At 67.3% G+C, this 55,895-nt stretch carries 55 protein-coding genes and 1 tRNA gene; 33 read left to right on the forward strand and 23 right to left on the reverse strand.

From position 1 onward, the window contains the following. Positions 1-65 precede the first annotated feature (65 nt). Positions 66-1,202, forward strand: a complete 1,137-nt coding sequence (locus ABQF13_RS22515) for a ferredoxin reductase (RefSeq protein ID WP_448395018.1) — start codon at positions 66-68, stop codon at positions 1,200-1,202. Between the two features lie 68 nt (positions 1,203-1,270). Next, positions 1,271-2,503: a fatty acid desaturase family protein gene (locus ABQF13_RS22520; protein WP_448395019.1), complete on the forward strand. Its 1,233-nt coding sequence runs from the start codon at positions 1,271-1,273 to the stop codon at positions 2,501-2,503. A 103-nt stretch (positions 2,504-2,606) separates the two neighbouring features. On the opposite strand, the gene ABQF13_RS22525 is transcribed toward ABQF13_RS22520, so the two are convergent. The 3 genes from ABQF13_RS22525 to aroA all read right to left on the reverse strand — a co-directional run bounded on the left by ABQF13_RS22525 (position 2,607) and on the right by aroA (position 5,607). Then, on the reverse strand, positions 2,607-3,260 hold the full coding sequence (locus tag ABQF13_RS22525) for a class I SAM-dependent methyltransferase (RefSeq protein WP_448395020.1): 654 nt from the start codon (positions 3,258-3,260) through the stop codon (positions 2,607-2,609). Positions 3,261-3,355: 95 nt separating this feature from the next. Further along, the gene (gene rsgA, locus ABQF13_RS22530; protein ID WP_448395021.1) at positions 3,356-4,336 is read right to left on the reverse strand and encodes a ribosome small subunit-dependent GTPase A; all 981 of its coding nucleotides are present in this window, start codon (positions 4,334-4,336) and stop codon (positions 3,356-3,358) included. Then, positions 4,333-5,607 (reverse strand): 3-phosphoshikimate 1-carboxyvinyltransferase, encoded by a 1,275-nt coding sequence (gene aroA, locus ABQF13_RS22535; protein ID WP_448395089.1) that lies wholly within the window; start codon positions 5,605-5,607, stop codon positions 4,333-4,335. Before aroA ends, rsgA begins: the two co-directional genes overlap by 4 nt. Before the next feature lie 98 nt (positions 5,608-5,705). Between aroA and ABQF13_RS22540 the strand changes: the two genes are divergently transcribed. From ABQF13_RS22540 to ABQF13_RS22565, 6 genes are all read left to right on the forward strand, one after another. Continuing rightward, positions 5,706-6,458 (forward strand): SOS response-associated peptidase, encoded by a 753-nt coding sequence (locus ABQF13_RS22540; protein ID WP_448395022.1) that lies wholly within the window; start codon positions 5,706-5,708, stop codon positions 6,456-6,458. A gap of 88 nt (positions 6,459-6,546) precedes the next feature. Further along, a complete protein-coding gene (locus tag ABQF13_RS22545; RefSeq protein WP_448395023.1) occupies positions 6,547-6,777 on the forward strand; it encodes a hypothetical protein in 231 nt (76 codons plus the stop codon). Beyond that, positions 6,774-7,637 (forward strand): oxygenase MpaB family protein, encoded by an 864-nt coding sequence (locus ABQF13_RS22550; RefSeq protein ID WP_448395024.1) that lies wholly within the window; start codon positions 6,774-6,776, stop codon positions 7,635-7,637. The genes ABQF13_RS22545 and ABQF13_RS22550 overlap by 4 nt, the downstream gene beginning before the upstream one ends. 2 nt (positions 7,638-7,639) lie before the next feature. Next, positions 7,640-7,882 (forward strand): hypothetical protein, encoded by a 243-nt coding sequence (locus tag ABQF13_RS22555; protein WP_448395090.1) that lies wholly within the window; start codon positions 7,640-7,642, stop codon positions 7,880-7,882. Between the two features lie 76 nt (positions 7,883-7,958). Next, entirely contained in the window at positions 7,959-8,558 is a 600-nt protein-coding gene (locus ABQF13_RS22560) for a TetR/AcrR family transcriptional regulator (protein ID WP_448395025.1), read from the forward strand. Then, entirely contained in the window at positions 8,555-9,400 is an 846-nt protein-coding gene (locus ABQF13_RS22565) for an enoyl-CoA hydratase/isomerase family protein (RefSeq protein WP_448395026.1), read from the forward strand. Before ABQF13_RS22560 ends, ABQF13_RS22565 begins: the two co-directional genes overlap by 4 nt. Positions 9,401-9,405: 5 nt before the next feature. On the opposite strand, the gene ABQF13_RS22570 is transcribed toward ABQF13_RS22565, so the two are convergent. From ABQF13_RS22570 to ybaK, 3 genes are all read right to left on the reverse strand, one after another. Beyond that, positions 9,406-10,296: a thioesterase family protein gene (locus ABQF13_RS22570; protein WP_448395027.1), complete on the reverse strand. Its 891-nt coding sequence runs from the start codon at positions 10,294-10,296 to the stop codon at positions 9,406-9,408. After that, positions 10,254-11,102, reverse strand: coding sequence for an SDR family oxidoreductase (locus ABQF13_RS22575; RefSeq protein WP_448395028.1), 849 nt, complete (start codon positions 11,100-11,102; stop codon positions 10,254-10,256). The genes ABQF13_RS22570 and ABQF13_RS22575 overlap by 43 nt, the downstream gene beginning before the upstream one ends. 102 nt (positions 11,103-11,204) lie before the next feature. Further along, positions 11,205-11,702, reverse strand: a complete 498-nt coding sequence (gene ybaK / locus ABQF13_RS22580) for a Cys-tRNA(Pro) deacylase (RefSeq protein ID WP_448395029.1) — start codon at positions 11,700-11,702, stop codon at positions 11,205-11,207. A gap of 249 nt (positions 11,703-11,951) precedes the next feature. On the opposite strand from ybaK, the gene ABQF13_RS22585 reads away from it, so the two are divergent. Together ABQF13_RS22585 and rsrA are read left to right on the forward strand one after the other, a co-directional pair. Then, on the forward strand, positions 11,952-12,611 hold the full coding sequence (locus ABQF13_RS22585; protein ID WP_448395091.1) for a sigma-70 family RNA polymerase sigma factor: 660 nt from the start codon (positions 11,952-11,954) through the stop codon (positions 12,609-12,611). Continuing rightward, positions 12,608-12,916, forward strand: a complete 309-nt coding sequence (gene rsrA, locus ABQF13_RS22590; RefSeq protein ID WP_448395030.1) for a mycothiol system anti-sigma-R factor — start codon at positions 12,608-12,610, stop codon at positions 12,914-12,916. Before ABQF13_RS22585 ends, rsrA begins: the two co-directional genes overlap by 4 nt. Here rsrA and ABQF13_RS22595 read toward each other — a convergent pair. Next, the gene (locus ABQF13_RS22595) at positions 12,913-13,005 is read right to left on the reverse strand and encodes a 50S ribosomal protein bL37 (protein ID WP_090355725.1); all 93 of its coding nucleotides are present in this window, start codon (positions 13,003-13,005) and stop codon (positions 12,913-12,915) included. The genes rsrA and ABQF13_RS22595 overlap by 4 nt on opposite strands. A 170-nt stretch (positions 13,006-13,175) precedes the next feature. On the opposite strand from ABQF13_RS22595, the gene ABQF13_RS22600 reads away from it, so the two are divergent. Beyond that, positions 13,176-13,391, forward strand: coding sequence for a biotin/lipoyl-binding carrier protein (locus tag ABQF13_RS22600; protein WP_448395092.1), 216 nt, complete (start codon positions 13,176-13,178; stop codon positions 13,389-13,391). Between the two features lie 68 nt (positions 13,392-13,459). Further along, on the forward strand, positions 13,460-14,947 hold the full coding sequence (locus ABQF13_RS22605) for a two-component system sensor histidine kinase PdtaS (protein WP_448395031.1): 1,488 nt from the start codon (positions 13,460-13,462) through the stop codon (positions 14,945-14,947). Between the two features lie 206 nt (positions 14,948-15,153). Here ABQF13_RS22605 and ABQF13_RS22610 read toward each other — a convergent pair whose 3' ends face one another. Together ABQF13_RS22610 and ABQF13_RS22615 are read right to left on the reverse strand one after the other, a co-directional pair. After that, positions 15,154-15,408 (reverse strand): WhiB family transcriptional regulator, encoded by a 255-nt coding sequence (locus ABQF13_RS22610; protein WP_448395032.1) that lies wholly within the window; start codon positions 15,406-15,408, stop codon positions 15,154-15,156. 237 nt (positions 15,409-15,645) lie between these two features. Next, positions 15,646-16,611, reverse strand: a complete 966-nt coding sequence (locus tag ABQF13_RS22615; RefSeq protein WP_448395033.1) for a diacylglycerol/lipid kinase family protein — start codon at positions 16,609-16,611, stop codon at positions 15,646-15,648. An 83-nt stretch (positions 16,612-16,694) separates the two neighbouring features. Here ABQF13_RS22615 and ABQF13_RS22620 point away from each other — a divergent pair, with 83 nt between their 5' ends. Continuing rightward, on the forward strand, positions 16,695-17,714 hold the full coding sequence (locus ABQF13_RS22620; protein ID WP_448395034.1) for a 3-hydroxybutyryl-CoA dehydrogenase: 1,020 nt from the start codon (positions 16,695-16,697) through the stop codon (positions 17,712-17,714). 42 nt (positions 17,715-17,756) lie between these two features. Continuing rightward, entirely contained in the window at positions 17,757-18,194 is a 438-nt protein-coding gene (locus ABQF13_RS22625; RefSeq protein ID WP_448395035.1) for a hypothetical protein, read from the forward strand. On the opposite strand, the gene ABQF13_RS22630 is transcribed toward ABQF13_RS22625, so the two are convergent. Genes ABQF13_RS22630 through ABQF13_RS22640 form a run of 3 tightly spaced genes read right to left on the reverse strand, consistent with a single transcriptional unit; the run spans position 18,146 to position 20,360 of the window. Further along, positions 18,146-18,628, reverse strand: coding sequence for a GNAT family N-acetyltransferase (locus ABQF13_RS22630; RefSeq protein WP_448395036.1), 483 nt, complete (start codon positions 18,626-18,628; stop codon positions 18,146-18,148). The two genes, ABQF13_RS22625 and ABQF13_RS22630, sit on opposite strands and share 49 nt — an antisense overlap. Then, a complete protein-coding gene (locus tag ABQF13_RS22635) occupies positions 18,625-19,719 on the reverse strand; it encodes an isochorismate synthase (protein WP_448395037.1) in 1,095 nt (364 codons plus the stop codon). The genes ABQF13_RS22630 and ABQF13_RS22635 overlap by 4 nt, the downstream gene beginning before the upstream one ends. Further along, positions 19,716-20,360, reverse strand: coding sequence for an acid phosphatase (locus ABQF13_RS22640; protein ID WP_448395038.1), 645 nt, complete (start codon positions 20,358-20,360; stop codon positions 19,716-19,718). Before ABQF13_RS22640 ends, ABQF13_RS22635 begins: the two co-directional genes overlap by 4 nt. Before the next feature lie 51 nt (positions 20,361-20,411). Here ABQF13_RS22640 and ABQF13_RS22645 point away from each other — a divergent pair, with 51 nt between their 5' ends. Then, entirely contained in the window at positions 20,412-21,215 is an 804-nt protein-coding gene (locus ABQF13_RS22645; RefSeq protein ID WP_448395039.1) for a ParA family protein, read from the forward strand. 94 nt (positions 21,216-21,309) lie between these two features. Here the strand turns inward: ABQF13_RS22645 and ABQF13_RS22650 are convergent, their stop codons facing one another. Further along, the gene (locus tag ABQF13_RS22650) at positions 21,310-22,521 is read right to left on the reverse strand and encodes an Rv3212 family protein (RefSeq protein WP_448395040.1); all 1,212 of its coding nucleotides are present in this window, start codon (positions 22,519-22,521) and stop codon (positions 21,310-21,312) included. A 19-nt stretch (positions 22,522-22,540) separates the two neighbouring features. Then, positions 22,541-23,998, reverse strand: a complete 1,458-nt coding sequence (locus ABQF13_RS22655; protein WP_448395041.1) for a DEAD/DEAH box helicase — start codon at positions 23,996-23,998, stop codon at positions 22,541-22,543. Positions 23,999-24,229: 231 nt separating this feature from the next. Here ABQF13_RS22655 and ABQF13_RS22660 point away from each other — a divergent pair, with 231 nt between their 5' ends. Then, on the forward strand, positions 24,230-24,925 hold the full coding sequence (locus tag ABQF13_RS22660; RefSeq protein WP_448395042.1) for a ferritin-like fold-containing protein: 696 nt from the start codon (positions 24,230-24,232) through the stop codon (positions 24,923-24,925). An 11-nt stretch (positions 24,926-24,936) separates the two neighbouring features. On the opposite strand, the gene ABQF13_RS22665 is transcribed toward ABQF13_RS22660, so the two are convergent. Next, on the reverse strand, positions 24,937-25,740 hold the full coding sequence (locus tag ABQF13_RS22665; RefSeq protein WP_448395043.1) for a superantigen-like protein SSL4: 804 nt from the start codon (positions 25,738-25,740) through the stop codon (positions 24,937-24,939). A 255-nt stretch (positions 25,741-25,995) separates the two neighbouring features. On the opposite strand from ABQF13_RS22665, the gene ABQF13_RS22670 reads away from it, so the two are divergent. After that, entirely contained in the window at positions 25,996-26,250 is a 255-nt protein-coding gene (locus ABQF13_RS22670; protein WP_448395044.1) for a DUF3107 domain-containing protein, read from the forward strand. Here ABQF13_RS22670 and ABQF13_RS22675 read toward each other — a convergent pair. Further along, on the reverse strand, positions 26,237-26,902 hold the full coding sequence (locus ABQF13_RS22675) for an HTH-type transcriptional activator FasR (protein ID WP_448395045.1): 666 nt from the start codon (positions 26,900-26,902) through the stop codon (positions 26,237-26,239). The genes ABQF13_RS22670 and ABQF13_RS22675 overlap by 14 nt on opposite strands. Positions 26,903-27,033: 131 nt before the next feature. Between ABQF13_RS22675 and ABQF13_RS22680 the strand changes: the two genes are divergently transcribed. From ABQF13_RS22680 to ABQF13_RS22690, 3 genes are all read left to right on the forward strand, one after another. Further along, positions 27,034-28,083 carry a DUF3152 domain-containing protein gene (locus tag ABQF13_RS22680; protein ID WP_448395046.1) on the forward strand — a complete coding sequence of 350 codons (1,050 nt, stop codon included), beginning with the start codon at positions 27,034-27,036 and terminating at the stop codon, positions 28,081-28,083. Positions 28,084-28,269: 186 nt separating this feature from the next. Next, complete coding sequence (gene moeZ / locus ABQF13_RS22685) at positions 28,270-29,448, forward strand: adenylyltransferase/sulfurtransferase MoeZ (protein WP_448395047.1); 1,179 nt, start codon at positions 28,270-28,272, stop codon at positions 29,446-29,448. Positions 29,449-29,484: 36 nt separating this feature from the next. Next, on the forward strand, positions 29,485-30,339 hold the full coding sequence (locus tag ABQF13_RS22690) for a TIGR02569 family protein (protein WP_448395048.1): 855 nt from the start codon (positions 29,485-29,487) through the stop codon (positions 30,337-30,339). A 90-nt stretch (positions 30,340-30,429) separates the two neighbouring features. Here the strand turns inward: ABQF13_RS22690 and ABQF13_RS22695 are convergent, their stop codons facing one another. Together ABQF13_RS22695 and ABQF13_RS22700 are read right to left on the reverse strand one after the other, a co-directional pair. After that, positions 30,430-30,726 carry an MGMT family protein gene (locus ABQF13_RS22695; protein ID WP_448395049.1) on the reverse strand — a complete coding sequence of 99 codons (297 nt, stop codon included), beginning with the start codon at positions 30,724-30,726 and terminating at the stop codon, positions 30,430-30,432. Positions 30,727-30,728: 2 nt separating this feature from the next. Then, the gene (locus ABQF13_RS22700; protein ID WP_448395050.1) at positions 30,729-31,511 is read right to left on the reverse strand and encodes an alpha/beta fold hydrolase; all 783 of its coding nucleotides are present in this window, start codon (positions 31,509-31,511) and stop codon (positions 30,729-30,731) included. Between the two features lie 63 nt (positions 31,512-31,574). On the opposite strand from ABQF13_RS22700, the gene ABQF13_RS22705 reads away from it, so the two are divergent. Together ABQF13_RS22705 and ABQF13_RS22710 are read left to right on the forward strand one after the other, a co-directional pair. Continuing rightward, entirely contained in the window at positions 31,575-34,703 is a 3,129-nt protein-coding gene (locus tag ABQF13_RS22705; protein ID WP_448395051.1) for an ATP-dependent helicase, read from the forward strand. Further along, positions 34,700-37,951, forward strand: a complete 3,252-nt coding sequence (locus ABQF13_RS22710) for an ATP-dependent helicase (protein ID WP_448395052.1) — start codon at positions 34,700-34,702, stop codon at positions 37,949-37,951. Before ABQF13_RS22705 ends, ABQF13_RS22710 begins: the two co-directional genes overlap by 4 nt. Here the strand turns inward: ABQF13_RS22710 and ABQF13_RS22715 are convergent. Then, on the reverse strand, positions 37,948-38,352 hold the full coding sequence (locus ABQF13_RS22715; RefSeq protein WP_448395053.1) for a DoxX family protein: 405 nt from the start codon (positions 38,350-38,352) through the stop codon (positions 37,948-37,950). The genes ABQF13_RS22710 and ABQF13_RS22715 overlap by 4 nt on opposite strands. A 45-nt stretch (positions 38,353-38,397) precedes the next feature. On the opposite strand from ABQF13_RS22715, the gene ABQF13_RS22720 reads away from it, so the two are divergent. After that, the gene (locus ABQF13_RS22720; protein ID WP_448395054.1) at positions 38,398-39,477 is read left to right on the forward strand and encodes a potassium channel family protein; all 1,080 of its coding nucleotides are present in this window, start codon (positions 38,398-38,400) and stop codon (positions 39,475-39,477) included. Further along, the gene (nudC, locus tag ABQF13_RS22725) at positions 39,474-40,406 is read left to right on the forward strand and encodes an NAD(+) diphosphatase (protein ID WP_448395055.1); all 933 of its coding nucleotides are present in this window, start codon (positions 39,474-39,476) and stop codon (positions 40,404-40,406) included. The genes ABQF13_RS22720 and nudC overlap by 4 nt, the downstream gene beginning before the upstream one ends. 107 nt (positions 40,407-40,513) lie before the next feature. Here the strand turns inward: nudC and ABQF13_RS22730 are convergent, their stop codons facing one another. Beyond that, on the reverse strand, positions 40,514-40,768 hold the full coding sequence (locus tag ABQF13_RS22730; RefSeq protein ID WP_448395056.1) for a mycoredoxin: 255 nt from the start codon (positions 40,766-40,768) through the stop codon (positions 40,514-40,516). 82 nt (positions 40,769-40,850) lie between these two features. Between ABQF13_RS22730 and ABQF13_RS22735 the strand changes: the two genes are divergently transcribed. Beyond that, positions 40,851-43,010, forward strand: a complete 2,160-nt coding sequence (locus tag ABQF13_RS22735) for an ATP-dependent DNA helicase UvrD2 (RefSeq protein WP_448395057.1) — start codon at positions 40,851-40,853, stop codon at positions 43,008-43,010. A 468-nt stretch (positions 43,011-43,478) separates the two neighbouring features. Beyond that, the gene (locus ABQF13_RS22740) at positions 43,479-43,760 is read left to right on the forward strand and encodes a WhiB family transcriptional regulator (RefSeq protein ID WP_448395058.1); all 282 of its coding nucleotides are present in this window, start codon (positions 43,479-43,481) and stop codon (positions 43,758-43,760) included. Between the two features lie 26 nt (positions 43,761-43,786). Here the strand turns inward: ABQF13_RS22740 and ABQF13_RS22745 are convergent, their stop codons facing one another. Genes ABQF13_RS22745 through ABQF13_RS22755 form a run of 3 tightly spaced genes read right to left on the reverse strand, consistent with a single transcriptional unit; the run spans position 43,787 to position 47,413 of the window. Beyond that, on the reverse strand, positions 43,787-45,148 hold the full coding sequence (locus ABQF13_RS22745; RefSeq protein ID WP_448395059.1) for a macrolide-binding ATPase MABP-1: 1,362 nt from the start codon (positions 45,146-45,148) through the stop codon (positions 43,787-43,789). Between the two features lie 9 nt (positions 45,149-45,157). Then, positions 45,158-45,985, reverse strand: coding sequence for a cyclodehydratase (locus tag ABQF13_RS22750; protein ID WP_448395060.1), 828 nt, complete (start codon positions 45,983-45,985; stop codon positions 45,158-45,160). Between the two features lie 54 nt (positions 45,986-46,039). Beyond that, a complete protein-coding gene (locus ABQF13_RS22755; protein WP_448395061.1) occupies positions 46,040-47,413 on the reverse strand; it encodes a zinc-dependent metalloprotease in 1,374 nt (457 codons plus the stop codon). A 121-nt stretch (positions 47,414-47,534) separates the two neighbouring features. On the opposite strand from ABQF13_RS22755, the gene ABQF13_RS22760 reads away from it, so the two are divergent. The 7 genes from ABQF13_RS22760 (at position 47,535) to ABQF13_RS22790 (ending at position 55,316) form a co-directional block, all read left to right on the forward strand. Then, positions 47,535-48,557 (forward strand): YlbL family protein, encoded by a 1,023-nt coding sequence (locus ABQF13_RS22760; RefSeq protein WP_448395062.1) that lies wholly within the window; start codon positions 47,535-47,537, stop codon positions 48,555-48,557. Between the two features lie 82 nt (positions 48,558-48,639). After that, positions 48,640-51,663, forward strand: a complete 3,024-nt coding sequence (locus ABQF13_RS22765) for a UPF0182 family protein (RefSeq protein ID WP_448395063.1) — start codon at positions 48,640-48,642, stop codon at positions 51,661-51,663. Positions 51,664-51,798: 135 nt separating this feature from the next. Further along, positions 51,799-51,875, forward strand: a tRNA-Met gene (locus tag ABQF13_RS22770). 666 nt (positions 51,876-52,541) lie between these two features. Next, a complete protein-coding gene (locus ABQF13_RS22775) occupies positions 52,542-52,673 on the forward strand; it encodes a hypothetical protein (RefSeq protein ID WP_448395064.1) in 132 nt (43 codons plus the stop codon). Positions 52,674-52,936: 263 nt separating this feature from the next. Further along, a complete protein-coding gene (locus tag ABQF13_RS22780; RefSeq protein ID WP_448395065.1) occupies positions 52,937-53,506 on the forward strand; it encodes a type IV toxin-antitoxin system AbiEi family antitoxin domain-containing protein in 570 nt (189 codons plus the stop codon). Then, on the forward strand, positions 53,496-54,446 hold the full coding sequence (locus ABQF13_RS22785; protein WP_448395066.1) for a nucleotidyl transferase AbiEii/AbiGii toxin family protein: 951 nt from the start codon (positions 53,496-53,498) through the stop codon (positions 54,444-54,446). The genes ABQF13_RS22780 and ABQF13_RS22785 overlap by 11 nt, the downstream gene beginning before the upstream one ends. Positions 54,447-54,572: 126 nt before the next feature. Further along, on the forward strand, positions 54,573-55,316 hold the full coding sequence (locus ABQF13_RS22790) for an MBL fold metallo-hydrolase (protein WP_448395067.1): 744 nt from the start codon (positions 54,573-54,575) through the stop codon (positions 55,314-55,316). The last annotated feature ends 579 nt before the right edge of the window (positions 55,317-55,895 follow it).

Below are 55,895 nucleotides of genomic sequence, written 5' to 3' on the forward strand. Positions count from 1 at the left end.
CATAAGCTCGGATTCGCGGGGACCAAGGCTGGATACGGGACCGTAGGTTACGGTAGCGTAGGTTCGTGGCCAAGAATTCCGTCAAAGTCTCGGCCAACGTCCGCGACACCGACCGGCCGACGATCGCCGGCGCCGCGCGGCACCCGGCCCTGCATGCCCTGCGCACCGTCGTTGCGCGGGTCACGACCCCGTTGCTGCCCGACGACTACCTCAAGCTCGCCAACCCGTTGTGGTCGGCGCGCGAGCTTCGAGGCCGGGTCGTGGACGTGCGTCGGGAGACCGTCGACTCGGCGACCCTGGTCATCAAGCCGGGGTGGGGCTTTTCCTTCGACTACGAGCCGGGCCAATACATCGGCATTGGGGTCTTGATCGAGGGCCGTTGGCGGTGGCGGTCGTATTCGTTGACGTCGAGTCCGGTCGCCGCGAAGAAAACCATCACGATCACGGTCAAAGCCATGCCCGAGGGGTTCCTGTCGACCCACCTGGTCAGCGGGGTAGCGCCTGGAACGATCGTGCGGCTGGCCGCGCCGCAGGGCAATTTCGTCATGCCCGATCCCGCCCCACCCAAGGTGCTGTTTCTCACCGCCGGCTCCGGCATCACGCCGGTGATGTCGATGTTGCGTACCCTGGTGCGGCGCGACCAGATCACCGATGTTATCCATTTACATTCCGCGCCAACGGAATCCGATATTTTGTTCGCAACCGAACTCGGTGAGTTGGCGTCCGCGCATGCCGGCTACTCGCTGCGTACGCGGGTCACACGGGAGCAGGGGCGTCTTGACCTGTCCCGGTTGGCTGACGAGGTGCCCGACTGGCGAGAGCGCCAGACCTGGGCCTGCGGGCCCGAGGGGATGCTGGACTCCGCTGAACGCGTGTGGAGCACTTCCGGCCTGGCCGAGCGCTTACATCTGGAGCGGTTCGCGGTATCGAGGGCTGCGGTGCACGGGCAGGGCGGCACGGTGGAATTCGCGCGCAGCGGTAAGTCGGTCACCGTCGACGCCGCGACACCGTTGATGGACGCCGGTGAGCAGGTAGGTATCCGCATGCCCTTCGGTTGCCGCATGGGCATCTGCCAGTCCTGTGTGGTGGGTCTGCTCGACGGGCACGTCCGGGATCTGCGCTCGGGTGTCGAGCACGAACCGGGCAGCCGGATCCAAACTTGCATTTCCGCGGCATCCGGTGACTGTGTGCTCGATGTCTGAGGTTTACTGGCTGGTAACCTACGGGTACGTAGGTTACGGTAACGTAGGCCCGCGAGAGGAGGCTGACCATGGCGATCACTGACGTACCGGAGTTCGCGCACCTGACCGACGCCGACATCGAGAGCCTGGCCGTCGAGCTGGACGCGATCCGCCAAGACATTGAAGACTCGCGTGGTGAGCGCGATGCGCGCTATATCCGGCGCACCATCGCCGGTCAGCGCGCACTCGAGATCGCGGCTCGGCTTGTCCTGGCCGCCAGCTCGCGCCGCTCGGCATGGTGGGCGGGCACCGTCACGCTCGGCGTGGCCAAGATCATCGAGAACATGGAGATCGGCCACAACGTCATGCACGGCCAATGGGATTGGATGAACGATCCCGAGATCCACTCCTCGACGTGGGAGTGGGATATGAGCGGGTCGTCCAAGCACTGGCGCTTCACCCACAACTTCATGCACCACAAGTACACGAACATCCTCGGGATGGACGACGACGTGGGCTACGGCCTGCTGCGCGTCACCCGCGATGCCAAGTGGAAGCCGTTCAACCTCGGAAACGTGCTGTACAACACGATTCTCGCGCTCGGCTTCGAGTGGGGCGTCGGACTTCAACACGTCGAGCTCGGCAAGATCTTCAAGGGTCGGGATAACCGCGACGAGAGCAAGATTCGGGCACAGGAGTTCGCTCGCAAAGCCGGCTCGCAGTTGGTCAAGGACTACGTCGCCTATCCGGCGCTGACGTCACTTTCACCGGGGGCGACGTTCAGGTCGACGCTGACGGCCAACGCGGTGGCCAATGTCATCCGTAACGTGTGGTCCAACGCGGTGATCTTCTGCGGCCACTTCCCCGACGGCGCAGAGAAGTTCACCAAGACCGACATGGTCGGCGAAAGCACGGGGCAGTGGTACCTGCGGCAGATGCTGGGCAGCGCCAACTTCGAAAACGGTCCGGTGTTGCGGTTCATGAGCGGCAACCTGTGCCATCAGATCGAACATCACCTGTACCCGGACCTGCCGAGCAACCGGCTCCACGAAATCTCGATCCGCGTGCGCCAGATCTGCGACAAGTACGATTTGCCCTACACCACAGGGTCTTTCCTTGTGCAGTACGGAAAGACGTGGCGGACCATCGCGAAGCTGTCGTTGCCGGACAAGTACTTGCGCGACACCCCTGATGACGCACCCGAAACCCGCAGCGAGCGGATGTTCGCCGAACTGGAACCGGGTCAGCGTCGCGGGCTGAAGTCCTCGATCGCGGCGGTCAGGGCACGGCGTCGGCAGAAGCGACTGGCCGCGAGCGCGTAACCTCTGACCGCGAGCGTGTTACCTCTGACCGCGACACGCCGCTCAAGATGCCAACAATTCGCACGCTCGCCGCGAGCGTGTAACGCCTTCGAGCGCGTCGCCGTTAAGCCGATGGTTGGTTCTGCGCCATCAGATACGCGTGTGGCGTGGATTCGAAGCCGTCATCGTCTGGCTCGCGAACCAGGCCCGCGTACGGTGTGAAGCCAGCCTGCTCCAGCAGTAGCGCAACGGTGTCGGGCTGTCGCCGGTAGAACGTCAACGACACGTGTTGGCCGAACATTTCATCGAAGACCCGGGGTTGTTCACCCACCTGGAAGGCCAGCAGCAGCCACCCGTGGGGTCGCAACACCCGGCGAAACTCGGCGAAGACGTGCGAAAGCTGCTCGTCGGGAATGTGGATCACCGAGTACCACGCACAGATGCCGTGGAACCGGCCGTCGTCGAACTCGAGATTGGTCATCGAACCGACGTGGAAAGGCACGCCGGGGATGCGATCGCGGGCTTCGGCAATCATGTTGGGCGACAAGTCGATACCGACGACATCCAATCCGAGGTCTGTCAGCAACTGGGTGGTAGCGCCGCTGCCACATCCGATATCGGCGACAATGCCGTCGCGTTCCACCAGCCCGGCGAAACCTGCCAGCATCGCGCGATCGAGCGGCTTGGCGCGCAGATGCTCGTGGAAACGCTCGGCGTACGTCCTGGCGGTCAGGTCGTATCCGTGGCGTGTGCGGTGCAGAAAATCCTGTTCGGCCACCCACGAACCCTATGGCGCTAAGTGTCGCCGAGCGTGCACAGAATCGGGAAACCGTACGGCGTGTCGGGTGCAAACCCGCACGCTCGCATAAAGATTTATTTTTCGCGCAGGGCCGCCAGCAGTCGTCGTGCGGCTGCGACGCGGCCCGCGGCGGGCCCCGACAGCGCGTCGAGGGCGCATTCCGGATCCGCCGGCGGGCCCATGTGCCCGCAACCGCGCGGACACTGCTCGACGGCCTCGGCCAGATCGGAGAACGCCAGCACCACGTCGTCGGGTTCGATATGGGCCAACCCGAACGAACGGATACCCGGCGTGTCGACGACCCAGCCGCCATGGCTCAACGGCAGCGCTACCGACTGCGTCGACGTGTGCCGGCCCCTGCCGATGTCGGTGACTTCGCCGGTCGCCCGTTCCGCTTCGGGGACAAGGCGATTGACCAATGTCGACTTGCCTACCCCGGAGTGCCCGAGCAACACCGTCACCTTGTCGGCCAGCAGTGGCGCGACGGTGTCGAGGGGATCGTCGCGTCCGGCGGTCACCACGGTCAGGTCGAGGTCGGCGAACTGCGCCGCGAACGGTTCGGGCGCGGCCAGATCCGTCTTGGTCAGGCACAGGATGGGCTCCACGCCGCCGGCGTAGGCGGCGATGAGCGCGCGTTCGACCAGGCCGGTGCGCGGCGGCGGGTCGGCCAGCGCGACCACGACCAATAGCTGATCGGCGTTGGCGACGACGACGCGTTCGGTGGGGTCGGTGTCATCTGCAGTGCGCCGCAGGACCGTTCGACGTTTGCCGCGGCGCACGATGCGCGCCAGGGTGTCCGGTCTGCCCGACAGGTCACCGACCACGTCGACGTCGTCGCCGACGACGATCGGGGTGCGGCCGAGTTCGCGGGCGCGCATCGCAGTGATGCGACTGGCGGGGTCACCGCCGAGCGCGCAGCCCCACCGCCCGCGGTCGACGGTCACCACCATGGCTTCCTGCGCATCGGCGTGGTCGGGCCGGATCTTGGTGCGCGGCCGCGTGCCTCGGCCGGGCCGCACCCGGACATCGGACTCGTCGTACTCGCGGTAGCTCAAGCGCCTGCCTCGGGGTTGAGTGCCTGGCCGGACATCATGTCGGCCCACAGCTGCGGAAACTCGGGCAGTGTCTTCGATGTCGTGTCGATGTCGTCGACCTCCACACCGGGCACCCGCAACCCGACGATGGCTCCCGCCGTTGCCATCCGGTGATCGGCATAGGCGCGCCACAGCCCACCGCGCAGTGGCCGCGCGGTGATCTGGAGCCCATCGGGTGTCTCTTCACACTGCCCGCCAAGGCCGTTGATCTCCGCCGACAACGCTGCGAGCCGGTCGGTTTCGTGGCCGCGCAGGTGCGCGACACCGCGCAGCCGCGACACCGACCCCTCCGACGCCAGCGCCGCGAGCGCCGCGATGGCCGGCGTCAGCTCGCCCACTTCGTTCAGGTCGATGTCGAAGCCGCCATACGCATGTGGTCCGCTTACCTCGAGATATGTATCACTGTGCTGCACAACGGAGCCCAGCCTCTTGAGGATCTTGATGATCGAGTCGGCCGGCTGGAGGCTGGTTCTGGGCCAGCCCATGATGCGCACCGTGCCACCGGTGACGACTGCGGCCGCCAGAAAGGGCACCGCGTTGGACAGGTCGGGTTCGATGGTCCAGTGCCGCGCGGCGATCGGGCCGGGGGCAACGCGCCACCGGTTGGGCTGGCGGTCATCAACGTCGACGCCTGCATCGCGCAGCATCGCCACGGTCATCGCCACATGGGGCGCCGACGGGACGGTCGCACCGGTGTGCAGGATCGTCACGCCGTTGGTGAACGCCGCCGCGGACAACAACAGCCCAGAAACGAATTGCGATGACGCCGACGCGTCGATCTGAACTGTGCCGCCGGCGACCGCCCCTTCGCCGCGGACCGAGAACGGCAACGCGTCCCCGTCGATGTGCACACCGAGGCTGCCCAACGCGTCGAGTAGCGGTGCGATCGGACGGCTGCGGGCCTGCTCGTCACCGTCGAAGGTGACCGACGAGGTGCCCAGCGCGGCCACCGGCGGCACGAACCGCAGTACGGTGCCCGCCAGCCCGCAGTCGACATGTGCGCCCGGCGGCGGGTCGATCGCGCCGCTGACCGTCAACTCGTCGGCGTCGCCCTCGACCGTGACGCCCACCGCCTGCAGCGCGGCGATCATCAGGTCGGTGTCGCGGCTGCGCAGCGCCCCGCTGACAGTCGAAGGACCCGACGGCGTCGCCAACGCCGCGAGGACCAACGCCCGGTTGGTCAGCGATTTCGAACCGGGCACCGTGACCGTGGCATGCACAGGACTGGACATCGACGGTGCCTGCCAGGTGTTCACGGCTATATCCTGCCTGATCTCTGCCTGCCCCTGCCTGCCCCTGCGTGTCACCTGCTTCTGCCACCATGGGACGTATGTGTGGACGATTCGCGGTGACCACCGATCCGGCGCTGCTGGCGGAAAAGATCAAGGCGATCGACGAAACCACGGCGGCGCAGAAAGACGCGACCGGACCCAACTACAACGTCGCACCGACCACCACCATCAGCGCCGTGGTCAAGCGCCACACCGATCCCGAGGACGAGGCGACGCGTCGCCTTCGGTCCATGCGATGGGGCCTGGTGCCGCCGTGGGCCAAGACCAGTGACGACGGCGGCCCGGACACCAAGGGGCCGTTGCTGATCAACGCGCGCGCCGACAAGGTGACCACCTCGCCGGCGTTTCGAGCGTCGGCGAAGAGCAAGCGCTGCCTGGTGCCGATGGACGGGTGGTATGAATGGCGCGGGGAGAAGGGCGCCAAGACGCCGTTCTACATGTACGGGGCCGACGGTGAGCCGTTGTTCATGGCAGGGCTGTGGTCGACGTGGCGGCCGAAGGACGCGCCGAAGGACGCGGCGCCGCTGCTGAGCTGCACGATCATCACCACCGACGCGGCCGGGCCGCTGGCCGATATTCACGACCGGATGCCGCTGAGCATCAGCAAGAACGACTGGGACCGTTGGCTGAACCCCGACGCCCCGATCGACGAGGGTCTGCTGCGTGGTCACGGCGACCTGGACCGCATCGAGGTGCGCGAAGTGTCCCGGCTGGTCAACAACGTCCGCAACAACGGTCCGGAGTTGATCGAGCCGGCCGAGCCGGAACCCGAACAGGCCACCCTGCTGTAGGAGCCCTTATTTACATCCGCCCCGAACTCATCTGGCCCCTCCGGCAGAAACCGACATGGCAAACATGAATCACGATTAACATACGGGGGTGCTCACCGCAGTCCGCAAGGTGTTGGCGTTTGAGATGAGGATCGCCGAGTGGATCGGCACCGCCATCATCCTCGCCGTGCCTTACCTCGTGGTCGGAGCGGTCTGGACAGCCTTCCACCTCGACTACATCAACACCATCAACGCCGAGGGGGTGAACCGGCTGATCGCGCTGCTCGGTTCGGTCGCCACCTGGCCGGTGCTGCTGTTCTCCACGTTGTGCATGACATGACGACCCCCACCAACCGCATCACCATCCGCAGGCGCACCGCGCGGTGGGACACCGAACCGGTCACGGCGTCCGATGCGATGGATTTCTGGGCATTCGCCGCAGGACCCGCCAACGTCGTCATGCAACTGTCCCGTCCCGGGGTCGGATATGGCATCGTGGAGAGCAAGGTCGATTCCGGGAACCTGCTCAAACATCCATGGAAGCGCGCCAGAACGACGTTCCAGTACCTGGCGGTGGCGATTCTGGGGACACCGCAGGACCGCGCGGCGTTTCGGGAGGCGGTCGACGGATCGCACCGCCACGTCCAATCGACGCCGGACAGCCCGGTCCGCTACAACGCCTTCGACCGAGACCTCCAGATGTGGGTTGCGGCATGTCTTTTCGTCGGCCTGGAAGACACCTATCAACTGCTGCGCGGCGAGATGACGCCGGAACAATCCGAGCAGTTCTACCGATCCGCATGGACGCTGGGCACCACCTTGCAGGTCAGCGAGGACCAGTGGCCGCCCACCCGCGCGGAGTTCGACGCGTACTGGAACCGGGCGTGCGGCCAGATCGGCGTCGACGACCGGGTCCGCGACTATCTGATGCGGATGCTGAACCTGCAGATGATCAATCCCGTACTCGGCCTGCCGTTTCGGCCGCTGGTGAAGTTCCTCACGACGGGCTTCCTCGCGCCGGTGTTCCGTGACGCGATGGGTTTGCGGTGGAGCGATTTCAAACAGCGCCAATTCGAAAGGCTGTTTCTGCTCGTCGCGTTCGGCAACAGGTTCCTACCGGTGTTCATTCGCCAGGGCGGCAGTTACGTCCTTCTCGCCGACGTGCGCCGCCGCGTCCGGCAGCAGCGCGCGCTGGTGTGACGATGTTGCGCCGGGTGCTGAACCGTCGGGTGAGTGTCGAGGCGATGATCGAGATCGCGATGTGGCTCGCGATCCCGTATCTGCTGATCGGGCTGGTGTGGGCGTTCTTCGACGCCGAACAGGTGCGCGCCATCGAAATTGCGTTGCAGACCCGGTTGCCCGCCGGCGCCGACATCGCGGCCTTTGTGCAGACCGCGTTGCTGTGGCCGCTGATGCTGTTGGGCACCGACGTCTGCTTGGCCTGAAGCCCCGTCGACCTTTATGTTGACCGCCCTCTGCCATCTTGACAGAGAATTCCTCGGTTAGGCTAGAGTAAACCTCGTGCCCGGAAGTGCGACGGGATCAGACGCGCGGAGCCGGCTGCTTGCCGTCGCGCGACGACGCTTCGCCGCCGACGGCGCCGTGTCCGCCACGCTGGATCAGGTGCGCCGCGAGGCCAACGTCAGCGTCGGCGCGTTGTATCACCACTTCCCCGACAAGCTCGCGCTGGCCACCGCCGTCTATGCGCAGCTGATCGCCGAGTACCAGGCCGGGTTCCTGGAAACGCTGCGCGGCCACGACACCGCTGAAGGCGGTATCCGCGGTGGCGTCGTTTATCACCTCGACTGGGTGAGCAGACACCGGGGCGAGGCGGCGCTGCTGCTCGGGGACCGGCTCGATAGTGAGCGGTTGCGCGAGTCCAATGCCACGTTCTTCGAATCGGTGCGCGACTGGTGGCGTCCACACCAGCGCTACGGGATGTTGCAACCGATGCGCATCGGCGTCACCGCCGCGCTGTGGCTGGGTCCGGCACAGGAGTTCAGTCGCCACTGGATCTCGGGCACCGAGGTCACCATGCCGACCGATGCGGTCCAGACCTTTGCCGACGCTGCCTGGGCAGCGTTGCGCATCAACGGAATTCAACGAAAGGACCCAGGATGACACCGTCAGGATCGCTGTATCGGACGATGGTGGCCGCCGGCGACAACCCCGACGCGCCACGGCGGGTGCGGGTCGAGCGCCGCGGCGATCGGGCGGTGGTCACACTCGACGAGCCCAAGCGGCTCAACGTGCTGTCCGCCCCGCTGGTACGCCAACTTGGGTGTGCCCTAAAGGATCTCGACGCTGACCGGGATGTGCGCTCGGTGGTTCTGACCGGAGCCGATCCCGGTTTCAGCGCCGGTGGGGATCTGAAGATGATGGATGCCGCCGTCGAACAGCTCGGCGCGCCCGAAGGTACGGCCGACGTCTGGCGGTGGATTCGACGTGAGTTCGGCGGCGTCGCCCGGTTGATCGCCGGCTCTGAGACCGTGTTCATCGCCGCGCTCAACGGTGCGGCGGCCGGTGTGGGGCTGGCGTGGGCACTGACCTGCGACCTGGTGATCGCCAGCGAGCGCGCGGTGATCGTGCCCGCGTTCGGACGGCTGGGCCTCATACCGGAGGTGGGTACCAGTTGGGCGCTGACCCGACGGCTGGGATACCAGGGAGCGTTCGCGTACTACCTGCGCGGCGACCACATCGATGCCCATACCGCATACCGCCTTGGACTCGTGCAGGAAGTGGTCACCCACGACCGCCTGATGGCCGCGGCCGACGAATGGTGTTCGCGGATCAGCGAAATGCCCCCGCATGCGGTCGCGATGGCCAAACCGCTGCTGCGCGCGGCGGCGGATGCGGACTGGGCCGACGCGCTCACGCTCGAGGAGTTCGCCGAGCCGACCTGCTTCACCACGGCGGCGTTCGCCGACAGTGTGCACGCCATGGTGAACCAGGAATCAACCTGAAACGCTCAGCGCACCAGGCCTTGTGACGTCAGCACCGCCAGCAGCGAACCGTCGTCGGCGCGCAGCGAGCCGTAGGCCGTCACGGCGGTGGTGGCAACCGATCCGCGGCCCTCGAACAGCCGCCACGTCGTCGAGGGCACCAGGTGGGCGCCGGGCTGCCAGGTGACCGTGAGGTCGAGGCTGAGCAGCCATGCGTCCACGAAGCCGGTGACCTGCCCGGGGGAGTCGAACAGGTGGGCGTCGGCGTGCAGCACGTCACCGATCTGGGGGTGGCGCAGCGGATCACCGTCGGCTTGGCCGTGATCGACCGCCACCCACAGCGCCACCTCGGGTCGGCCGCGGTGGAACCGGGTCATGCTGTCGGGGTAGTCGATGCCCCGGCGGTGCGCGAACCGCAGTGGCGCCCACTCGTCTCGCAGCCAGTCCAGCGCCGTGCCCTCGGCGGGATCGGGCAGCGGTGACGTCGCTGTGCCGTAGCGTTCGAAGGGAACCGGAGGGTCCACCGCGGGTGGACCGAGCCAACCATCGGCCAGCCAGCTGCTCGCGATGAGGATGGTGCGGCCGCCCTGGCTGATGGTGGCTTCCACCGCGTGGGCGGCCTTGCCGTCGCGGACGGTCCGTGCGACGAGCTCGACCGGCCCGGGGACACCGGCCTCCACGAACGTCACCGACAGCGATGCCGCTGCGGGCCTGCCGCTGTGGGCGAACACCGCGGCGAGCGCCAGCGCCGAGGTGTACCCGCCGAACGCGCGGCCGTCGAAGCACCAGTGCTGCGGCAGTTCGCGCGCGTACCGGCTGGTCTGCGCGTCGTGCCGTCCCCCGTCGAGTTCGAAGTCGTCGCCGTTGAGCACCGCTACGGCCCGGTGTATCCCGGCGGGTTGGGCGTGTCCACCCACAGGTCGACGCCCAACTCTGCATCCGGGACGCAGTTGTACACCGAGAGGTCGGTGACACCGGATTCCAGCAGCACGTCCTCACACAGCAGGCTGTTGCCGGTGTACTCGCGCGCGGGTTTGTTCAACACGGCGTAGGCCGAATCGGCGTAGACGTCGGGCTTGCGGGACCGGGCCATCGCCTCGTCACCGCCGAGCAGGTTCTGAACCGCCGCGGTGGCCACCATGGTGCGCGGCCACAGCGTGTTGGAAGCGATGCCCTGATCGCGCATCTCTTCGGCGATCGCCAACGCGCACAACGACATTCCGTACTTGGCCATCATGTATGCGGTGGGTTTGAGCCACTGGGGCTCGAGCCGGATCGGCGGTGACAGCGTAAGGATATGGGGATTGTCACGGCCGATCATGTGCGGAATGCATGCCTGCGAAACCGCGTAGGTGCCGCGCACCTGGATGCCGTTCATCAGATCGAAGCGTTTGAGTGGCACCTCGGTGATGGAACCCAGGTTGATCGCCGAGGCATTGTTCACGCAGATGTCGATGCCGCCGAACTGCTCGACCGTCTTGGCGACCGCGGCGCTCACCGAGTCGCCGTCGCGGATGTCGCCGACGATCGGCAACGCCTGCCCACCGGCCTCCTCGATTTCCTTGGCCGCGGTGTACACGGTGCCCGGCAGCTTTGGGTGCGGCTCGGCGGTCTTGGCGACCAACGCGATGTTGGCGCCATCGGCGGCGGCGCGCTTGGCGATGGCCAGGCCGATACCGCGGCTCGCGCCGGAGATGAACATGGTTTTACCGGATAGCGACATGGGCTCACCCTATGACCTGCACGCCGTCCGACCGCCGAGTGTGGCCTTTTGGCACGCTTCGGGGCGCGGGAGCGTGTCGGTAACCCACGTTCGCGGCCGGTGTCAGGCTTGGATGTCGGCGACGACGGCCGCGGTGAGCCCGATCAGGTCCTGCGGGTGCACCGCGACCTCCCAACCGCGTTTTCCGGCGCTGCACAGCACCCGGTTCCACCGCATCGCGGACGCGTCGACGACCGTGGGCAGCGTCTTGCGCTGGCCAAACGGCGAGATTCCCCCGACGACGTAGCCGGTGGCACGTTCAGCGGCGCCCGGTTCGGACATCGTCACCTTCGGCACGCCCAGTGCGGCCGCGACGGCCTTCAGCGACAGTTTCTTTCGCACCGGCAACACCGCGACACCGAGGCCCTTGGGCAACGCCTCCGAGGCCACCACCAGCGTCTTGAACACCTGCTGCGGGTCGACGCCCTGGACCCGCACGAGTTCCTGGACGGCTTCGTCGCCGTAGGACTCGTGGCGGGGGTCGTGGTCGTACTGAAGCACCTCGTGGGGAATTTCGGCAACCAGCAGGGCCCTGATCGCCGGGGTCGCCGCGCGTGCCATCGGCTCAGCCTAGTGCCGGGTGGCGACCGCCCGTTTCGTACCGGGCAGGGAACAACTGCAGGTGGTCGTCTTGTTATTCGGACCAGAACCCGGCTGCTTTGGGCGGCCGGGTCACATGTCGGTTATTACCTCTAGGATTGCGAGAAGGGGGTCTCGGTGCCCACGATGGCCATGGACGTGCGGTTACGTCCGGTGGATTTGGCTGACCTTTTCGGCGGCACCACGACAGAAGGGACGGTGTTCCCCACGATGACCGACTCCGACGGCGCAGCGCGCGACGGCGCGCCCGAAACGTCGGCGCCCGAACGTCAAGAAACCGATGAGGAGCTGACAGCCCGGTTCGAGCGTGACGCGATTCCGCTGCTCGACCAGCTGTACGGCGGCGCGCTGCGCATGACGCGCAATCCGGCCGACGCCGAGGACCTGCTGCAGGAAACCATGGTGAAGGCCTACGCCGGCTTTCGCTCGTTCCGTGAGGGCACCAACCTGAAGGCGTGGCTGTACCGCATCCTGACCAACACCTACATCAACACCTACCGCAAGAGGCAGCGGCAGCCGGCGGTGTATCCCACTGAGGAGATCACCGACTGGCAGCTGGCAGAGACCGCCTCGCATTCCTCGACGGGGCTGCGGTCCGCTGAGGTGGAGGCGCTCGAGGGGCTTCCCGACAGCGAGATCAAGGAAGCGTTGCAGGCTTTGCCGGAGGACTTCAGGATGGCGGTGTACTACGCCGACGTGGAGGGCTTTCCATACAAGGAGATCGCCGAGATCATGGACACACCGATTGGCACGGTGATGTCCCGGTTGCACCGGGGCAGGCGCCAGCTTCGCGAGCTGCTCGCCGATGTGGCGCGCGACCGTGGCTTCGTCCGGGGACAGCTGGACACCCCTGAGGAGGTGTCCTCATGAGCGAGCGTTCGGATTCCGACGAGCGATGGACCCCGCCGGTCGGTCCGGTGGACCCCGACCACCCCGAGTGCGCTGCGGTGATCGCCGAGGTCTGGATGCTGCTCGACGGCGAATGCACGGCCGAGACCCGCGACAAGCTCAAGCAGCATCTGGAAGCCTGCCCGGCCTGCTTACGGCACTACGGCGTCGAGGAGCGGGTCAAAAAATTGATCGCCAAGAAATGCGGCGGTGAGAAGGCCCCTGAGAGCCTCCGCGAGCGGCTGCGCATCGAGATCAGCCGCACCACGATCATCCGCGGCGGTTAACGCACCGACTTCGAACCGGCGTTCGGCCGCTTTCCGTGGTTGGCCTTCGTGTGCTTGCGGTCACGCTTCTTACGGCCACGTTTGGCCATGATATTCCTCCGTATAAGTCAAGGGTTTGAGAGGTCCGCCGCACGGCGGACGCAGCCCAACCATTGTGTCATGGCCCGCCGACACCGCTGCCATCGCGTGGTTGTGGTTCGATAGACGCGGCAGGCAGCCGGATCTGGATGCCCACGACATGTACTGCGAAGGGGTGAAGATGGCCGAGGATGTTCGCGCGGAAATCGTGGCCAGTGTGCTCGAGGTCGTGGTTAACGAGGGCGATCAGATCGGCGCGGGCGACACCCTGGTGCTGCTGGAGTCGATGAAGATGGAGATCCCCGTGCTGGCCGAGGTGGCAGGCACGGTCAGCAAGGTCAGCGTTTCGGTCGGTGACGTCATCCAGGCCGGCGACCTCATCGCAGTAATCAGCTGAGACCGTGATTTGGGTGTACTTGGTCACGATTTGCGTGACCAACTACGCCGAAACCGCCCCTAGCCAACATGTCGACTCTCGGTGACCTGCTTGCCGAGCACACCATGTTGCCCGGCAACGCGGTTGACCATCTGCACGCGGTGGTGGGGGAATGGCAGCTGCTGGCCGATCTGTCCTTCGCCGACTTCCTGATGTGGGTCCGCCGCGACGACGGCTCCCTGGTGTGCGTGGCGCAGGTACGCCCCAACACCGCGCCGACGGTGCTGCTGGCCGACGCGGTCAGCACGCTGGCCGCGCCGACGGACATGCCCGTCGTCGCCGCGGCCTTCGAGTCGGGCAGTATCGGCGTGGGAGACGGTGCGGGACAACCGGTTTCGCCCGGGCTCAATGTGGAGGCGGTGCCGGTGCGCTACGACAACGAGGTCGTTGCGGTGCTCACCCACCAAACGGCGTTGGCGTCGCGCAAAGCCAGCCCGCTGGAAAGCGCATACCTGGACTCTGCGGGCGATCTGCTGCACATGGTGTCGGAGGGCACCTTTCCCAACGTCGGCGATCTTGCGGTGTCGCGTTCCAGCCCCCGCGTCGGCGATGGTTTCATCCGCCTCGACGAGGGCGGCGTGGTGGTGTTCGCCAGCCCGAACGCGATATCGGCCTATCACCGGATGGGTTTGCCCGCCGAACTCGAGGGGCATGACCTCGTCGAGGTGACACGGCCGCTGATCTCCGATCCGTTCGAGGCCGAGGAACTGGCCGAGCACGTGCGCGACTCGCTGAGCGGCGGGTCGAGCATGCGCATGGAAGTCGACGCGGGCGGTGCCGCTGTGCTGCTGCGCACGCTGCCGTTGGTGGGCGGTGGCAGGCCCGTCGGCGCGATCGTGCTGATCCGCGATGTCACCGAGGTCAAGCGCCGCGACCGCGCCCTGCTGTCCAAGGACGCCACCATCCGCGAGATCCACCACCGGGTGAAGAACAACCTGCAGACCGTCGCGGCGTTGCTGCGCCTGCAGGCCCGGCGCACCAACAATGCCGAGGGCCGTGAGGCGCTGATGGAATCGGTGCGCCGTGTGTCGTCGATCGCGCTGGTGCACGACGCGCTGTCGATGTCAGTGGACGAAGAGGTCAACCTCGACGAGGTCGTGGACCGGATCGTTCCGATCATGAATGACGTTGCGACAGTGGGCAGTCCGATGCGCATCACCCGCGTCGGCGACCTCGGGGTGCTCGACGCCGACCGGGCCACGGCGTTGATCATGGTCATCACCGAGCTGGTGCAGAACGCGATCGAGCATGCCTTCGACGGGTCCACCGAGCAGGGTTGCGTGACGATTCGTGCCGAGCGCTCGGCGCGGTGGCTTGACGTCATCGTCCATGACGACGGTCGTGGTCTACCCGAGGGGTTCAGCCTGGAGAAGTCCGACCGGTTGGGTCTGCAGATCGTGCGGACGTTGGTGTCCGCGGAGCTGGATGGCTCGTTGGATATGCGCGATGGGCGCGATGGGGGAACGGAGGCGGTGTTGCGGGTCCCGATCGGCCGCCGCGGCCGAGCCGCGCAATGACGAGGGCGGCCGAGCCGCGCAATGACGAGGGCGGCCGAGCCGCGCAATGACGAGGTCGGCCGAGCCGCGCAATGACGAGCGGTGCCGAGCCGCGCAACAATTGCGCGAATTGGCTATTTGTATCGCGAACTGGCCCTAATTGAATTCGCACACGTTTACGGCCCCGATTTTCACCGGGGCCGTAAATCTATTGGTCTGTACTGCGGTTAGACGCTGCTGCGGGCCTTGGTGCGGGCATTGCGTCGCTTCAGCGCGCGCCGCTCGTCCTCGCTCATGCCGCCCCACACGCCGGCGTCCTGGCCGGACTCCAATGCCCAGGTGAGGCACTCGGTGGTGACGGGGCAACGATTGCAGACGAGCTTCGCGTCGGCGATCTGCGCGAGCGCCGGCCCGCTGTTCCCCACTGGGAAGAACAGTTCCGGATCCTCGTCACGACAGACCGCCTTGTGGCGCCAATCCATAATCACAACTCCTTACATGTGCGCAGCGGGGCGCACGAGCTTTTCTTCGGCTGTCAACGCGTGCAAAGGGAAATGTTTCTGCACTGGTTGCTATCGATGCTTTCACAGGCTGGACAGATGTCAACACTCATCAGTTAACAAGTGCGCAATCTCACTAGAAGGAGGTGTTAGCGGATCACTCAATCGTTTGTACTACGCTTGATCCACCTGCGCCCTCAATCGGACCGCAGAATGTTATTACTGCAGGTCAGGCGGAGAAATCGCAGGAGGTGCGAGCACGCCGAGCGCGTCGGGAACGGCAGTGAACGTCATCGAGTCGCGCCGGCCCAGGTAGTCACCGTCGATCTGGCATGCCACCGCCGTGTCGCTCGTCACCCGCAGCCACGGCAGATCATCGTCGCGGACCAAGTGCTTGGCTTCGATGCGCGGCCGCCGCGACAGCATCTGCCGCACCAGCCGCAGATTCGCCCCGACGTTCATGCTGGTCGTGGCGAATACACCCAGGCCGGTCTCGAAGGTGGTCGTCGGGTTCGTCCAGACCGGTCGGCTGTTGGCGTATGTCCACGGGCTGGCGTTCGACACGAAAGCGAAGTGCACACCGGTCACTGGTTCGCGGTCAGGCATATGCAGCGTGAGCGACGGCTCTTTGCGGGTGCTCGCCAACACTTCGCGGATCGCTACCCGGATATAGCGGGACGCGGTGACCTTGCGTCCCTTGCTGCGTTGCGCCTCGACGGCGGCCACAACATCGCCGTCGACACCCATGCCCGCGGTGAACACGCCCCAGCGCTCCCCACAGTCCATCAACCCGATCCGCCGCCAGGTCTTGTGGCGTCGGTAGCTCGACAGTAGGTCGACGAGCTGGTTGGTCGCTTCGATCGGGTCCGGGCTGATGCCCAGTGCGCGGGCGAAAACGTTGGCCGAACCGCCGGGGACGACGCCGACTGCGGGTGCGGCCGCACCAGGCCCTCCGACCTCCAGAATGCCGTTGACCACTTCGTTGACGGTGCCGTCGCCGCCGTGCACGATCAGCACGTCGACGCCATCGCGGGCGCTGTCGCGGGCGATCTCGATGGCGTGGCCGCGGTGGTCGGTGTGTACGACCGCCAGCTCGACGCGGCTTTCCAGCGCGTGGGCCAACAGGTCACGCCCAGCCGGCGTCGTCGACGTCGCGTTCGGGTTCACGATCAGGACGGCGCGCACGGGGCGTCAGCTTATCGGGACGGCCGACGGGGGTCAGGGTGCGCTCGGCGGCTTGCACCTTGCCGGCGGTCCAAGTTGTCGGCTTGGCGGTCGCGGTGATAGCGGACGAAGCGCTGTTCGCAGCAGTCGTGACGTGGCTTGTACGGGGCCTGCTGGCAATGAGACCGCGGTCTGCGGTTGGTTACCATGTCGATCACATCAGGGCACCGGCGTGGCTGCCGGACGCATGCCCTCCGAAGGGAGCGAAAGTGGCGAAAGCCGTAGGGATCATCGGCGGCGGCATCATGGGTTCCGGTATCGCGGAGGTATCGGCTCGCGCGGGCGTCGACGTCGTGTTGCGCGAGATCAACAATGAGCTGATCGAGGCGAGCATCCGCCGACTCGATACCTCGCTGGACGCCGCGGTCCGCAAAGCCAAACTCACACAAAGTGAGCGCGACGACATCAGAGGACGCATCCGCTTTACCGAAAGGCTCGAAGAGCTAGCCCATTGCGATCTGGTAGTCGAAGCAGTCGTCGAGGACCTCGGGGTCAAATCCGAAATCTTCGCCGCTCTCGGGAAGATCGTCCGCACCGATGCACTGATCACGAGCAACACGTCATCCATCCCGATCATGCAGCTGGCGGCCGCCACGGAACGCCCGGAGCGCGTCCTCGGCCTGCACTTCTTCAATCCGGCGCCGGTCATGCCGCTGGTCGAGATCATTCCGTGTCAGGTCACGTCGGACGAAAGCGTAAGCCGCGCCATGGCATTCGCGAACGAACAACTGGGTAAGACCGTTGTCACGGCCAAGGACCGCGCCGGCTTCATCGTCAACGCTCTGCTGATTCCCTATCTACTGTCGGCGATCCGTATGGCGGATGCGGGTCTTGCCAGCGCAGAAGACATCGACAAAGCGATGGTCGGCGGCTGTAACCACCCGATGGGTCCGCTCGCGCTGACCGACCTCATCGGACTCGACACCACGATGGCGGTGGCCGAGTCGATGTACGCCGAGACCAAAGAGCAGCTGTATGCCCCGCCTGCGCTGTTGCTACGCAAGGTAGAGGCCGGTGAACTCGGCCGCAAGACCGGACGCGGGTTCTTCACCTACTCCAAATAGGCGACAGAGGTTCTCCGGCGCATCAGTCGCTAACCTACGGATATGACCGTTCCCTCACCGTCAACCGTGCGCCAGGCCGCCGTCCTGGTCGGCCTCGAAGGCCTCGGTGGGCTGATGGCCGCGCTGGTCTACCTGGTGAGCGGGTTGTCCGGTACCGACCAGCCGGGGATGAACTTCTTCGGCACCGCCGCCTGGTTCGCGATCATCGGCGGCGGGGTCGCCGCCGCGGGATGGGCGCTGTGGACCGGTCGGCGCTGGGGCCGCGGCATCGCGGTGTTTGCGCAGCTGCTGCTGCTTCCGGTGGCCTGGTACATGGCGATCGGCTCACATCAGTGGGTCTACGGCGGGGTCGTGGCGATCCTGGCGCTGATCACGCTGGGGCTGCTGTTCAGCCCGTCCACGCTGCAGTGGGTGGCGGCTTCCGACACCGGTCAGAGTTCAGCGGCCAAGGCGGACAACTCCGGGCCCGACACCCGGTAGGTGATCCAGTCGGTCTGCGGCTTGCCGCCGACGGCGTCGTAGAGCGCGATCGCGTCGATGTTCCAGTCCAGCACCGCCCACGTCAACCGGGTGTAGCCGTTGTCGACGCACTCGCGGGCCAGCGTGGCAAGGATTTTGCGGGCCAGGCCGCGCCGGCGAAACTGCCGACGGACGTAGAGGTCTTCCAGATAGATACCGGCCACACCGTCCCATGTCGAGAAGTTGCGGAGCCACAAGGCCCCGGCCGCGACCTCACCGTCGACCTCGGCGAGGTGCCCGAACACAATCGGCGTATCGCCGAAAAGCGCTGCATATACCTGACTTTCGGTGACCGTACATTGGTCGCTGGCGTGTTCGAAGGCGGCGAGTTCGTGGACCATCGCCGTCAACTCCGCCTCGTCGCCCGGGCGGACGCGACGGATGAGTTCGGTCATGGCTGGGCCTGCAGGGCCGACAGGATCGTGGTGAACTTGCTTGTGGTCTCGGCGACTTCGTCGTCGGGATCGGATTCGGCGACGATGCCCCCGCCCGAATAAGCGGTTGCCGTGCGCCGGTCGGCGGACAACTGCGCGCACCGGATGGACACCACCCAGCGGCCGTCGCCGCGCTGATCACACCAGCCCACGGCGCCGGCGTAGAAGCCGCGGTCGCCTTCCAACTCGGTGATCAGATCGGCGGCCGCATCGGCGGGCACACCCCCGACCGCCGGGGTGGGATGCAGTGCGACAGCCAGATCCATTGCAGTGGTGGACTTATCGCGCACCTGGCCGCTGATCATGGTGTAGAGATGCCAGACTGCGTCGGTCTTGCGGAGTTTGGGTTCCGGCGCGATGTCGAGGTCCGTGCAGAGCGGATCGAGCGCATCTCGGATCGCGTCCACTACCAGTTGGTGCTCGTAGCGGTCCTTGCTCGATGCGGCCAGCGCAGCGCCGCTGGCCTCGTCGGCCTCGGGATCGGAAAGCCGGGGGGCAGAGCCGGCGAACGGCGCGCACACCACCTGATCGCCGCGGCGCGCCACCAAGAGTTCGGGGCTGGCCCCCACCAGGGCGGATCCGGAGTAGCCTCCGCCTGCCGCGGTCAGATCGGCGAGAAACGCATTTGCTGTCGGGTCGGCGACCACCAGGCGGTTCACGACGGTGCGGGCGTCGATCGGACCGTCGGCTGCCAACCGCAGCGTGCGGGCCAACACGACTTTGTGCATCGCGCTGTCCGGGTCGCGCAGCCGCTGCAACGCGGCCTCAACGCGTGCCCGGTGTTCCTCGGGTGCGGGCCTGGTTTCGACGATGCGTACAGACGGCAGCGCACGCAGCGGCCACTGCGGTGGTTCGTCGAGGAACTGTACCGCCTGCGGCCGCATCAGCGCCGCCGGTTTGGACATGTCAAAAGGTAAGGCGCCCACGATGATAGGCGCGCTGTGGGAGGCTAACGCGGCTCGCGCGTCAGCGACGTTGGGGAAGGCGGTGTGCACCCCTTCGGCGACGACGGCGCCGCCGGAGACCAGGACGAAGCAGGGTTCGCGCGTCATGTCGGCAGGCACGGGTGGCGATGGCCCGTCAGTCCCAGTGCGCTGATCTGACGCACGCCGTGCTCGTAGCCGCACACCGCGATCGACGCGGCGACCATCGCGAACCTGATCCCGTCCTGCAACGCAAGCTCCACCCAGCGGGTCACCACGGCGCGCGAAAAATGGCCGTGTCCGACGAACAGCACATCACGAGATCGCATGTGCTCCAACGCATACTCGATAGCGCGGTCGGCGCGGTCGCTGACCTGCTGGACCGTCTCGCCGCCGGGGCAGCCGTGCGTCCAAACCAGCCAGTCGGGGACGCTTCGCCGGACCTCTGCGGTGGTGAGGCCCTCGTAGTCGCCGTAGTCCCATTCGGCCAACAGGGGTGAGACACCGTCGACGGTCAGCCCGGCCAGTTCGGCGGTGACCAGCGCGCGGTGGCGCGGGCTGGAAACCACCAGCGGGTTGTCGAGGTCCAGTACCGCGAGCGCGTCGGCGGCCAGCTTGGCCTGTGCGCGACCGGTGTCGGTGAGGTCGAGGTCGGTGCGTCCGGTGTGCTGACCGGAACGCGACCATTCGGTCTCACCGTGGCGAAGCAGCAGCAGCCGGTGCCGTTCGGCACCGCTTTCTGGTCCTCGCCGCAGTGGCTCGTCGCCCACGCCCACGAATTCTGCCCCACGGCGCGTCGCAAGTCGCGAGCACGTGCCAGGATGGGAAGTGTGACGCGGGTTCTTGCGGTCGCAAACCAAAAGGGTGGCGTGGCCAAGACGACGACGGTGGCTTCCCTGGGTGCGGCGATGGTCGAACAGGGGCGCCGAGTGCTGCTGGTGGACCTTGACCCGCAAGGGTGTCTGACGTTTTCGCTCGGGCAGGACCCCGACAAGCTGGCGGTCTCGATCCACGAGGTGCTGCTCGGCGAGGTGGAACCCGATGCCGCGCTGGTCGACACGATCGAGGGGATGGCCCTGCTGCCGGCCAACATCGACCTGGCGGGCGCGGAGGCCATGCTGTTGATGCGGGCGGGTCGCGAGTATGCGCTCAAGCGGGCGCTGGCCAAGCTCGGCGACCGGTTCGACGTGGTGATCATCGACTGCCCGCCATCGTTGGGGGTGCTCACGCTCAACGGGTTGACCGCATCTGATGACGTCATCGTGCCCCTGCAGTGCGAGACGCTGGCGCACCGCGGCGTCGGCCAGTTCCTGCGCACGATCACCGACGTCCAGCAGATCACCAACGCCGACCTGAAGCTGCTGGGCGCCTTGCCCACGCTGTACGACTCGCGCACCACGCACAGCCGCGACGTGTTGCTCGACGTCGCCGACCGCTACGACCTGCCGGTGCTGGCGCCGCCGATTCCGCGCACCGTGCGGTTCGCCGAGGCTTCGGCTTCGGGCTCCTCGGTGCTGGCGGCGCGCAAGAACAAGGGTTCGTTGGCCTATCGGGATTTGGCCGCCGCGCTGCTCAAGTACTGGAAGAACGGCAAACAACTCCCCACCTTCACCCCCGAGCTCTAAAGACGCCGAAAGGGACGAACGGGCGGGAAACTGCGAGTAAATCGCGCCATATCGTCGATCTCGGTGCGGCTCGTGGCGCGGCGCTCGGGCTGGGTCAGCCCAAGGCGACCACTTCGTCGCCGCGTTGCTCGATGACCATCGAACCCGCGACCGCGGGAACCACCGGCGTCGGATGCGGTGACCGCTCCACCGCGATGTGGCGATCGCCCTGCCCGGTGGCCGGGTCGAACAGGTCGTAGCCTCCGGTGACAGGCACCAGCAGCCGCCCGGCCATCACCGTCGCCGGCCCCAGCGGAATGTCGGGACCCGACGGCGCGATCGAGTACTTGTAGCGAAGTCCGTTGGCGGAAAACACCATTACCGTGTCGCCGGTCCACCAGGTGATCAAGTCCCCGGCGCGCGACATCGTGGCGTTCGCCGCCGGGGGTCTGGGCAACTGGGTGCTCGCGACGGTCGCGCCGGTTTCGTCGATGACGTTCACCGTCGGCTGGGGGGTCGGCACGTACACGGCCGTCGTGGTGTCCGCCACGGCGACGACGCGCGCGCCCGAGTCGTCGGCGACGCCCTCCAGCGGCACGTATTTCAGCTCAGGGGTGTCTTCCTCGTCCGACGGCCGCAGCAGCGTCAGCCGTAGGTCTGGTTCATGCGGGCAGGCCTCCAGCACCGATACCGCGCTCGAACTGGCCGCCGCGGACACCAGCCGGCACAGCGGCAACACGGGGATGTCGGGTTTGATGCGGGCGTCGATGGCGCCGTAACTGAGCATCCTGACCATGTCGGAGCGCCACAGCTCCAGCCGGGTGTCACCCGCCGACAACACGGTGGTGCCGTCCGATGACAGCGTCACCTCGGGGTCGGCGTAGCCCGAACGGGCCGGACCGCGCACCCCGGTGCCGGCGTCGATCGTGCTGACCTGTCCGCAGCCGCGGACGTCGGGATACACCGCGACCGCGTACTCGTAGACATAGGTGACCCCGCACAACGGCAGATCGCGGGCGTAACTCCATGACGTGTCCCCGGTCGCCGGGTCGCGACCCTCGACGACGCTGCCGTCCCCGGTGACCACACTGCCCGCCACCACCAGCGGTCTACGGGTCTGCGTGCTGGGCGCCGTCCACAGCTGCGCCAGTGCGTCCGGCACCGCCTTGGCCGGTGTCAGTTTCGGCACGGGCTCGGCGGCCGGTCGGCTGATCGTGGCCCGCGCGTCGCTGTTCCACCAGACCAACGCGATGACGACGGCCACCACCGCGACTATCGCCAAGGCCGCGGCCACATCGGCCTTGGTGCGGCGTTCGGGTTTGACCATCGCGGGGCCGGGCGCCTCGCTAGGTGGCGCTGGCCGGCGCCTTACCCGACCGGCGCCGACGCCGACGGCGAGGTTTGGCGTTCTCGTCGGACCCGGTGTCGTCGCCATCGGTCGGGGTCTGCTCGTTGGCCGACGACCCCGGATGCCCGGTCACCGGCTTGCCGCCGCGGGTCCGCCGCCGGGCGCGGTTGCGGCTGCGGGGACGGTCGGTGGACCGCTCGGCCGGCGCGCGTTTGGCCTTCGGTTTGACCGCTGCGCCGACGCGACCACTGGCGTCGGCCGGGATGCCCAGCTCCTCGTACAGGTGCGGTGAGCTGGAGTAGGTCTCGGCGGGTTCGGGGCAGCCCAGCCCCAGCGCCTTGTCGATCATTTCCCAGCGGGGCAGCTCATCCCAGTCGACCAGCGTCACGGCGACGCCGGTCTTGCCTGCGCGGCCGGTGCGGCCGATGCGGTGCACGTAGGCCTGCTCGTCCTCGGGGATCTGGTAGTTGATGACGTGGGTGACGTCGTCGATGTCGATGCCGCGGGCGGCGACGTCGGTGGCGACCAGCACGTCCACCTCGCCGTTGCGGAATGCCTTGAGCGCCTTCTCGCGAGCACCCTGGCCCAGATCACCGTGCACGGCGCCGACCTTGAAGCCCCGCTCGCCGAGGTCGTCGGCGACCTTCTGGGCGGTGCGCTTGGTGCGGGTGAAGATCATCGTGGCCCCGCGACCTTCGGCCTGCAACACCCGGGTGACCAGTTCCACCTTGTCCAGCGCATGGGCGCGGTAGACGAACTGCTCGGTGGTGTCGTGGGTGGCCGCCGAATGGGGGGCCTCGGCCCGGATGTGCGTCGGCTGGTTCATGAACGTGCGGGCCAGCGTGATGATCGGGTCGGGCATGGTGGCCGAGAACAGCATCGCCTGACGCTGGTCGGGGATCTGCTTGAGAATCCGCTCGATGTCGGGCAGAAAGCCCAGATCGAGCATTTCATCGGCCTCGTCGAGCACCAGCATGGACAGCCCGCCCAGTTGCAGGTGACCCTGCTGGGCCAGGTCGAGCAGCCGGCCGGGCGTGCCGACGACGACGTCGACGCCCTTCTGTAGCGCCTCGATCTGCGGCTCGTAGGGGCGCCCACCGTAGATGGACGTGACGGTCAACTTGCGCTCACCGGCACGCAGGTGCTTGGCCGCGACCGACAGGTCGTTGAACACCTGTAGGCACAGCTCGCGCGTCGGCACGACGACCAGCGCCCGGGGGATACCGGACAGCGGCCGCTCGGCGTCGCTTGTGATGCGCTGAAGCAGCGGCACTCCGAACGCCAGGGTCTTGCCCATCCCGGTGCGGGCCTGGCCGATCAGATCGTCGCCCGCCAGCGCCATCGGCATGGTGAGTTCTTGGATAGCAAACGGATGTTCTTTGCCGTCTTCGCGGAGAGCCTGGACAATCTCGTCACGAACTCCGAGTTCAGCAAAGGTTGGATTGAGATGCGTCATACGCGGTCGAGGTAGCCTTTCACTTGTCATTCCTCATGGCGTCCACACGCGCGCACGAGTTCGACGAAGCTGCTGCCGGGGCCCAGCGCTGGTAGGCGGACCAACTGCGTGCACGCACATTTCTTCGGAAGCGGCAAACCCAAAGTGCTGTGAGCACCACTGCCATCGACCATCATACCCGCGCGGCCTCGCCCGGCAGTCGGCGCGCCGGGCGGCGTTTAGGCTTGGCCCATGACTTACCCGCCGGGACCCGAGCCCAAGTCCACCTCGGTGTCATCGGGCGTCTCCCCGGATCACCCCGGTGTCAACGAACTGTTCGCGCTGCTGGCCTACGGTGAGGTGGCCGCGTTCTACCGGCTCACCGACGAGGCGCGGATGGCGCCGAACCTGCGCGGCCGGATCAACATGGCCATCATGGCCGCCGCCGAGATGAACCACTACGAGGTGCTCCGAGATGCGTTGCAGCGCAGGGGAGTCGACGTAGTGCCGGCGATGACGAAGTACGCGTCGGCGTTGGAGAACTACCACCGCCTGACCACGCCGAGCACCTGGTTGGAAGCGCTGGTGAAGACCTACGTCGGTGACGCACTGGCCGCCGACTTCTATCTCGAGATCGCCGACGCGCTGCCCGACGAGATCTCCGACGTGGTGCGGGCGGTGCTGGCCGAAACCGGGCACTCACAGTTCGTCGTCGCCGAAGTGCAGGCCGCCGTGACCGCCAGCGACAAACAGCGCCACCGGCTGGCCCTGTGGTCGCGGCGTCTGCTCGGTGAGGCGATCACGCAGGCGCAGTTCGTGCTGGCCGATCACGACGAACTGGTCGACCTGGTGATGGCCAGCGGTGAGGGCCTGAGCCAGATGACCGAGTTCTTCGACCGCCTCCAGCGCACGCACGCCGCCCGCATGGAGGAGCTGGGCCTGGCCTGACCAGCGCCGCGCTACTTCGTGCAGTTGGTGATGATCGTGTTGTTGTTCTGCGCGGCGATCACCGCACCCGACGCGTCGGTGATGCTGCAGTTCAGCTGACCGGCCACGCTGGTCGCGGTGACCGAGCTGAGCTCCACACCGGGGTCCAACACGATGGTCTTGGCCCACGGCAACGCCGCGTTGACGTCGGTTCTCAGCGCGCCCTGCGCGTCGGTGTAGATCACTGTCACCAGATCGATCAGCTGGCGATTGCCGGTCACCCGATAGGTCACTGTGCGCGGTGCGGGCGCTGGCGGCGGGGCCGCCTGAGCGGGCGGGACGGCCTGCGTGGGCGGCACGACCGGCTGTGCGGTCGGCTGTGCGGTTGGTGCGGCCTCGGCCGACGGCGTGACGGTGGTGACGGTCTCCGGCGGCAGGGTGGGAACCAACCCCGCGCGCGGGGCCGAGGACGCGGTTGCGCTCGGGCTGGGCGCCGTCGACGTCTGAGTGGCCGTAACCGAACCGCTGTCCCCACCGCCGAGGATCACGCCCGTCGTGCCGACGGCGACGAACAGAATGGCCCCGGCGATGCCGGCCACCCACATCCAGCGCCGGTCGATACGCGCCTCGTCGTCCTCGAAATCGGCGTACTCGTCGGTGTATTCATCGGCGTAGTCGTCGTAGTGCTCGTCGTACCCCTCGTCATAGCCAGGCCGGTATCCGGCGTCGAAGTGAGGGTCGTAGTCGAGCTGGTCGACGGGCGATCCGCCGTCGTGGCCGCGGCGTTCGGTCGGGGTCAGCGAATACGGCGACCGCGCAGTAAAAGGCCTGTTCATGTGGACTTTCCCAAGTCGTATCGAGCAATACCCGGCTGATGCTATCGATGCCAGAGTGACGTATGAGGTCTGGCGGCCGGTGTGTTGGTTACGGTCCGGACTCGGTTCGGTCGCCGTTTGTAGCCGCGGCGCGAAATACGCTCAACGGGGCTTCGCTGACCGCGAACTCACCGCCTCGGCACCGCGTCGACGGCGTCCATTAGCCTTGGTGCAAACAGTCCCGGCAAGTGCGACGAAACGGAAAGGGTCCGCAGCGTGGAGGTCAAGATCGGTGTCATGGACAGCCCGCGTGAGCTGGCCTTCAACAGCGCACAGACGCCCAGCGAGGTGGAGAAGTTGATCACCGATGCGCTGGAGCGGCAGTCGGGTGTGCTGGCCCTGACCGACGAGAAGGGCCGACGCTTTCTGGTGCAGACCGCCAAAATCGCCTACGTCGAGATCGGCGCGGCCGACGTGCGCCGCGTCGGGTTCGGGGTCGGAGTGGGAGCCGAGCCGGCTAAGACCGGGTAAGCGGCACGTGTGACAAGCCGCCCCAGATGAACTGCACGGTGCCCTCCACGGCGTCTTCCTTGGAGATCGGGCGCTCGGCGTTCAGCCAATAGCGCGCTGAATCGACGCTGATGGCGACCAGGCCGACGGCGATCATCCTGGCCCGGTGCGGTTCCAGCCCGGAATCGTGGCTGATCAGGTCGAACACCGCGTCGGTGCAAGCTTCGGTGGCCACCTTGACCTGCGCGGCAACCTGCGGCTCGGTGACGTAGTCGTTCTCGAAGATCAGCCGGTAGCCCTGGCCGTCGTGCTCGATGAAGTCGAAGAACGCCTGCACGGCGGCGCGCACGCGCTGGCGGTTGTCGGTCGTGGTGCGCAGCGCCTGTCGCACCCCGGAGACCAGGTTTTCCACATGGCGCTGCAGCACCGCCAGGTAAAGCTCCAGCTTCGACGAGAAATGTTGGTAGAGAACGGGTTTGCTTACGCCGGCACGATCAGCGATCTCGTCCATGCCTGCGGCGTGATAGCCGCGGTAGACGAACACCTCGCTTGCCGCAGCGAGCAACTGCCCACGACGTTCATCACGTGGCAGCCTGTTGCCGCGCCGGTTGGGTCCGTTGCCGTTTCCCGACGGTGCGTTCTTCCTCGCGGCGGGGTTCGCGAGATCGCTCATCATGTCCTTCGTCCGGTCAGTTTCGGCAATGACACTACTACCGTCGGCAAAGGCGTAGTGGTAGGCCGTCGTCGGCTTCTTCGGTGGCGCGCCGGAAGTGCCTGCGCTTCGGCCTGTGTCATCCTGATTCGGTGACTCACGACTCGGAGCGTCGCGTGGACTCGCGGATCCGGGGAGATGTGCCCGCTTTGCGTAATGAGTGGCGCGAGCCACTACGTGCGCAACGCGATCCGCTGTCCCAGGGGTCTGGGCGGATCAGGTCCAACCGCGATGAGCACCGCCAGGTGCGCAAACAAACCTGGCTGGGCCGCTTCGTGTCCACCTACGGTTGGCGCGCCTACGCATTGCCGGTGCTGATGGCGTTGACCGTCGTCGTCGTGTACCAGACGATCACCGGGACCAGCGCGCCGCCCACTGCCGAGCAGGCCGAAGGCCCGGTACAAGGCCCGCCCACCATCGGGGTGGCCAGCACCGCCATCATCGGCGCCCCGCCCAAGGGTCTGACCGAGTTCGACGCCAACCTGCCCACCGGGATCCTGCCCGCGGGCGGGCCGTTCACCCAGGCCGGCGCCAAGACCTGGCACGTCGTGCCCGGTGCCACCGCACAGGTGGGGGAGGGCACCGCCAAGGTGTTCACCTACACCGTCGAAGTGGAGAACGGCATCGACACCACGACGTTCGGTGGCGACGACGGGTTCGCCAGGATGGTCACCGAAACCCTGGCCAACCCCAAGAGTTGGACGCACAACCCCCAGTTCGGGTTCGTCCGCGTCGACGAAGCCTCCGGGGTCCAGCCGGATTTCCGGGTATCGCTGACCACGCCCATGACGATCCGCGAGGGTTGCGGCTACGACATCCAACTCGAGGCGTCCTGTTACAACCCCGCCTACATCGACGGCCAGCCACGGGTGTTCATAAACGAGGCCCGCTGGGTGCGCGGCGCGATTCCGTTCCAGGGCGATGTGGGGTCCTACCGGCAGTATCTGATCAACCACGAAGTCGGCCACGCCATCGGCTACCAGCGTCACGAGCAGTGCCCGGAAAACGGTGAGCTGGCGCCGATCATGATGCAGCAGACGTTCTCCACCAACAACGACGACGCGGCGCGCTTCGACCCCGGCACGGTCAACCCCGACGGTAAGACCTGCCGGTTCAACCCCTGGCCCTATCCGATCGCCTGATTTTCCCCTCCTTATTTCCGCGAGCGTGCGGGTTCCCCGCGCTTCGCGGTCGGGCCCAGAGGCCGACACGCCGAGGTTTAGCCAGAGTTCACGCACGCTGGCCAAGGCCGCGGGAAGCCCTACGGCCCAATCCGCGTTGTGCGGTACGACCTATTGTTAAGGCAGGACAGCCTAAGGAGTAGTTCGGTGTCGACACCGTTGCCGCCGCTGGTTGAACCGGCGGGCGAACTCACGCGTGACGAGGTGGCGCGCTACAGCCGTCATCTGATCATCCCGGACCTGGGGGTGGATGGGCAGAAGCGGCTGAAAAACGCCCGGGTGCTGGTGATCGGGGCCGGTGGGCTGGGTTCGCCGACGCTGCTGTACCTGGCCGCGGCTGGGGTGGGCACCATCGGCATCGTCGAATTCGACGAGGTCGACGAATCCAACCTGCAGCGCCAGGTCATCCACGGGCAGTCCGACATCGGTCGGTCCAAGGCGAAGAGCGCACGCGACTCGATCCTCGAGATCAACCCGCTACTCGAGGTGCGGCTGCATGAGTTCCGCCTCGAACCGGACAACGCCGTCGACCTGTTCTCCCAGTACGACCTGATTTTGGACGGTACCGACAACTTCGCCACCCGCTATCTGGTCAACGACGCCGCGGTGTTGGCGGGCAAACCGTATGTGTGGGGCTCCATCTACCGCTTCGAGGGCCAGATCTCGGTCTTCTGGGAGGACGCCCCCAACGGACAGGGCCTCAACTACCGCGATCTCTACCCGGAACCGCCACCTCCTGGAATGGTGCCGTCCTGCGCTGAGGGCGGGGTGCTGGGCATCTTGTGCGCGTCGGTCGGCTCGGTCATGGGCACCGAGGCGATCAAGCTGATCACCGGCATGGGTGAACCGCTGCTGGGGCGGTTGATGGTGTACGACGCGCTGGAAATGAGCTACCGCACCATCAAGATCCGCAAGGACCCGGCCACCCCGAAAATCACCGAACTGATCGACTACGAGGAGTTCTGCGGCGTCGTCTCCGACGCGGCCGCCGAAGCCGCCGCCGACGCCACTGTCACCCCGAGGGAGCTTCGCGAGCTGATGGATTCGGGCAAGCCGCTGGCGCTGATCGACGTGCGTGAGCCCGTCGAGTGGGAGATCAACCGCATCGAGGGCGCCGAGCTGATCCCCAAGACCGCCTTCGAATCGGGCGAGGCCCTGGCCAAACTGCCCGTGGACCGCACGCCGGTGTTCTACTGCAAGACCGGGGTGCGCTCGGCCGAGGTGCTGGCCATCGCCAAGAAGGCCGGCTTCTCGGACGCCATGCACGTGCAGGGCGGAATCGTCGCGTGGGGTAAGCAACTCGAACCCGACATGGTGATGTACTAACGCCTGGTTTGCCCGTGCGCGGCTTAGGCTGAGCTCGTGACAGTCGATGGCCCGCCGGATCATGTGCTGGCGGCGTTCGGGCTGACCGGCGTCGAGCCGGTTTCGCTTGGCTCGAGTTGGGAGGGCGGCTGGCGCTGCGGCGAAGTCGTGCTGTCGATGGTGGCCGATCACGCCCGCGCCGCCTGGTCGGCAAAGGTGCGCGAAACCCTGTTCGTCGACGGGGTGCGGCTGGCGCGGCCGGTGCGCTCCACCGACGGTCGGTATGTGGTGGCTGGTTGGCGCGCCGACACGTTCGTCGCGGGCAGCCCCGAACCGCGCCACGACGAGGTGATCTCGGCCGCCGTGCGGTTACACGAAGCGACCGCCAAACTGGAACGTCCGCGGTTTCTCACCCAGCCCCCGGTCGCGCCGTGGGCCGACGTCGACGTCTTCATCGCCGCCGACCGCGCCGCGTGGGAGGAACGTCCGTTGCATTCGCTGCCGCCGGGCGCGCGGGTTTCGCCCGGCTCCGCCGACGGCCAGAAGTCAATCGAGTTGCTCAACCTGCTCGCGACGCTGCGCAGGCCGACCAAGAGTCCCAGCCAGTTGGTTCACGGCGATCTCTACGGCACAGTGCTTTTCGCCGGCACCGCCGCGCCCGGCATCACCGACATCACCCCGTACTGGCGGCCGGCGTCGTGGGCGGCCGGGGTGGCGGTCGTGGATGCGCTGTCATGGGGCGAGGCCGACGACGGGCTGATCGAACGGTGGAACGCGCTGCCGGAATGGCCGCAGATGTTGTTGCGCGCCTTGATGTTCCGCATCGCCGTGCATGCGCTGCATCCGCGGTCGACGGCCGCGGCGTTTCCCGGGCTGGCGCGGACGGCCGCGTTGGTGCGGCTGATCCTGTAGTGGCGGCTCACGCTCGGTTTCGGGGCGCGAACGTGGGTTACCCGCACGCTTTCACGCGGCGGAGCGTGTCGGTAACCCACGTTCGACGGCTCAGAACGTGTGGCGCACTTGCCCCAACGGCACCCGGCCGTCATGGGCCAGCACGCCTTCGGCGCGCAACAACTCGAGTTGTCGCGTCGTCAGATGCGCAGCGGGCCGCCCGGATGCCCGGATCACGCGATGCCACGGCAGATCCGACGAGTCGGTGCGCATGATCCAGCCGACGATGCGCGCGCTGGAAAGCCCTGCGGCATCGGCGATGTCACCGTAGGTCGACACCCGCCCTGGCGGAATCGCGGCGACCAAAGCGCGTACGGTCTCCACCTGCTCCTCGGTGACCGCCGCCATTGTCAACGCCGGTTCAGTGCGTCGCGGATCAGCGCCGACGTGTCGGCGGGGCGAGCGTGGGCCACCATGTGTTCGCAATCCCACTCGGCCCACGTGAATGCGTCCCCGAGGTGTTGGCGCAGCGACGCGATCAGATCATCGGAGGCGTAGGCTGGGCGGGTGCGGGCAGCGCGCACCAACGTGGTCGGTGTTTCCTTGGGCGGCAACGTGACCGGGCGGGCCAACTCGCTCCAGTACGCCATCATGGCCGGGATGCTGATCCGCCATCCCACTCGCCCGTTGGGTAGCGCGACGAGGTGCTCGTCGAGTTCGCGGTCCAATTCGGCCGGTTCGACCTCACCCCACGAGCCGTTGGCCTTCTCGGCGCGGGCTTCGGCGCGGTCGGTGTAGTCGGGGGAGGCGAGCATGTTCTCGGCGATGTCGCGCATCCACGCCCCGTCGAGCCCGACGGCCGGGTCGAGCAGCACCAGCGCCGAGACGAGGTCGGGCCGGGCGACAGCGAGCTTCAACGCCAGCCCGGCGCCGAACGAGTGCCCGACCACCGCCACGGGTCCGTCGGCCTCGATGAGGGTGGTCAACGCGGCGACGTTGGCATCCATCGTCCACGGCGCCGCCCACGACGACCGGCCGTGCCCGATCAGGTCCGGTGCGACGACCGCGAACTCGGCCAGGTGCCGCGTCGCCAGCGTTTGCCACCGTTGACCGTGCCCGGTCAGGCCGTGAAGTAGCAGAACGTCGGTCGGCCGCGCCGGGCCATACCGGTGCACATACAGGTCGGCGGTCACAGATGTGATGCTGCCACCAGCGCCGACCGCGATTTGTCAGACCCCCATGGTGTTATTCGGGGCATGTCCGCACCGCACACCGATCTGACACCGGCCGCGCTCGCTGAACCGGGCACGCGCGGGATGGTCCGCGTCATCGGCGGCGCGGGCACCGGTAAGAGCACGCTGCTGATCCGAACGGCCGCCGCGCACATTGCCGCCGGGTTCGATCCGGAAAGTGTTCTGCTGCTGACGGGTTCGGCCCGGCTCCGAGTCGAAACCAGGGCCGCCGTCACCGCGGCGCTGCTGGGCGCCGGTGAACGCGCGGTCGTGCGTGAACCGCTGGTGCGCACCATGCACTCCTATGCCTTCGCGGTGCTGCGGTTGGCCGCGCAGCGCAACGGCGACCCGCCGCCGCGGCTGATCACCAGCGCCGAGCAGGACGGCATCATCCGCGAACTCCTCGCCGGCGATCTCGAGGACGGCGACACGTCGGCGGTCGCCTGGCCGCCGCATCTTCGTGCGGCGCTGGGCACCACCGGATTCGCCACCGAGTTGCGCAACCTGCTGGCGCGCTGCACCGAGCGCGGCGTGGATCCCGTTGAACTGCAACGTATCGGGCGCCGTGCGCGTCGTCCCGAATGGCTGGCCGCAGGGCAGTTCGCCCAGGCCTACGAACAGATCATGTTGTTGCGCTCCGCGGTCGGGATGGCCGCGCCGCAGGCCACCATCCCCGCCCTGGGCGCGGCGGAGCTCGTCGGGGCGGCGTTGGAAACCTTCGCCACCGACGCCGACCTGCTGGCCGGCGAACGGGCGCGGGTGAAACTGCTCCTCGTCGACGACGCGCAGCAGCTGGATCCGCAGGCCGCACGGCTGGTGCGGGTGCTGTCGGCGGGCGCTGAACTCACCGTCGTGGCAGGCGATCCCAACCAGGCGGTGTTCGGCTACCGCGGCGCAGATCCCGCCCTGCTGCGCGGCGAGGAGCCGACGATCACACTGACGCAGTCCCACCGGTGCGCACCGGCCATCGCCGATACCATCACGGCGACCGCACGACGGCTACCCGGTGCCGACCCGGGCCGCCACCTCGAGGGCGCCGACGGACGTCCGGGCGAGCTGAGCGTGCGCATCGCCGGCTCATCACACGCCGAGTCGGCGCTGATCGCCGACGCGCTGCGCCGCGCCCACCTCGTCGACGGGCTGCCGTGGTCGCAGATGGCGGTGGTCGTGCGCTCGGTGCCGCGGCTCGGCGCCGCGCTGGCCCGCGCACTGGAGGGCGCAGGCGTACCTGTCGAGATGTCCGCAACGGGCGCACCGTTGGCCGCACAACCGGCGGTGCAGGCGCTGCTGACGGTGCTCGAGGCTACCGCACACGGGCTCGACGGCGACCAGGCGCTTGCGTTGGTGACCGGACCGATCGGCAGGGTCGATCCGGTGTCGCTGCGGCAGTTGCGGCGCAGTCTGCGCCGCGCCGACGGCAGCCAGCCTCCGCGTCCGCTCACCGAACTGCTCGTCGCGGCACTGGAACAGGGCACCGACGCGTTGCCCGACACCCTGGAGCGTTCGATGCGACGCGTGCGCGCTGTGCTGACCGCCGCGCGCCGCACGGTCGAAAAGGGCCAAGACCCGCGCTACACCCTGTGGCAGGCCTGGCACCGCTCCGGACTGCAGCGCCGATGGCTGAGCGCCAGCGAACGTGGCGGCACCGCGGGCGCGCAGGCCGACCGCGGCCTCGACGCGGTCACCGCGCTGTTCGACGTCGCCGAGCAGTACGTCAACCACACGGCGGGTGCGTCGCTGCGCGGTCTCATCGACCACGTGGCCGGCCTCGGCGCGCCGGCCGCCCCGCGTGACGAGCGCGACGTCGACGCGGTCGCCGTGCTCAGCGCACACGCTGCGCTGGGCCGCGAATGGGAGTTCGTCGTGATCGCCGGTGTACAGGAAGGGTTGTGGCCCAACACCGTTCCCCGGGGCGGGGTGCTGGCCACCCAGCAGCTGGTCGACGTCCTCGACGGTGTCGCGACCGACGAGGACCGCGGGTTGTCCACCCGGGCGCCGCTGCTGGCCGAGGAGCGCCGGCTGCTGATCGCCGCGATGGGATGCGCCCGCGACCGGTTGCTCGTCACCGCGGTCGACAGCGACAACGGCGACGACGCGACGCTGCCGTCCTCGTTCTGCCACGAACTGGCCACCATGGCCGACGACGCCGACCCGGCCGCTTTCACACCGGTCAAGGCGCCGCGGCTGTTGGCGCCGGCGGCGCTGGTCGGTCGGCTCCGAGCGGTGGTGTGTGCCCCCGACGACGCCGTCGATCACCGCGTCCGGGCCTGCGCGGCAACACAGTTGGCGCGGCTGGCCGTCGCCGGGGTGCCCGGCGCGGATCCGACGCAGTGGTACGCCATGACACCGGTGTCCTCCGACGAACCGCTGTGGCGCGGCGATGACCACACGGTCGCGCTGTCGCCGTCGACGCTGCAGATCCTCACCGATTGCCCGCTGCGCTGGATGCTCGAACGCCACGGCGGCACCGACGGCCGCGACGTGCGCTCAGCGGTCGGTTCGCTGTTGCACGCCCTGGTGGCCGACCCGGGCAAGACCGAGAGCCAGCTGCTCAACGAACTGGAAAAGGTCTGGGAGAAGCTGCCCTACGAGGCCGCCTGGCATGCCGACAACGAGCTGACCCGGCACCAGGCGATGCTGTCGACGTTTCTGCAGTGGCGGGCCCAGACACGCCGCGAGTTCACCGAGGTCGGTACCGAGGTCGACGTCGACGGGGTGGTCGCGCCCGCCGGCGACGGCGAGCCGCAGGTACGGGTACGCGGCCGGGTGGACCGCATCGAGCGCGACAGTGAAGGCCGGCTCGTGGCCGTCGACCTCAAGACCGGTAAGAGCCCGGTCACCAAGGACGACGCGCAACGGCACGCCCAGCTGGCGATGTACCAACTCGCGATCGCCGAAGGCCTACTGTCGGAGGGTGATTCACCCGGTGGTGGCCGACTTGTCTACCTCGGCAAGCCGAACGCCGCCGGTGCCACCGAACGCGAGCAGGACGCGTTGACGCCGGACACGCATGCCCAGTGGCGTGAGGCCGTGCGCCGCGCCGCCGCCCAGACCCAGGGGCCGCAGTTCGTCGCACGCGTCAACGACGGCTGCAGCCACTGCCCGGTGCGCGCGATGTGCCCGGCGCAACAGATCTCTGGAGGCCGGTCATGACGGCGCACTACAGCCCCGCCGAACTCGCTGACCGGCTCGGCCTTTTCGCGCCGACCGAGGAACAGGCCGCCGTCATCGCCGCACCGGCGGGCCCGCTGGTCGTCATCGCCGGAGCCGGCGCGGGCAAGACCGAAACGATGGCCGCGCGGGTGGTATGGCTGGTCGCCAACGGCTATGCCAGGCCCAGCGAAGTGCTCGGGCTGACCTTCACCAGGAAAGCCGCCGCCCAACTGCTGCGCCGGGTTCGCACCCGGCTGGCCCGGCTGGCCGGAACCGGTTTGGCGCCCGACGCCGAGACGGCCGACTACCAGGAACCGGCCACCATCAGCACCTACCACGCGTTCGCAGGCAACCTTCTGCGTGAGCATGGGCTGCTGCTGCCGGTCGAGCCCGAAACCCGCCTGCTTAGCGAAACCGAAATGTGGCAGTTGGCGTTTCGCGTGGTGTGCGAGCACCCGGAGCTCGAAACCGACAAGACACCGGCGGCCATCACGTCGATGGTGCTGCGGCTGGCCGGTCAACTCGCCGAACACCTCGTCGACACCGAGCAGCTGCGCGACACCCATGTCGAGCTGGAGCGACTGGTGCACACGTTGCCCGCAGGGCCGTACCAGCGCGACCGCGGGCCCAGCCAGTGGCTGCTGCGGCTGTTGTCGACCCAGACCGAACGGACCGAGCTGGTGCCGCTCATCGATGCGCTGCACCAGCGGATGCGCGCCGAGAAGGTCATGGACTTCGGCATGCAGATGGGCGCGGCGGCCCGGCTCGCCTCGTCGTTCCCCCAAATCGGCGAGCAGCTACGGAAGCGCTACCGGGTGGTGCTGCTCGACGAGTACCAAGACACCGGCCACGCGCAGCGGGTAGCGCTGTCCTCGCTGTTCGGCGGGGGAGTCGACGACGGTCTCGCGTTGACCGCGGTGGGCGACCCCATCCAGTCGATCTACGGCTGGCGCGGCGCATCGGCGACCAACCTGCCGCGGTTCACCACCGACTTCCCGCGCGCTGACGGCACCCCCGCACCCACTTTGGAGCTGCGGACCAGCTGGCGCAACCCGCCGCGTGCGCTTTACCTGGCCAACGCCGTCTCCACGCAGGCGCGGCGCCGGTCGGTCGCGGTGCGCACCCTGCTGCCCCGCCCCGATGCGGAGCCCGGCACCATCCGCTGTGCGCTGTTGAACAACGTTGCGGCCGAACGGGAGTGGGTGGCCGACCACATCGCGCGGCGCTACCACGGCACGCATGCCGACGGCGCCGCCACGCCGACCGCCGCGGTGTTGGTGCGGCGCAACGCCGACGCCGCGCCGATGGCCGAGGCGCTCAGCGCCCGCGGTGTTCCGGTCGAGGTGGTCGGGCTGGCCGGTCTACTCGACGTGCCCGAGGTCGCCGACGTGGTGGCCATGCTGCGACTGCTGGCCGAGCCAACCGCGGGCAGCGCCGCCATGCGGGTGCTCACCGGGCCGCGCTGGCGGCTGGGGGGACGTGACGTCGCGGCGCTGTGGCGACGCGCGCTCGACCTCGACGACACCGCTCGAGGCGCCGACAACGAAGCCGTCGAGCGGATCGTCGCGCAGGCGGCGTCTGACGCCGACGCCGCCTGCCTCGCCGATGCCATCTGCGATCCCGGTTCCGCGGCGGCCTATTCGACGGCCGGGTACGCCCGGATCGTGGCGCTGGGCCGCGAGTTGACCGCGCTGCGCGCGCACCTGTCGCATCCGCTGCCCGACCTGGTCGCCGAGGTGCGTCGGGTGCTCGGCGTGGATGTCGAAGCCCGTGCGGGTCAGCCGGTTTCGGCGGGGTGGTCGGGCACCGAGCACCTCGATGCGTTCGCCGACGTGGTCGCCGACTTCGCCGCCCGCCCGGCCGCAACGCTGCCTGGTCTGCTGGCGTACTTCGCCGTGGCCGCCGACGCGGAGGACGGGCTGGCACCCGCGGACGTCACCGTCGCCCAAGACCGCGTGCAAATCCTCACCGTGCACGCGGCCAAGGGGCTGGAATGGCAGGTGGTGGCGGTGCCGCATCTCAGCGGCCGGGTTTTCCCGTCGACCGGATCCGCCCGCACCTGGCTCACCGACGCCGGGGAACTGCCGCCGCTGCTGCGCGGCGACCGCGCCACCACATCGCGCCACGGTGTCCCGGTGTTGGAGACCTCCGACGTCACCGATCGGAAGAAACTGTCGGACAAGATCTTCGACCACAAAAAACTGCTCGAGCAACGTCGCACCGATGAGGAACGCCGGTTGCTGTATGTGGCGCTCACCAGGGCCGAGGACACGCTGCTGTTGTCCGGGCACCACTGGGGAGCCACCGAGAACAAGCCGCGGGGACCGTCGGAGTTCCTGCACGAACTCAAAGACGTCATCGAGCAGTCGGCCGCGGCCGGCGAGCCGTGCGGGGTGATCGAGCACTGGGCCCCGGCTCCCGCCGACGGTGAACCGAACCCGCTGCGCGACAAGGTGATCGAGGCGATATGGCCGACCGACCCGGGCGGCTCGCGGCGCGGGAACATCGACCGGGGCGCCGAGCTGGTGGCGCAGGCGATGTCGACCGGATTCGACGAAACCGCCGCAGACGCCGACGAGGGCTGGGCATCGGACGTCGACGCGCTACTGGCCGAACGTGACCGCGCGGCCGAACCACCCGCATCGCCGCCACTGCCGACGCAGATCTCGGTCAGCGCCATGGTCGAGCTCGGCCGCGACCCGGACTCGCTCACCCAGCGGCTGCGGCGACGACTTCCGACTCGACCCGATCCGCATGCGTTGCTGGGCTTAGCCTTTCACGACTGGGTCCAGCGCTTCTACCACGCCGAGCGGTTGTTCGACCTCGATGACCTGCCAGGTGCGGTCGACCACGACACCGGCGTCGCCGACGAACTCGCCGAACTACAGGCAGCGTTCGCGGTATCGCCGTGGGCCGCGCGTACCCCGCTCGACGTCGAGGTGCCGTTCGACATGGTGATCGGTGATCGGGTGGTGCGGGGCCGCATCGACGCGGTGTTCGCCGACGCTGACGGTGGTGCGACGGTGGTGGACTGGAAGACCGGTGACCCGCCCGCGACCCCGGAAGACAAGCAGCACGCGGCGATTCAGCTGGCGGTGTATCGACTCGCGTGGGCGCAGTTGCACGGCCGCCCCGTCGATTCGGTGCGTGCCGCGTTTCACTACGTGCGGACGGGAACCACCGTCGCACCCGACCCGCTGCCCGCTGCGGAGGAGTTGGCGGCGCTGCTCAAGACGCGTGCCGCCTAGGAGTTGCGGTAGATCTTGAGCGCCTGCAGCACCATCGGAATCTGCAGTGGCAGCCGGGCCAGCGCACCGATGCGCATCACCAGCGGCTTCTTCGGCTCCTGGGACCACAGCCGGACCATGTTGACGTTGGCGGGAAACACCGAGACGAACAACGCGATGGCGGCCAGCGCCCCGAGGCGACGCGTCCGGGGCGCGGCCAGCAGGGCCGCGGTGCCGAGCTCGGCGACCCCGGAGGCATAGGTGTAGAACCGCGCGCTGCCGGGCAGTTCGGCCGGGACGATCGAGTCGAACGGCTGCGGCGTCAGAAAGTGCAGGCTGCCGACACCGAGCAGCATCGCCGCCATCCGGTACGCCGGTGCCGGGTCGGCCATCTGCTGCAGCTCGGGAGGCAAAGAGGTCATGGTTACATAATGGCGTGCGCTCACTTGCAGCGGTGACCGGTTTTCATGCCTGAAGGCAGGCTGCGGCGCCGGCTCCGCAGATTCGACGACGCCCTGGCCGACCGGCCGGTGCACGCTCTCACCGACAGGGTGCAGATCCCGGCCGACCCGGTGAGCCCGGTGCGGCGTATCACCCGGCGGGTCATCTACGCCACCCTGGCGCTGTTCGCGGCGGTGTTGATCGTGTACGTGGACCGCGACGGCTACCGCGACGCCACGGGCGGGCAGCTGTCGTTCTTGGACTGCCTGTACTACGCGACGGTGTCGATGTCGACCACCGGATACGGCGACATCACCCCGGTCACGCCCGGCGCCCGGCTGGTCAACGTCCTGGTGATCACCCCGCTGCGGGTCGCGTTCCTGATCGTGCTGATCGGTACCACGGTCGAAACGCTGACCACGCAGTCGCGGCAGGTCTACCAAATACAGCGATGGAGGAACAAAGTGCGCAACCACATCGTGATCGTGGGCTACGGCACCAAAGGCAGGACCGCGGCGGCCGCGATGGTCGGCGATGAGGTGGCCCCCGCCGACATTGTCGTCGTCGACGAGAACGCGGTCGCGCTGGAACGCGCCAAGAGCGCCGGGTTGGTCACCGTGCGCGGCAACGCCACCGACTCCGAGGTGCTGCGGTTAGCCAGTGCGCAGCACGCCAAGGCGATCATCGTGGCGACCAACCGCGACGACACCGCCGTGCTGGTCACGCTCACCGCGCGTGAGCTGGCGCCGAAGGCCAAGATCATTGCCGCCGTGCGCGAAACCGACAACGAGCATCTGCTCAAGCAATCCGGTGCGGACTCCACGGTGGTGACCGCCGAAACGGCGGGACGGCTGCTCGGCGTCGCCGTGCAGACACCCAGCGTGGTCGAGATGATGGAGGACCTGCTGACCCCGGACCGCGGTTTTGCGATCGCCGAACGCGAGGTCAGCCCCAAGGAGGTCGGCGGGTCGCCGCGCCACCAGAGCGACATCGTGTTGGGCGTCGTGCGTAACAACAAGCTGGTGCGCGTCGACGAGCCGGAGGCCGATGCGCTCGAACTCGGTGACCGGCTGCTGTTCATCCGCAGCGCGGACACCGACCGATGACGTCGCGCGGGTTCCGGCTGCGCCACGTGCCGCTGTTGTCCCGGGTCGGTGCCGACCGGTCCGATGCGCTGCGCACCGACGTCGACGCCGCCATCGCCGGCTGGGCCGACGCGGCGCTGCTGCGTGTCGACCGCCGCAACCAGGTGCTGATGTCTGGCGGCAAAGTGCTGCTGGGCAACACCGCCAACCTGGGCGACAAGCCACCGGAGCACGCCGTCTTCCTCGGCAGGCTGGGCGACGACAGGCACGTGTGGGCGATCCGGGCCGCGCTGGAGCCTCCCGACGACCCCGACGTCGAAACCGAAGTGCTCGACCTGCGCAGGGGCGGGCAGATCTTCGACGACGTCAGCGCGCAGCTGCTGGCCACGGCCACCGCGCTGCTGAACTGGCACGACAGCGCCCAGTTCAGCACCGTGAACGGGGCCCCGACCAAACCGGCCAAGGCGGGCTGGTCACGGGTCGACCCGGTCAGCGGTTACGAGGAGTTTCCCCGCATCGACCCCGCGGTGATCTGTCTGGTGCACGACGGCCATGACCGCGCGGTGCTGGCCAGGCAGACGATGTGGCCGGAGCGGCTGTTCTCGCTGCTGGCCGGGTTCGTCGAGGCCGGTGAGTCGTTCGAGTCGTGTGTGGTGCGCGAGATCTCCGAGGAGATCGGCTTGACCGTGACCGACGTGGAGTACCTCGGCAGCCAGCCGTGGCCGTTCCCGCGGTCGTTGATGGTCGGCTTTCATGCCGTCGGAGATCCCGAGCAGGAGTTCTCGTTCAACGACGGCGAGATCGCCGAGGCGGCCTGGTTCACCCGCGCGGAGATTCGCGAGGCGCTGGACGCCGGGGACTGGAGCAGCGACTCGTCGTCGCGGCTGCTGCTGCCCGGCTCGATCTCGATCGCCAGGGAGATCATCGAATCCTGGGCCGCCGAGGGGTGACTGCCGTCGCCCAAAGGGACAAACGGGCGGGAAAGCGCGAGTAAACCTCGCCATTTCGTCAATCTCGGCGCGGGTGCGTGGGTGCGACGGACGCGGGCGGGGGTCTGCTAGCCCGCGAGCTTGGCCTTGATGTCCTTGGCGCTGGGGTTGGTCAACGTGGACCCGTCGGGGAACTTCAGCGTCGGAACGGTCTGGTTCCCGCCGTTCACCGACGCCACGAACTGCGCCGACCCGGGATCGTTTTCGATGTCGACCTCGGTGAACTCGATGCCCTCGGAATGCAGAATCTTCTTCAGCCGAAAGCAGTAGCCACACCACGACGTGGTGTACATGGTCACCCGAGGATTGTCTGCAGCGCTCATAACGCCTTTCAACGTAGCCGATCCGCCCAACATGCCCGCCGCCGTCCCGGATTTGTCACCGCACCCTGCCAAGATGGACCGCATGTCGGTAGAGGTCGATTCGTTGCGCGTTGTCGACGACCTCGACGAGGAGCAACGCGAGGCCGTGCTCGCCGCCCGCGGTCCGGTCTGCGTGCTCGCCGGCGCGGGCACCGGCAAGACCCGCACTATCACCCGGCGCATCGCCCACCTCGTCGCGGGCGGACACGTCGCGCCCGGGCAGGTACTGGCCGTGACGTTCACCCAGCGCGCCGCGGGGGAGATGCGCAGCCGGCTGCGCGCCCTGAGCGCGGACTGGGCCGGTGTCTCCGCCGAAGCCGTGCAGGCGATGACATTTCACGCCGCGGCGCGCCGCCAGCTGTCCTACTTCTGGCCGCGAGTGGTCGGCAACACGTCGTGGCAGCTGCTCGACACCAAATTCGCCGTCGTCGCCCAGGCCGCCAACCGCGCCGGGCTGCAGACCAGCACCGACGACGTTCGCGACCTCGCCGGTGAAATCGAGTGGGCCAAAGGCTCGTTGATCAGCCCAGAGGGTTATGGCGCGGCCGTGGCCGCAGCGGGTCGCGACATTCCGTTCGACGCGGAGAAGATCGCGACCGTCTACGCCGGCTACGAGACGCTCAAAGCACGCCGCGACGGGACCGCGCTGCTGGACTTTGATGACCTGCTGCTGCACACCTCGGCTGCGATCGAGAACGACGCCGCGGTGGCCCAGGAGTTCCGCGACCGGTACCGCTGTTTCGTCGTCGACGAGTACCAGGACGTCACACCCCTGCAGCAGCGGGTCCTCGACGCCTGGCTCGGCGAACGCGACGACCTCACCGTCGTCGGCGACGCCAACCAGACCATCTACTCCTTCACCGGCGCCACCCCGCGCTACCTACTCGACTTCTCGCGGCGCTTCCCCGACGCGGCCGTCGTCCGGCTGGAACGCGACTACCGCTCCACCCCGCAGGTCGTGTCGCTGGCCAACCGGGTCATTGCCGGCGCCCGCGGCCGGATGGCCGGAAGCAAGCTGCACCTCGTCGGCCAGCGCGCCCCCGGGCCGAAGCCGACGTTCGCCGAACACCCCGATGAGCTCGCCGAGGCCGTCGCGGTGGCCAAGAGCATCAAGCGGCTCATCGAGTCGGGCACCGAACCTGCCGAGATCGCGGTGCTGTACCGGATCAACGCGCAGTCCGAGGTGTATGAGGAAGCGCTGACCGAGGCGGCAATCCCGTTCCAGGTTCGCGGCGGCGAGGGCTTTTTCAGCCGTCAGGAGATCCGCCAGGCGTTGGTGGCGCTGCAGCGCGCAGGCGAACGCGGTGTCGCAGACCAAGGACAAGAACAAGCCCCGCTGCCCGACATCGTCCGCGCCGTGCTCGAACCGCTCGGGCTCACCGCCGAACCGCCGGCCGGCACCAAGGCGCGTGACCGCTGGGAGGCGCTGACAGCGCTGGCCGAACTCGTCGACGAAGAAGTCGCCCAGCGCCCCTCGCTGGATCTGCGCACCCTGCTCACCGAACTGCGCCAGCGCGCCGACGCGCGGCACCCGCCCGTCGTCCAGGGCGTGACGTTGGCGTCGCTGCACGCCGCCAAGGGCCTGGAATGGGACGCGGTGTTTCTGGTCGGGTTGGCCGACGGCACACTGCCCATCTCGCACGCGCTGGCCCACGGTCCCGACAGCGAACCGGTCGAAGAAGAACGACGTCTGCTCTATGTCGGAATCACCCGCGCCCGTGTGCATTTGGCGCTCAGTTGGGCGCTGTCACGCAGCCCCGGGGGCCGGCAGAGCCGCAAACCGTCACGTTTCCTCAACGGCATCGCGCCGCAGTCATCGGCCGACGCGACCCCGTCCCGTCCCCGCCGGTCTCGCGGCGCAACCCCGCGCTGCCGCGTCTGCAACAGCACGCTCACTACGCCGCCGGCAATCATGTTGCGCCGCTGCGAAACCTGCGCTTCCGATATCGACGACGAGTTGTTGGGGCAGCTCAAGGATTGGCGGTCACGGGTCTCCAAGGAGATGGACATGCCCGCCTATGTGGTGTTCACCGACAACACGTTGATCGCCATCGCCGAGACGCTGCCCGCCGACAACGCGGCGCTGGTCGCGATTCCCGGGATCGGCGCACGAAAGCTCGAGCAGTACGGCCCCGACGTTCTCGCATTGGTCAAGGGCCGGAGCCGGCCGGCCGGCGATATCGGGCACGGCCAACCGTCGTAAAAATCGCGCCAAAACCGCAGGTCAAAAATTTGATTGTGCGATTCCGCTGCTACCCTTAATCTCAAGATCGCACACCTGTTGTGTAATTCATCGTGCGAGAGGAGGGTGTCGAGATCATGGCGAGCATCAACGCATTCACCGGCGTAGGCCATGTCGCGGGCGTTGCCGGCATGTCGCGGACCCTCCAGGTCGCCGTCCCCACGGCGCATCCCGCCGCCGCGCACGTCGGCGCCGCGGGTGCCGCTGCCGCTATTACGCCGCCGCGTAAGCGCCGCGCCGCCGCCGCGACTGCATCCTCCGTGGATCGGGGTCCCCTCTAGGAGAACCCTTCGATTTCGCCGAAAAGGCCACGGAACCGCAGTCCCCGGATCCGTGGCCAGTTCTATTTTCGGGAATCGCTCGAAGGCCTGGTCACAGATCCATCAAGAGACAGATGCGAAACCCTCGACCAGGAAGCAGAGGACAGACATGTCGAGCCAGACATGCCGGAACAAGACGATGCTGGCGGTGCCGTGTCATATCGGCGACCCCGACCTGTGGTTCGCCGAGAACCCCGTCGACCTCGAACGCGCCAAGAAGCTGTGCGCGGATTGCCCGATCCGCCGCGAATGCCTAGCCGCCGCTCTAAAACGTCAAGAGCCGTGGGGTGTGTGGGGCGGCGAGATCTTCGAGCGCGGCACCGTCATCGCGCGCAAACGTCCGCGTGGCCGGCCCCGAAAGAACACCGAGAACAACCCGGCCGCAGCCTGAACCGCCAGTCTCGGCGGACCTAAGCGCTATTCGTCGGCGAAACCTGGAATCAGTTCGGTGGCAAGCCTTCTGGCCGGGATGCGGGCGTCCAGCTGACACGAGATCGCGACGTTGGATGCGATCACCCGCATCGGAATCGCCAGCGCGGCTGGGATGTCCATCTGTCGGGCGGTGCGGACCTGGGCCACCGACCGATCCATGTCGGCCATCGTCATCTTCTGTAACCACTTGCGGGTGTAGTGAAAGACCTCGACCTGAAGAGGTTCCACATAGGGCCGCAGCATCTCGTCGAGTTCTCGGGTCGACACCTGCTCACCCTTCTGGATGAACCCGATCTTCTCCATGACCGGCAGCAGGTTCTCGTAGTCCTTGGCGATGGCAAAGCGGGTGGCCATGCCGAGCTCGGGTGGGATACCGCCGGGCAGCGGGGCGACAGCGCCGAAGTCGATGACGCCCATCTTGCCCTCCGGCATCAACATGAAGTTGCCGGGATGCGCGTCGCCGTGCATGATCTCCAGCCGCCGAGGCGCGTCGTAGGTGAACTCGAAAAGCCTGGTGCCTATGGTGTCTCGTTGTTCCTGCGTGCCCTCCCTGATGATCACCGACATCGAGATGCCGTCGATCCACTCCTGGATCACCACCTTGGGCGTGCTGGCCAGGATGCGGGGCACGACGAAACGTGGATGTCCCGCATAGGCTTTCGCGAACGCACGCTGGTTGTCGGCTTCCAGCCGGTAGTCGAGTTCCATCTCCGTGCGTTCGATGAGTTCGTCGACGATGCCCTGCACGTCGGCGCCTGGCGCAAGTTGCTTGAGCACCTTGACCATCCGCTGCATACTCTTCAGGTCCGCGCGCAGCGCCTCGTCAGCGCCCGGATACTGGATCTTGACCGCGACCTCACGACCGTCGGCCCACACGGCCTTGTGTACCTGGCCGATGCTGGCCGACGCCACCGGGGTGTCGTCGAACGACGAGAACCGCTCGCGCCATTTGGTACCCAGCTGCATATCCAGCACGCGGTGCACCTTGGCGGCGGGCAGCGGCGGTGCCTCGCGCTGCAGCTTGGTCAGCGCTTCGCGGTAGGGCTTGCCGTACTGTTCGGGAACGCCGGCCTCCATCACCGACAGCATCTGACCGACCTTCATGGCGCCGCCCTTGAGCTCACCGAGAACGGTGAACAGCTGCTGGGCGGCCTTGTCCATCAGCTCGGCGTTGACCTCGTCCTTGGACCTGCCGGTCAACCTCTTGCCGAAGCCGAGCGCGGCCCGGCTCGCCATGCCGACGGGAAGGCTCGCCAGCTTCGCGTTGCGAGCCGCACGGCCCCGTTTGATGTCACTCACCAGACCATCATCCCTGACGGCGATGGGCGCACGGCAACAAGTTGGCATCAAGCGTTTTCAACATGAGCATCGCGGATGCCGTGACCAGCGGCGCGTGACCACCGAACCCACGTTCACGTCGAACTCCAGCGTCGTGTCCAGGGTCGGCAACGGCTCGTCTGTGCTGCGTTCCTCGCGGACCGCGCGGATGACGCGGTCGACCTGGTTGAGCGCCAGCGCCGCGGTCGCCAGGACGGTGGCCCGGTCCGCGGTGCCGACGGTGTCGCGCAGCTGGGCCGCGACGGCCGGCCAGGCGGCATCGCGGTCGCTGCGGTGCAGGTCAGCACATCCCAAACAGCTTGTCACGCCGGGGATCACCAGCGGTCCGACCAGGCCGGCGCCGTCGCGCACCCGCACCGGCAGGTGCGCGATCCCGGCGTCGTGCAGATCGCGCACCACCCGCGGGTCGACCACCAGGTAATCGGACAGCACCGCCAGATCGGTCGGTTCGGACGGCGCGCCGGCGGTGTTGCGGGTGCTGTGGGTGACCCGGGCGCCCGAGCAGCGCAGCGCGCTGGAAAGCAGGTCCGAAAGGGGTCCGCTGCCGTGGATACGCACCGACGCGGCGCGGGTGCGTCGGCGCGCCGTGCTGATCAGAACGCCGGCGTCGACCAACGACGTGAGCAGGTCGGCGATCTCGGTCGGTTCCACACCGTCAGCGAGCCGCTGGACCTCATCCAGAGTGGCGCCCGACTGCAGCCGCCGCAGCAGTTCGGCCAGCGCGGTGGGGCTCATTCCCGATGGTGGCCGCACCACGACCGCGCGGCGCGGATCCCAGCCCACCTGCACGACGCCGTCGGGTCGCAGCAAGACCGGCGTCGTCGGGTTGAGCGCGTAGGCCCGCATAGCGACGGACTTTGCCACAGCGGGCGTCAAAACCCCCGCGGGTTATCCACAGGCTCAGCTGGTGGGGTGGTCGCCGTCGTCCTCGGAGCGCTTTTCCAGATCGGCGATCGCTTCCGCGATGGCGCTGTCCATTCCGCTGGTGTCGCCGCCGATCATCCGGTCGATGAAACCTGCGGGTTCGTCGAGGTCCTCGGCGGTGGGCAGCAGGTCGGGGTGCTGCCACACGGCGTCGCGCGCGTCGGCGCCGACGGCCTCGGCCAGCCGCTGCCACAACGTCGCGGCCTCCCGCAGCTTGCGGGGACGCAATTCCAGCCCGACCAGGGTGGCAAAGGTCTGCTCGGCCGGACCGCCCGTGGCGCGCCGCCGGCGCAGCATCTCCGAGAGCGCAGATGTGCCGGGGAGCCGGTCGCGCAACGCGTCGGCGACGACGGTCTCCACCCAGCCCTCGATCAACGCCAGCAGCGTTTCCAGCCGGCTCAGGGCTGCCGTCTGCTCCGGCGTCGCCTTCGGCTCGAAGATGCCCTGGTTCAGCAGCTGCTCGAGCTGCGCGGGGTCGGCCAGCGATGCCGGGTTGAAGCCCTGCGCGAGCTCCTCGATCCCGGTCATGTCGATCTTCATGCCCTTGGCGAACGCTTCGACGGTGTTGAGCAGCTGGCTGGATAACCACGGCACATGGCTGAACAGGCGGTGGTGCGCGGCTTCCCGCGCGGCCAGAAACGTCATGACCTCGCTGCGCGACTGTTCGAGGCCCTCGGTCAGCGACTCGACCGCATCCGGCATCAGCGCCGCGACGCCCTTGGGGCCGAGCGGAAGCCCGATGTCGGTGGAGGTCAACACTTCTCGGGAGAGCTTGCCCAGCGCCTGGCCCAGCTGGGAACCGAACGCCATGCCGCCCATCTGCGCCATCATCGACAGCAGCGGACCGGCCATGCTCCTGGCTTCTTCGGGTAACGCCGAGGCCCACACCGTGGAGATCTGTTCGGCAACCGGGTCGCACAGCCGTTTCCACGTCTCCAGCGTGTTGTCGAGCCAGTCGCTGGGTGTCCACGCCACCGCCTTGGTGGCGCCTGCGGGCAGCGCGGTCGCGCCGTCGAGCCAGGTGTCGGCGAGGTGCACGGAGTCGCGCACGGCTGCGCTGGTCGATTCGGGGATCGGTGCGACGAACCCGATCTGGTTGGTGGCCAGCTGACGGGCCAGGTCGTAGTTCACCGGACCGGACGTCTTGCCGCCGGCCATCGCGCCGCCTGCACCGCTGAACATCTCGCCGAGCCGGCTGAAGATCTGGCCGAGCTGTGACATGTCGAACTCGGATCCGCCGAACCCGAACGGATCGCCCGAACCGGCGTCCGGGTCGTTCTTGCGCTTGTCGCGCTCCGGGTCGTCGCCGGCCGAGTCACCGGCAGAGAAGCCAAAAGGCGGGTCAGCCATGCCCTCAACCGTACTCACCAGCGTCGCGCTCTGTCGTTGGGCAGGTCACGCGCTCAGCGAACACCCCGCGACGACGGTCGCGGTCCGGGGTGCTCATGGGGCAACCTTTAGATTGGGCGACGTGAACAGGCGGATTCTGACGTTGCTGGTCGCCCTCGTCCCGATCCTGGTGTTCGGGGTGCTGGTGTCGCTGGTGGTCGTGCCCTTCGTGTCGCTGGGGCCGGGGCCGACGTTCAACACGCTCGGCGAGGTCGACGGGGAGCCGGTCGTGCAGATCGAAGGCGCCGACGTGTACCCGACCTCGGGACAGCTGAACATGACCACCGTCTCCCAACGCGACGGGCTGAGCCTCGGTCAGGCGCTGGTGCTGTGGCTGTCGGGGCGCGAACAACTTCTGCCCCGCGAACTGGTCTATCCCCCCGGCAAAACGCGCGAGGAGATCAACGAAGCCAACACCACCGACTTTCGCCGCTCCGAGCGCAGTGCCGAATACGCCGCGCTGCTCTACATGGATTACCCGATGGCCGTCACGGTGGAGAACGTCAACGATCCCGGCCCGTCGGCAGGCAAGCTTGAAGACGGCGACGCGATCGACGGGGTCAACGGTGAGCCGGTGGCCAACCTCGAGGAGTTCCAGGCGCTGATCAAAGAGACCAGACCCGGTGACACCGTCGTGCTGGACTACCGGCGCAAGGACGGCCCACCCGGCGAGGCCACCATCACGATGGGTGAGCACCCCGAAGGCGAGCAGGGCTACCTGGGCATCGGCGTGCTCGACGCGCCGTGGGCGCCGTTTTCCATCGACTTCAACCTGGCCAACATCGGCGGACCGTCGGCCGGGCTGATCTTCAGCCTCGCCGTCGTCGACAAGCTCACCCCGGGAGATCTCAGCGACGGCCAATTCGTCGCCGGGACGGGCACGATCACCGGCGACGGCCACGTCGGGGCGATCGGCGGCATCACGCACAAAATGCTGGCCGCCCGGGAATCGGGTGCGACGGTGTTTCTGGTGCCCGCCGAGAACTGCGCGGAGGCCAAATCGGCACCCCAGGAGGGCCTGGAACTGGTCAAGGTGGACACCCTCACGACGGCAGTGGATGCCTTGGAGGCACTTTCCGCTGATGGCGAACGTCCCCACTGCTGAATCGTGCGCTCGCAGCGCATGCGTACAGTTGTTCTGACGTCGGGTGGCGACGTGTGAGATCGGCAAGACTGGAGTTTGACGAGTGGGTATGCGGCCCGCGGCAAGGATGCCCGCGCTGACACGACGTAGCCGGATTCTCATCGCGATCGGCGTGGTGGTGGTGCTGCTATTGCTGATCGGGCCACGGTTGATCGACACCTATATCGATTGGCTCTGGTTCGGTGAACTGGGCTACCGCTCGGTGTTCACCACGGTGCTGTTCACCCAGTTCATCTTGTTCCTGGTGGTGACGCTGCTGATCGGGGCGATCGTGTTCGCCGGGCTGGCGCTGGCGTATCGCACCCGGCCGGTGTTCGTTCCGACCGACGGCCCCAACGACCCGGTGGCCCGGTACCGCACCGCGGTGATGACCCGGCTGAAGCTCGTCGGCATCGGCGTGCCCGCGCTCATCGGCGTGTTCGCCGGGCTCTTCGCGCTGGGGCAGTGGGAGACTGTGCAGCTGTTCCTGCACGGCGGTGACTTCGGTGTCACCGATCCGCAGTTCGGCAAGGATCTGGGCTTCTACGCGTTCGACCTGCCGTTCTACCGGCTCGTGCTGAACTATCTGTTCGTCGCGGCGTTCCTGGCGTTCATCGCCAACCTGTTGGGCCACTACCTGTTCGGCGGTATCCGGCTATCCGGTCGCACCGGCGCGCTCAGCCGCTCGGCCCGCATCCAGCTCATCTCGCTGGTGGGCATCCTGATGCTGCTGAAGGCCCTGGCGTACTGGATCGACCGCTACGAGCTGTTGAGCCACACCCGCGCCGGTAAACCGTTCACCGGAGCCGGGTACACCGACATCAACGCGGTGCTGCCGGCCAAGTTGATCCTGATGGCGATCGCGGTGATCTGTGCCGCGGCGGTGTTCTCCGCGATCGTGCTGCGCGACTTGCGCATTCCGGCCATCGGTGTGGTGCTGTTGCTGCTGTCCTCGCTGATCGTCGGGGCCGGCTGGCCACTGATCGTCGAGCAGTTCAGCGTCAAACCCAATGCGGCGCAGAAGGAAAGCGAATACATCGGCCGAAGTATCGCCGCCACCAGACAGGCGTACGGTCTGACCGACGAGGTGGTCACCTACCGCAGCTACAGCGGCGACGCGCCGGCGACGGCTCAGCAGGTGGCCGCCGACCGGGCCACCACATCCAACATCCGGCTGTTGGACCCGACCATCGTCAGCCCGGCCTTCACCCAGTTCCAGCAGGGTAAGAACTTCTACTTCTTCCCCGATCAGTTGGCGATGGACCGCTACACCGGGCCCGACGGCAACCTGCGGGACTATGTGGTCGCCGCCCGGGAGCTCAACCCCGACCGGCTGATCGACAACCAGCGCGACTGGATCAACCGCCACTCGGTGTACACCCACGGCAACGGCTTCATCGCCTCACCTGCCAACACCGTGCGCGGCATCGCCAACGACCCCAACCAGAACGGCGGCTATCCGGAGTTCCTCGTCAACGCGGTCGGCCCGGACGGCATCATCAACCAGGGCCCTGCGCCGCTGGAGCAGCCGCGTATCTACTACGGCCCGGTGATCGCCAACACCCCGGCCGATTACGCGATCGTCGGGGAGAACGGCCCGCCAAGGGAGTACGACTTCGAGACCAGCACCGAGACGCGCAATTACACCTACACCGGCAGCGGCGGCGTTCCGGTGGGGAACTGGCTGGCCCGGTCGCTGTTCGCCGCCAAGTTCGCTGAACGGAACTTCTTGTTCTCCAACGTGATCGGTGAGAACAGCAAGATTCTGTTCAACCGCGACCCCGCCGACCGGGTGGAGGCGGTCGCCCCGTGGTTGACCACCGACACCACCGTGTACCCGGCGATCGTCAACGAACGCATGGTGTGGATCGTGGACGGCTACACCACCCTGGACAACTATCCGTATTCGGAGTCCACGGTGTTGTCCAGCGCCACCGCGGATTCCAACGAGGTGGCCTTCAACCGGTTGCCACCCGACAAGCAGGTGTCCTACATCCGCAACTCGGTCAAGGCGACCGTCGATGCCTACGACGGCACCGTCACGTTGTACGCCCAAAACGAGCAGGACCCGGTGCTGCAGGCGTGGATGAAGGTCTTCCCGGACACGGTGAAGCCCAAGAGCGAGATTTCCGACGAGCTGCGCCAGCACCTGCGGTACCCCGAAGATCTTTTCAAGGTGCAGCGCGCGTTGCTGGCCAAGTACCACGTCGACGACCCGGTGACGTTCTTCTCGACGTCGGACTTCTGGGACGTCCCGCTGGACCCGAACCCGACCGCCAGCAGCTTCCAGCCGCCGTACTACATCGTGGCCAGAGACCTTGCGGCCAATGACAGTTCGGCGTCGTTCCAGCTCACGACCGCGATGAACCGGTTCCGCCGCGACTTCCTCGCCGCCTATATCAGCGCGAGCTCTGACCCCGAGACCTACGGCAAGCTGACGGTGCTCACCGTTCCGGGTCAGGTCAACGGTCCGAAGCTGGCGTTCAACGCGATCAGCACCGACACAGCGGTCAGCCAGGACCTCGGCGTCATCGGACGCGACAACCAGAACCGCATCCGGTGGGGCAACCTGCTCACGCTGCCGCTGGTTCAGGGCGGGTTGCTCTACGTGGCGCCGGTGTACGCCTCGCCGGGCAGCAGCGATGCGGCGTCGACGTATCCCCGCCTCATCCGGGTCGCGATGATGTACAACGACAAGGTCGGATACGGCCCCACGGTGCGCGACGCGCTCACCGAACTGTTCGGACCGGGCGCCGACGCCACCGCGACGGGGCCTGCGCCGATGCCCGGTAGTAGTGCGCCCCCGGCAGCGACGCCCACCGACGGTGAGCCGCAGGCCGCGCAGCCTCCGGCCAACGCCAACCAACAGGGCCGGGCGCCGGAAGCCCCAGCGCCCACCTCGCCGCCGGCGGCGGCGTCGCCGGGCGTGCCCACCCAACTGTCGTCGGCCAAAGCTGCTGCGCTGCAAGAGGTCAACGAGGCGTTGGATGCGCTGCGTCAAGCGCAGTCAGGCGGTGACTTCGGTGACTTCGGTGAGGCGCTGCAGCGCCTCGACGACGCGGTGAACAAATACCAGAGCACCAGCTAGCAACCCTTTCGGGGCGAGCGTGCGCGTTTGCGCCGGACGCGCCGCTTGGATTCAGCCGTGAGCGGATTCACCCGCTGCGGTGACCGCACGATTTGGAAGTGCACCCGCGCCTTGGGTAGCCTTGCGGTTACCCGACGCGGGGTGGAGCAGCTCGGTAGCTCGCTGGGCTCATAACCCAGAGGTCGCAGGTTCGAATCCTGTCCCCGCTACCAGCGGAAATGACCCCAGAGGTGTGACCTCTGGGGTCATTTTCATGCCGTTTGTGAACGGATTTGTGAACATCGGCGTTTGCTGATGCTTCTAAGCGCTCTCGAATCTTCCTGGTAGCGGCCGACACGGGCTGAGTTTGGGCAACCGATCGGGGTTGCTACATCGGCGGAGAAAGTCCTCGGAAGCTGTCAATGGCGACGAATGATCCTGTGATCGCTGGGTCGCCTGCCCTGCTGGCCGGCGACGCTTATCGGACCAGTTTCTGGGGTCTGGGGAAGCCCAGTTTGGTGTAGCCGGGTGCGCGTTTTCGTAGTGATGAGGCGATTACTGGGGTGAGTTCGTCGTGATAGTCGTGCACGGTCGCGGTGGTCTTGGTGGGGCGGGGTCGGATGATGCGCCCGACGTATTGGACGAGTCGGTTCTTGAAGGTGATTGGGGCGCGAGGAAAGCGTGTCCAGTGCAGGGCAGTCGAATCCCTCGCCGATGAACGAACTGGTGCCGACGATTAGCAAGGGCTCGGTATCGGCGGCGTGGTTGGCGAGTTGTTCGGACACCTCGCGGCGTTGGCGTGCCTTCAGTTGGCCGCTCGGCACGACGACTGACTTTCCAGCATCGCGGAGTCGATCGGCAATCTCGTTGAGGTGTCGACCCACGTGGTGAGAACGAGGATGTTTGGCACCGTCAGTGTGAGCGGCAAGGACGTCGGCAACGATCTGTGTGAGCCGAGCTTCATCGGCGATCAGTGCTCGGTAGATCTCGGCCATTCCGCCCGGGCGCTCGGATCGGCCTTCCCGGTGTAGCGGAACTCGGTGGGATGAACGTGTAGGACGGGGTGCGGTGCGAGCAGGTCGTTATCTGCTGAGGGAGCTGGCCGGCGGCAGGGGCTTCGAGGGTCACGTGATGTGATCCGAGTTGGGTAGCCGCCCCTGCAACGGTGAGGTTACGGCGCGAAGGGAGCTGTCTACCGTGTCGAATTCCAGGCACCGTCTTGCCAGAAATAGTTAAGGCACGAATGCCCCGGAGCTAGGTGGCAATAGTATCACGATTTCGTTATACTTTTGCCATGCCAACAAAGCCGCTCGCGCGAGACGAGCTCTGGGAGGTTGCGACCACGCAGCTCGGGTTCGTAACTGCTCAGCAGGCTGCAGATCTGGGTGTGGGCAAGGGTGCGCTGCAGATGCTTGTGCAGCGGGGCACGCTGATACGTGTTGCGCATGGGGTTTACCGTTTCCCGCAGTACCCGGTCGGTCAGTACGACCCCTACATGCTTGCCGTGCTGTGGACGCGAGCACCGGAGGCGTGTCTGAGCCATGAGACCGCGCTGGACGCCTATGGCATCAGCGACGTCAACCCGAACCGTATCCACGTCACCGTCGCCAAGCACCGGCGGCTGCGCCGTGCGGGTGGCGAGGACTACGTGATCCACCAGGAGGACCTCACGCCAGCGCAAATCGGCTGGTGGCAGGAGATTCCCACCGTCACGGCGGCGACAGCGGTTGCCCAGTGCATCGCCTACGGCACACCCACCTACCTGCTGCGGCAGGCACTCGAGCGGGGGCACGTCCAGGGCTATCTGAGGACCGCCGAGCGTGACGAGTTGGCCAGGGCATTGGAAGCTCGCGATGGGCGATGACCGTATCGGCTCCCGGCTGGCCGATCTGCTGCACACGCTGAAGCCGAAGACGAAGCAGCCTGCGTCGATGACCGTCCTGAACAACTGGATTGCCCAGGCCGAAGGCAAACTCGGCGCGGAGGCCAAGGGAGGCAGGCTTGGCTGGCTCGTGGCTTCGTCGGTCGCCGTCGCGTGTGTTCAACGCGCAATCGACGTCGACGGCAGGCAGCTGTTCCTCCTCAAGGGCGGCACCCTGCTGCAGCATCGCTTGCCCGCGACCGCCCGAACCACCAAGGATGTCGACGGGCTCGTCCGCGGTGACCTGGACGCGTTTCTTCTGGCCTTGGAGGACGCGCTGGCCGAGCCATGGGGACCTCTCATGTTGCGCCGGGGAGAGGTCGAGGTCATCAACGTTCCCACCAGGATCATCAAGCCACGCCGGTTCGACATCATCATTGAGTTCCGAGGTGTCACCTGGAGGCGCATCCAGTTCGAGGTCTCACCCGACGAGTCAGGAATCGGCGAGGACTTCGAGTCCATCGAGCCGCCGCCACTGAGCGGGTTTGGCCTGCCGGACCCCGACACCCTCGTGGGGATCGCCATGCGCTTCCAGATCGCGCAGAAGATTCACGCGGTTTCCGATCCTCATAAACCGCCGGACTCCATCAACGATCGTGCCCGCGACGTTGTAGACCTACTCCTGTTGCGTGACCTCGCGGCCGCGACCGGAAGCCCGACGTTGGCCGAGATCCGTGCAGCCGGTGCGGCCGTCTTTCAGGCCCGAGCTGACGAGGCCTTGCAACTCGGTTTGCCAGCAAGGACGTGGCCGCCGACCGTGACCGGACACGACCACTGGGGCCACGACTACAAGCGGGCTGCCGCCTCAGCCAGCATCGAGCTGTCGCTCGACGCGGCTATCGCTGAGATCAACGACTGGCTTGCCGAGGTCGACAAGGTATGACGCCGTCCTCATGTCAGATCGCGCCGAGAGTCGCTGCGTGTGAACGCCAGTTGTGAAAGGCGTGCTTGCGGTAGCCGAACTCGGCACCGCAGACTGCTCAGGTGTTGCGCGACGAAGCAGGCTGCGATGGCGTTGGTCGTTGAGCCGCTCGATGACATCGGGGTCATCCGCCTCTCCCGATGGATCTTCAACTGCTATCTGATCAGTGCTGACGGCTGCTACGTGGTGGTCGATGCCGGGATGCCCGGCAGCGCCGACGACATTGCGGGCGTGCTGTCGGTGCACCGGGGCACCGTCGCCGCTGTCGCGGCCACCCACGGTCACAGCGACCACGTCGCCGGGGCGCCGCGACTGGCCGCCGAGCACGGAGTGGCGCTGCACCTTCCCGAGGTCACTCTCGGCTATCTGGACGGTAGCCGCCAGCCCCGCACTCCGGCGCTGAGCAAGGTCGTGCAGATCTGGCCCACGCTGATAAGCCAGCCGCTCGACTTGACCGGGTTGCGCGGCTTCGCCGACGGCCCGCGCATCGCGGGCTACGGCGGAGCCAAGGGAATGGTCGGTGATGCTCTGGGCGGCGCCCAGCCGCTGGTCGACGGTCAACCGCTGCCCGGCGTGACGGGCTGGGAAGTGCTGCACGTGCCTGGCCACACCGACGACTCGACCGCGTTCTGGCATGCCGACAGCCGGACGCTGATCTCCGGCGACGCGGTCCTCAGTGCGCGCGGGCAGGCGTGGTTCACGCCCGAAACCGTCGACGCCGCCGCCGCGGCGCGCAGTGAGCAGCGCATGCGGGCACTGCCCGTCGAACACCTCCTGCCCGGCCATGGTCTTCCGGTGCACCGCGCCGACGTGTGGGCCGGCGCGCGCTGAGGCTGAATCCGGCGTTTCGCTGTACGGGCGACTGTTCGGCGAAATTGCTGAAACCGACCAATCCAGCCGCTTCCGAGCGTCCGGATGCAGGGAACTCATCGACACGTGCGTTCTTCGCGCATCCACTAGCGGGCTGCGAAGTGACAATAGTTGGATGGACCCGATTTAGCCGGTTCCACTCGTTGCAGCGCCCCACCGCGAAGTCGCTGTCGGATGCGGTTCGCAAGCTGCCCGCACCGACCGTAATGTGCATGGCCGCGACAGCAGCAGTCGGGTCAACGACGGGCACGACCTGGCGCCGGATACGGCTGGCGGCCATATTCTCGACTCCACAAGCCGCATGCGCGGCCCCGGATCAACGCGCGAATGCCTAATACCGGCAACAGGACACATCGGTCGACCCGGCGATCCATACTGCGCGGATCCGATAGTGCGGGCGCCCGCCCGAGCCACCATGAGCGCCCCCTTGGTCGCCGGCTCGCTCGGCGCCGGCCACCGATTCCGCGCGGGCACCGAAGCGCGCGCAGCTGCGCGTAGCGGGATAATTGACGCTGACGACCTGCTTTGCCGCTGAGGTTC

This window comes from Mycolicibacterium sp. XJ879 (assembly GCF_053483935.1).

Coding starts and splice junctions, on each gene's coding strand:
- ABQF13_RS22520 (WP_448395019.1), top strand. CDS start 1,271: ATGGCGATCACTGACGTACCGGAGTTCGCGCACCTGACCGACGCCGAC.
- aroA (WP_448395089.1), bottom strand. CDS start 5,607: ATGTCCAGTCCTGTGCATGCCACGGTCACGGTGCCCGGTTCGAAATCG.
- ABQF13_RS22540 (WP_448395022.1), top strand. CDS start 5,706: ATGTGTGGACGATTCGCGGTGACCACCGATCCGGCGCTGCTGGCGGAA.
- ABQF13_RS22550 (WP_448395024.1), top strand. CDS start 6,774: ATGACGACCCCCACCAACCGCATCACCATCCGCAGGCGCACCGCGCGG.
- ABQF13_RS22555 (WP_448395090.1), top strand. CDS start 7,640: ATGTTGCGCCGGGTGCTGAACCGTCGGGTGAGTGTCGAGGCGATGATC.
- ABQF13_RS22565 (WP_448395026.1), top strand. CDS start 8,555: ATGACACCGTCAGGATCGCTGTATCGGACGATGGTGGCCGCCGGCGAC.
- ABQF13_RS22575 (WP_448395028.1), bottom strand. CDS start 11,102: ATGTCGCTATCCGGTAAAACCATGTTCATCTCCGGCGCGAGCCGCGGT.
- ybaK (WP_448395029.1), bottom strand. CDS start 11,702: ATGGCACGCGCGGCGACCCCGGCGATCAGGGCCCTGCTGGTTGCCGAA.
- ABQF13_RS22585 (WP_448395091.1), top strand. CDS start 11,952: ATGACCGACTCCGACGGCGCAGCGCGCGACGGCGCGCCCGAAACGTCG.
- rsrA (WP_448395030.1), top strand. CDS start 12,608: ATGAGCGAGCGTTCGGATTCCGACGAGCGATGGACCCCGCCGGTCGGT.
- ABQF13_RS22595 (WP_090355725.1), bottom strand. CDS start 13,005: ATGGCCAAACGTGGCCGTAAGAAGCGTGACCGCAAGCACACGAAGGCC.
- ABQF13_RS22600 (WP_448395092.1), top strand. CDS start 13,176: ATGGCCGAGGATGTTCGCGCGGAAATCGTGGCCAGTGTGCTCGAGGTC.
- ABQF13_RS22605 (WP_448395031.1), top strand. CDS start 13,460: ATGTCGACTCTCGGTGACCTGCTTGCCGAGCACACCATGTTGCCCGGC.
- ABQF13_RS22610 (WP_448395032.1), bottom strand. CDS start 15,408: ATGGATTGGCGCCACAAGGCGGTCTGTCGTGACGAGGATCCGGAACTG.
- ABQF13_RS22625 (WP_448395035.1), top strand. CDS start 17,757: ATGACCGTTCCCTCACCGTCAACCGTGCGCCAGGCCGCCGTCCTGGTC.
- ABQF13_RS22630 (WP_448395036.1), bottom strand. CDS start 18,628: ATGACCGAACTCATCCGTCGCGTCCGCCCGGGCGACGAGGCGGAGTTG.
- ABQF13_RS22635 (WP_448395037.1), bottom strand. CDS start 19,719: ATGACGCGCGAACCCTGCTTCGTCCTGGTCTCCGGCGGCGCCGTCGTC.
- ABQF13_RS22645 (WP_448395039.1), top strand. CDS start 20,412: ATGGGAAGTGTGACGCGGGTTCTTGCGGTCGCAAACCAAAAGGGTGGC.
- ABQF13_RS22650 (WP_448395040.1), bottom strand. CDS start 22,521: ATGGTCAAACCCGAACGCCGCACCAAGGCCGATGTGGCCGCGGCCTTG.
- ABQF13_RS22655 (WP_448395041.1), bottom strand. CDS start 23,998: ATGACGCATCTCAATCCAACCTTTGCTGAACTCGGAGTTCGTGACGAG.
- ABQF13_RS22660 (WP_448395042.1), top strand. CDS start 24,230: ATGACTTACCCGCCGGGACCCGAGCCCAAGTCCACCTCGGTGTCATCG.
- ABQF13_RS22665 (WP_448395043.1), bottom strand. CDS start 25,740: ATGAACAGGCCTTTTACTGCGCGGTCGCCGTATTCGCTGACCCCGACC.
- ABQF13_RS22675 (WP_448395045.1), bottom strand. CDS start 26,902: ATGAGCGATCTCGCGAACCCCGCCGCGAGGAAGAACGCACCGTCGGGA.
- ABQF13_RS22695 (WP_448395049.1), bottom strand. CDS start 30,726: ATGGCGGCGGTCACCGAGGAGCAGGTGGAGACCGTACGCGCTTTGGTC.
- ABQF13_RS22705 (WP_448395051.1), top strand. CDS start 31,575: ATGTCCGCACCGCACACCGATCTGACACCGGCCGCGCTCGCTGAACCG.
- ABQF13_RS22710 (WP_448395052.1), top strand. CDS start 34,700: ATGACGGCGCACTACAGCCCCGCCGAACTCGCTGACCGGCTCGGCCTT.
- ABQF13_RS22715 (WP_448395053.1), bottom strand. CDS start 38,352: ATGACCTCTTTGCCTCCCGAGCTGCAGCAGATGGCCGACCCGGCACCG.
- ABQF13_RS22720 (WP_448395054.1), top strand. CDS start 38,398: ATGCCTGAAGGCAGGCTGCGGCGCCGGCTCCGCAGATTCGACGACGCC.
- nudC (WP_448395055.1), top strand. CDS start 39,474: ATGACGTCGCGCGGGTTCCGGCTGCGCCACGTGCCGCTGTTGTCCCGG.
- ABQF13_RS22730 (WP_448395056.1), bottom strand. CDS start 40,768: ATGAGCGCTGCAGACAATCCTCGGGTGACCATGTACACCACGTCGTGG.
- ABQF13_RS22735 (WP_448395057.1), top strand. CDS start 40,851: ATGTCGGTAGAGGTCGATTCGTTGCGCGTTGTCGACGACCTCGACGAG.
- ABQF13_RS22740 (WP_448395058.1), top strand. CDS start 43,479: ATGTCGAGCCAGACATGCCGGAACAAGACGATGCTGGCGGTGCCGTGT.
- ABQF13_RS22745 (WP_448395059.1), bottom strand. CDS start 45,148: ATGCCAACTTGTTGCCGTGCGCCCATCGCCGTCAGGGATGATGGTCTG.
- ABQF13_RS22750 (WP_448395060.1), bottom strand. CDS start 45,985: ATGCGGGCCTACGCGCTCAACCCGACGACGCCGGTCTTGCTGCGACCC.
- ABQF13_RS22755 (WP_448395061.1), bottom strand. CDS start 47,413: ATGGCTGACCCGCCTTTTGGCTTCTCTGCCGGTGACTCGGCCGGCGAC.
- ABQF13_RS22775 (WP_448395064.1), top strand. CDS start 52,542: ATGTTTGGCACCGTCAGTGTGAGCGGCAAGGACGTCGGCAACGATCTG.
- ABQF13_RS22780 (WP_448395065.1), top strand. CDS start 52,937: ATGCCAACAAAGCCGCTCGCGCGAGACGAGCTCTGGGAGGTTGCGACC.
- ABQF13_RS22785 (WP_448395066.1), top strand. CDS start 53,496: ATGGGCGATGACCGTATCGGCTCCCGGCTGGCCGATCTGCTGCACACG.
- ABQF13_RS22790 (WP_448395067.1), top strand. CDS start 54,573: ATGGCGTTGGTCGTTGAGCCGCTCGATGACATCGGGGTCATCCGCCTC.